The organism is Ruminococcus sp. FC2018, assembly GCF_000621805.1.
In the GTDB taxonomy this organism is placed as follows: Bacteria; Bacillota; Clostridia; order Oscillospirales; family Ruminococcaceae; genus Hominimerdicola.
Genome location: NZ_JHXH01000010.1, coordinates 57,672 through 108,508, shown reverse-complemented (window position 1 = coordinate 108,508; position 50,837 = coordinate 57,672). Strand labels below are relative to the sequence as shown.

The 50,837-nt window shown below is 47.1% G+C and carries 49 protein-coding genes, 1 tRNA gene and 1 other RNA gene (1 of these 51 only partly in view); 22 read left to right on the top strand and 29 right to left on the bottom strand.

Features of this window, described 5'->3' with window-relative positions:
* Positions 1 to 41: 41 nt before the first annotated feature.
* A complete protein-coding gene (locus T494_RS0108345; RefSeq protein WP_155984069.1) occupies positions 42 to 329 on the bottom strand; it encodes a hypothetical protein in 288 nt (95 codons plus the stop codon).
* 176 nt (positions 330 to 505) lie between these two features.
* Here T494_RS0108345 and T494_RS14165 point away from each other — a divergent pair, with 176 nt between their 5' ends.
* Positions 506 to 751: a hypothetical protein gene (locus T494_RS14165; RefSeq protein ID WP_155984068.1), complete on the top strand. Its 246-nt coding sequence runs from the start codon at positions 506 to 508 to the stop codon at positions 749 to 751.
* 104 nt (positions 752 to 855) lie between these two features.
* Here T494_RS14165 and T494_RS0108340 read toward each other — a convergent pair whose 3' ends face one another.
* Positions 856 to 1,536 carry a DUF6062 family protein gene (locus T494_RS0108340; protein ID WP_028505905.1) on the bottom strand — a complete coding sequence of 227 codons (681 nt, stop codon included), beginning with the start codon at positions 1,534 to 1,536 and terminating at the stop codon, positions 856 to 858.
* 78 nt (positions 1,537 to 1,614) lie between these two features.
* On the opposite strand from T494_RS0108340, the gene T494_RS0108335 reads away from it, so the two are divergent.
* A complete protein-coding gene (locus T494_RS0108335) occupies positions 1,615 to 2,412 on the top strand; it encodes a DNA glycosylase (RefSeq protein ID WP_028505904.1) in 798 nt (265 codons plus the stop codon).
* 73 nt (positions 2,413 to 2,485) lie between these two features.
* On the opposite strand, the gene T494_RS13455 is transcribed toward T494_RS0108335, so the two are convergent.
* From T494_RS13455 to T494_RS0108310, 4 genes are all read right to left on the bottom strand, one after another.
* Positions 2,486 to 2,866 carry a DUF2752 domain-containing protein gene (locus T494_RS13455; protein WP_051540247.1) on the bottom strand — a complete coding sequence of 127 codons (381 nt, stop codon included), beginning with the start codon at positions 2,864 to 2,866 and terminating at the stop codon, positions 2,486 to 2,488.
* Positions 2,856 to 3,299: a DUF4234 domain-containing protein gene (locus T494_RS0108320; protein ID WP_081777268.1), complete on the bottom strand. Its 444-nt coding sequence runs from the start codon at positions 3,297 to 3,299 to the stop codon at positions 2,856 to 2,858. Before T494_RS0108320 ends, T494_RS13455 begins: the two co-directional genes overlap by 11 nt.
* A 196-nt stretch (positions 3,300 to 3,495) precedes the next feature.
* A complete protein-coding gene (locus T494_RS0108315; RefSeq protein ID WP_028505902.1) occupies positions 3,496 to 3,726 on the bottom strand; it encodes a hypothetical protein in 231 nt (76 codons plus the stop codon).
* Positions 3,727 to 4,241: 515 nt separating this feature from the next.
* Entirely contained in the window at positions 4,242 to 4,472 is a 231-nt protein-coding gene (locus tag T494_RS0108310; protein WP_028505901.1) for an HPr family phosphocarrier protein, read from the bottom strand.
* A 247-nt stretch (positions 4,473 to 4,719) separates the two neighbouring features.
* Here T494_RS0108310 and mtaB point away from each other — a divergent pair, with 247 nt between their 5' ends.
* The 11 genes from mtaB (at position 4,720) to tadA (ending at position 17,335) form a co-directional block, all read left to right on the top strand.
* The gene (gene mtaB / locus T494_RS12720; protein ID WP_051540245.1) at positions 4,720 to 6,021 is read left to right on the top strand and encodes a tRNA (N(6)-L-threonylcarbamoyladenosine(37)-C(2))-methylthiotransferase MtaB; all 1,302 of its coding nucleotides are present in this window, start codon (positions 4,720 to 4,722) and stop codon (positions 6,019 to 6,021) included.
* Between the two features lie 156 nt (positions 6,022 to 6,177).
* Complete coding sequence (locus tag T494_RS0108300) at positions 6,178 to 9,891, top strand: phosphoribosylformylglycinamidine synthase (RefSeq protein WP_028505900.1); 3,714 nt, start codon at positions 6,178 to 6,180, stop codon at positions 9,889 to 9,891.
* A 20-nt stretch (positions 9,892 to 9,911) separates the two neighbouring features.
* On the top strand, positions 9,912 to 10,199 hold the full coding sequence (locus T494_RS0108295) for a DUF1294 domain-containing protein (RefSeq protein ID WP_242836415.1): 288 nt from the start codon (positions 9,912 to 9,914) through the stop codon (positions 10,197 to 10,199).
* Between the two features lie 25 nt (positions 10,200 to 10,224).
* Positions 10,225 to 10,704 carry an Lrp/AsnC family transcriptional regulator gene (locus T494_RS0108290; RefSeq protein ID WP_028505898.1) on the top strand — a complete coding sequence of 160 codons (480 nt, stop codon included), beginning with the start codon at positions 10,225 to 10,227 and terminating at the stop codon, positions 10,702 to 10,704.
* A complete protein-coding gene (locus T494_RS0108285; RefSeq protein ID WP_197021141.1) occupies positions 10,701 to 11,882 on the top strand; it encodes an aminotransferase class I/II-fold pyridoxal phosphate-dependent enzyme in 1,182 nt (393 codons plus the stop codon). The genes T494_RS0108290 and T494_RS0108285 overlap by 4 nt, the downstream gene beginning before the upstream one ends.
* A complete protein-coding gene (gene ispE / locus T494_RS0108280) occupies positions 11,869 to 12,750 on the top strand; it encodes a 4-(cytidine 5'-diphospho)-2-C-methyl-D-erythritol kinase (RefSeq protein ID WP_028505896.1) in 882 nt (293 codons plus the stop codon). Before T494_RS0108285 ends, ispE begins: the two co-directional genes overlap by 14 nt.
* A gap of 19 nt (positions 12,751 to 12,769) precedes the next feature.
* Entirely contained in the window at positions 12,770 to 13,915 is a 1,146-nt protein-coding gene (locus T494_RS0108275; protein ID WP_028505895.1) for a hypothetical protein, read from the top strand.
* Positions 13,916 to 13,977: 62 nt separating this feature from the next.
* Positions 13,978 to 14,871: a Fe-S protein gene (locus T494_RS0108270; RefSeq protein ID WP_051540248.1), complete on the top strand. Its 894-nt coding sequence runs from the start codon at positions 13,978 to 13,980 to the stop codon at positions 14,869 to 14,871.
* A 188-nt stretch (positions 14,872 to 15,059) separates the two neighbouring features.
* On the top strand, positions 15,060 to 15,593 hold the full coding sequence (locus tag T494_RS0108265) for an HD domain-containing protein (protein WP_028505893.1): 534 nt from the start codon (positions 15,060 to 15,062) through the stop codon (positions 15,591 to 15,593).
* A gap of 117 nt (positions 15,594 to 15,710) precedes the next feature.
* Positions 15,711 to 16,865, top strand: coding sequence for a CPBP family intramembrane glutamic endopeptidase (locus tag T494_RS0108260; protein ID WP_028505892.1), 1,155 nt, complete (start codon positions 15,711 to 15,713; stop codon positions 16,863 to 16,865).
* Complete coding sequence (tadA, locus tag T494_RS0108255) at positions 16,865 to 17,335, top strand: tRNA adenosine(34) deaminase TadA (RefSeq protein WP_028505891.1); 471 nt, start codon at positions 16,865 to 16,867, stop codon at positions 17,333 to 17,335. The genes T494_RS0108260 and tadA overlap by 1 nt, the downstream gene beginning before the upstream one ends.
* Before the next feature lie 280 nt (positions 17,336 to 17,615).
* Here the strand turns inward: tadA and recR are convergent, their stop codons facing one another.
* From recR to T494_RS0108230, 6 genes are all read right to left on the bottom strand, one after another.
* Entirely contained in the window at positions 17,616 to 18,218 is a 603-nt protein-coding gene (recR, locus tag T494_RS0108250) for a recombination mediator RecR (RefSeq protein ID WP_028505890.1), read from the bottom strand.
* 1 nt (position 18,219) lies between these two features.
* Complete coding sequence (locus T494_RS0108245; RefSeq protein ID WP_028505889.1) at positions 18,220 to 18,570, bottom strand: YbaB/EbfC family nucleoid-associated protein; 351 nt, start codon at positions 18,568 to 18,570, stop codon at positions 18,220 to 18,222.
* Positions 18,571 to 18,588: 18 nt separating this feature from the next.
* Positions 18,589 to 20,184 carry a DNA polymerase III subunit gamma/tau gene (dnaX, locus tag T494_RS0108240; RefSeq protein ID WP_028505888.1) on the bottom strand — a complete coding sequence of 532 codons (1,596 nt, stop codon included), beginning with the start codon at positions 20,182 to 20,184 and terminating at the stop codon, positions 18,589 to 18,591.
* Between the two features lie 36 nt (positions 20,185 to 20,220).
* An RNA gene (gene ffs, locus T494_RS13655) (signal recognition particle sRNA small type) lies at positions 20,221 to 20,320 on the bottom strand.
* A gap of 179 nt (positions 20,321 to 20,499) precedes the next feature.
* Positions 20,500 to 21,384, bottom strand: coding sequence for a chemotaxis protein CheX (locus T494_RS0108235; RefSeq protein ID WP_028505887.1), 885 nt, complete (start codon positions 21,382 to 21,384; stop codon positions 20,500 to 20,502).
* The gene (locus T494_RS0108230) at positions 21,385 to 21,765 is read right to left on the bottom strand and encodes a response regulator (RefSeq protein ID WP_028505886.1); all 381 of its coding nucleotides are present in this window, start codon (positions 21,763 to 21,765) and stop codon (positions 21,385 to 21,387) included. It abuts the gene before it with no gap.
* Positions 21,766 to 21,944: 179 nt separating this feature from the next.
* On the opposite strand from T494_RS0108230, the gene T494_RS0108225 reads away from it, so the two are divergent.
* Positions 21,945 to 22,027: transfer RNA gene (locus T494_RS0108225), tRNA-Leu, on the top strand.
* Between the two features lie 467 nt (positions 22,028 to 22,494).
* Here the strand turns inward: T494_RS0108225 and T494_RS0108220 are convergent.
* From T494_RS0108220 to rpoB, 8 genes are all read right to left on the bottom strand, one after another.
* Entirely contained in the window at positions 22,495 to 23,196 is a 702-nt protein-coding gene (locus T494_RS0108220; RefSeq protein ID WP_028505885.1) for an ABC transporter ATP-binding protein, read from the bottom strand.
* A complete protein-coding gene (locus T494_RS0108215) occupies positions 23,193 to 23,693 on the bottom strand; it encodes a hypothetical protein (protein WP_028505884.1) in 501 nt (166 codons plus the stop codon). The genes T494_RS0108220 and T494_RS0108215 overlap by 4 nt, the downstream gene beginning before the upstream one ends.
* Positions 23,694 to 23,822: 129 nt before the next feature.
* A complete protein-coding gene (gene tuf, locus T494_RS0108210; protein ID WP_028505883.1) occupies positions 23,823 to 25,022 on the bottom strand; it encodes an elongation factor Tu in 1,200 nt (399 codons plus the stop codon).
* A 122-nt stretch (positions 25,023 to 25,144) separates the two neighbouring features.
* The gene (gene fusA / locus T494_RS0108205) at positions 25,145 to 27,229 is read right to left on the bottom strand and encodes an elongation factor G (RefSeq protein WP_028505882.1); all 2,085 of its coding nucleotides are present in this window, start codon (positions 27,227 to 27,229) and stop codon (positions 25,145 to 25,147) included.
* Positions 27,230 to 27,256: 27 nt separating this feature from the next.
* On the bottom strand, positions 27,257 to 27,727 hold the full coding sequence (gene rpsG / locus T494_RS0108200; RefSeq protein ID WP_028505881.1) for a 30S ribosomal protein S7: 471 nt from the start codon (positions 27,725 to 27,727) through the stop codon (positions 27,257 to 27,259).
* A 203-nt stretch (positions 27,728 to 27,930) separates the two neighbouring features.
* Positions 27,931 to 28,359 carry a 30S ribosomal protein S12 gene (rpsL, locus tag T494_RS0108195; RefSeq protein WP_028505880.1) on the bottom strand — a complete coding sequence of 143 codons (429 nt, stop codon included), beginning with the start codon at positions 28,357 to 28,359 and terminating at the stop codon, positions 27,931 to 27,933.
* Between the two features lie 222 nt (positions 28,360 to 28,581).
* A complete protein-coding gene (gene rpoC / locus T494_RS0108190; RefSeq protein WP_028505879.1) occupies positions 28,582 to 32,163 on the bottom strand; it encodes a DNA-directed RNA polymerase subunit beta' in 3,582 nt (1,193 codons plus the stop codon).
* 92 nt (positions 32,164 to 32,255) lie between these two features.
* The gene (gene rpoB / locus T494_RS0108185) at positions 32,256 to 36,089 is read right to left on the bottom strand and encodes a DNA-directed RNA polymerase subunit beta (protein ID WP_028505878.1); all 3,834 of its coding nucleotides are present in this window, start codon (positions 36,087 to 36,089) and stop codon (positions 32,256 to 32,258) included.
* Between the two features lie 599 nt (positions 36,090 to 36,688).
* Between rpoB and T494_RS12715 the strand changes: the two genes are divergently transcribed.
* On the top strand, positions 36,689 to 37,432 hold the full coding sequence (locus tag T494_RS12715; protein ID WP_051540243.1) for a leucine-rich repeat domain-containing protein: 744 nt from the start codon (positions 36,689 to 36,691) through the stop codon (positions 37,430 to 37,432).
* 48 nt (positions 37,433 to 37,480) lie between these two features.
* On the opposite strand, the gene T494_RS0108175 is transcribed toward T494_RS12715, so the two are convergent.
* The 3 genes from T494_RS0108175 to T494_RS0108165 form a co-directional block, all read right to left on the bottom strand.
* Entirely contained in the window at positions 37,481 to 39,007 is a 1,527-nt protein-coding gene (locus T494_RS0108175) for a YifB family Mg chelatase-like AAA ATPase (protein ID WP_028505877.1), read from the bottom strand.
* A 167-nt stretch (positions 39,008 to 39,174) separates the two neighbouring features.
* On the bottom strand, positions 39,175 to 39,423 hold the full coding sequence (locus T494_RS0108170; RefSeq protein ID WP_028505876.1) for a hypothetical protein: 249 nt from the start codon (positions 39,421 to 39,423) through the stop codon (positions 39,175 to 39,177).
* 48 nt (positions 39,424 to 39,471) lie between these two features.
* On the bottom strand, positions 39,472 to 40,398 hold the full coding sequence (locus tag T494_RS0108165; protein ID WP_028505875.1) for an alpha/beta hydrolase: 927 nt from the start codon (positions 40,396 to 40,398) through the stop codon (positions 39,472 to 39,474).
* A 210-nt stretch (positions 40,399 to 40,608) separates the two neighbouring features.
* Here T494_RS0108165 and T494_RS0108160 point away from each other — a divergent pair, with 210 nt between their 5' ends.
* Complete coding sequence (locus T494_RS0108160; RefSeq protein WP_028505874.1) at positions 40,609 to 42,327, top strand: phospho-sugar mutase; 1,719 nt, start codon at positions 40,609 to 40,611, stop codon at positions 42,325 to 42,327.
* Between the two features lie 50 nt (positions 42,328 to 42,377).
* Here the strand turns inward: T494_RS0108160 and T494_RS0108155 are convergent, their stop codons facing one another.
* Entirely contained in the window at positions 42,378 to 42,896 is a 519-nt protein-coding gene (locus T494_RS0108155) for a hypothetical protein (RefSeq protein WP_028505873.1), read from the bottom strand.
* Between the two features lie 250 nt (positions 42,897 to 43,146).
* Between T494_RS0108155 and T494_RS0108150 the strand changes: the two genes are divergently transcribed.
* Positions 43,147 to 43,572, top strand: a complete 426-nt coding sequence (locus T494_RS0108150; RefSeq protein ID WP_028505872.1) for a hypothetical protein — start codon at positions 43,147 to 43,149, stop codon at positions 43,570 to 43,572.
* A 39-nt stretch (positions 43,573 to 43,611) separates the two neighbouring features.
* On the opposite strand, the gene T494_RS12710 is transcribed toward T494_RS0108150, so the two are convergent.
* Complete coding sequence (locus T494_RS12710; protein WP_081777266.1) at positions 43,612 to 45,180, bottom strand: HAMP domain-containing sensor histidine kinase; 1,569 nt, start codon at positions 45,178 to 45,180, stop codon at positions 43,612 to 43,614.
* On the bottom strand, positions 45,164 to 45,838 hold the full coding sequence (locus T494_RS0108140; RefSeq protein ID WP_028505871.1) for a response regulator transcription factor: 675 nt from the start codon (positions 45,836 to 45,838) through the stop codon (positions 45,164 to 45,166). Before T494_RS0108140 ends, T494_RS12710 begins: the two co-directional genes overlap by 17 nt.
* A 240-nt stretch (positions 45,839 to 46,078) precedes the next feature.
* On the opposite strand from T494_RS0108140, the gene T494_RS0108135 reads away from it, so the two are divergent.
* Positions 46,079 to 46,756: a hemolysin III family protein gene (locus T494_RS0108135; RefSeq protein ID WP_051540241.1), complete on the top strand. Its 678-nt coding sequence runs from the start codon at positions 46,079 to 46,081 to the stop codon at positions 46,754 to 46,756.
* 24 nt (positions 46,757 to 46,780) lie between these two features.
* Here the strand turns inward: T494_RS0108135 and T494_RS0108130 are convergent, their stop codons facing one another.
* Complete coding sequence (locus T494_RS0108130) at positions 46,781 to 47,410, bottom strand: epoxyqueuosine reductase QueH (RefSeq protein ID WP_037344369.1); 630 nt, start codon at positions 47,408 to 47,410, stop codon at positions 46,781 to 46,783.
* Between the two features lie 140 nt (positions 47,411 to 47,550).
* On the opposite strand from T494_RS0108130, the gene T494_RS0108125 reads away from it, so the two are divergent.
* Both T494_RS0108125 and spoVAE read left to right on the top strand, forming a co-directional pair.
* Positions 47,551 to 48,558 (top strand): stage V sporulation protein AD, encoded by a 1,008-nt coding sequence (locus T494_RS0108125; protein ID WP_037344344.1) that lies wholly within the window; start codon positions 47,551 to 47,553, stop codon positions 48,556 to 48,558.
* A 13-nt stretch (positions 48,559 to 48,571) separates the two neighbouring features.
* Positions 48,572 to 48,925: a stage V sporulation protein AE gene (gene spoVAE, locus T494_RS0108120; protein ID WP_028505867.1), complete on the top strand. Its 354-nt coding sequence runs from the start codon at positions 48,572 to 48,574 to the stop codon at positions 48,923 to 48,925.
* A 54-nt stretch (positions 48,926 to 48,979) separates the two neighbouring features.
* Here the strand turns inward: spoVAE and T494_RS0108115 are convergent, their stop codons facing one another.
* Complete coding sequence (locus T494_RS0108115; protein ID WP_028505866.1) at positions 48,980 to 49,351, bottom strand: metal-dependent transcriptional regulator; 372 nt, start codon at positions 49,349 to 49,351, stop codon at positions 48,980 to 48,982.
* Between the two features lie 144 nt (positions 49,352 to 49,495).
* Between T494_RS0108115 and T494_RS0108110 the strand changes: the two genes are divergently transcribed.
* Together T494_RS0108110 and T494_RS0108105 are read left to right on the top strand one after the other, a co-directional pair.
* Positions 49,496 to 49,759: an HPr family phosphocarrier protein gene (locus tag T494_RS0108110; RefSeq protein WP_028505865.1), complete on the top strand. Its 264-nt coding sequence runs from the start codon at positions 49,496 to 49,498 to the stop codon at positions 49,757 to 49,759.
* Positions 49,760 to 49,878: 119 nt separating this feature from the next.
* Entirely contained in the window at positions 49,879 to 50,742 is an 864-nt protein-coding gene (locus tag T494_RS0108105) for a putative manganese transporter (RefSeq protein ID WP_037344342.1), read from the top strand.
* A gap of 37 nt (positions 50,743 to 50,779) precedes the next feature.
* Here T494_RS0108105 and T494_RS0108100 read toward each other — a convergent pair whose 3' ends face one another.
* Positions 50,780 to 50,837, bottom strand: partial view of a cation-translocating P-type ATPase gene (locus T494_RS0108100; RefSeq protein WP_037344340.1) — the 3' portion only. It continues 2,525 nt past the right edge of the window; 58 of the gene's 2,583 nt are visible here — the last part of the coding sequence; its start codon lies beyond the right edge, outside the window; its stop codon occupies positions 50,780 to 50,782.

Below are 50,837 nucleotides of genomic sequence, written 5' to 3'. Positions count from 1 at the left end.
GTATTCACCATGCGTATGATGATAAATTCTGATTTATGCATTCAGAAAAAGATAAGGATTAAGCAAAGGGCAGTCAAAGCAACACCTGCGGCAGACAAACCAATAGCACCGCTATGTTTTTTGACCACACTTTTCATTGCCGCAGCACCGTGGTGGGTATTTTTTCCGGCAAGAAAACTTTTCGCAATGCATTTCGCTTTTTCGTCTGTTTCGCCCCTGGATATCCCCCCTTGATTGGCATTAACAAACAACAAAATCTTTTCAAACCGTTCATCTTTTGGACATCTAATCTCAATGATTTGTTTATTTACACCTTTGATCATTTTCAAAATCCGCTCCATTTTCTAAGATTTGCACATATATTCCATTATATGTAAATTTCAGCCCTATGTTTTCAACATTTTCAACTTTCTTGTTGAAAACAAGGTAGTTTTCAACATTCCGGCTACTGGTTAATGTTGAAAAACCCGTTGAAATCTTTGAAAAAGAGCATAGTTTTAAGCATTTGGCGGTTGTTGAAAACCGGTTTTTTCACCTTTCGGCTGATAAAAAACGTCGAAAACTGTCAATTACTGTAATAAAATGCGCCTACAACTATGAACAAACCGTTAATTCAAAAGTATGTTTTTTTACACTTGACAAGCAGGCTGTTTATCTATCGACTTTTGCTGAGAATATGATTTTGTTTGGAGAAAAATTTACAATTATTTTTGATTTGTCCAAAAAAGCGGACACTTACCTGCCCGTATGACAATACTGTGACCGTCAAGCAGATTATGTACATTTTTTTGTACTTTTATACAAATCCGGCGAAAATAAACATTCACAAAAACACTTGACGAAAATAAACGAAAACTATCGTGTGGTCAGGAATTTTATGGCACGCTCTACCGAGTCCTTTGAGTTGCCCCAGTCTGCGTTTGCACCGGTGTTTCTGTAATCGTACATCTTGCAGAAGTGTGAAACATCCGCCTCCAGCTCGTCCAGATACTTGCTCAGCAGCTGTTCGCAGGTTTGGGAGAAGCGTTTGTGCTGCTTTTTATCAAGACTGTCGTCCATCATTTCCGTGAGCAGCTGATAATGTGGCAGGCAAAGCATCTGCTGATCCTCAAACAGCTTGCGGAATTCCTCCTGCTGCTCATACATTTCAAACAGCGTCCGCATTATCCTGCTCATTCCCCACTCTATTTTCGAGCAAACGAAGCAGCTTTCGTTCACAGCGGATACGGTCCTGCGCTTTGCACCCTTGCCATAAAACAGGCTCTTTTTTGACAGTTCCCCTTGCAAATGCTGCAAATGCGTCTGTATCATAAGCGCAAGGGAAAGTCTGTTCTTGCACGCCCGCATCTGCTCGAAGTGCAGGTGGCAAAACCCCAGTTTGTTGGTCTCTATCCGCACATCCGGCTCCATCATTGCCGCACCCATTATGTACTCCACCGTTCTGCTTTCAAGCATATCTCTCAGCCGGCAGATGGGACATCCGCATTTGGGCTCAAAAATGTCTGTTACAGGTATGGTCAGTATGCTTTCTCTCATAAAAAGCTTCCCCCTTGTTGAAAAATCTGTTTTTTTATATTATAATGTATTAAAGCTATTATTTCAAGGAGTTTTTATATGGATTACAAAAAAGACGGAAAAGATATTCTGCTGCGTCAAAGTGACTTTGCTCTTGACGATACCCTTGACTGCGGGCAGGCTTTCCGCTGGGAAAAGATTGCAGACAACGCCTACCACGGAGCTTTTCTTAACCGGCAGCTTACCATAAGCTGTGAAAACGGCAGCGACCTGTTCAGGCTCCATGACACAAGCGAACAAGACTTTCTGGAAATATGGGCGGACTATTTTGACCTTTCCACCGACTATGGCGAGATAAAGCGCAGGTTTTCTTCGGACGATACCCTTTCAAAAGCCTGTGAGTTCGCAGGCGGCATCCGTATCCTGAAGCAGGACAGCTGGGAAGCACTTTCCTCGTTCATAATCAGCCAGAACAATAATATTCCCCGCATCAAGGGCATAATCGGGCGGCTTTGCCAGCATTACGACGGCTACCCCTGCGCCGTTGACATGAAAAACGAGACCGTTGACAGCCTTTCCTATCTGCGGTCGGGCTTTCGTGCAAAATACCTTGTTGACGCTATCTCAAAGGTGCTTGACGGAAGCATAGACTTTGAAGCCCTGCGTACCATTCCACTTGACGATGCACGAAATGTTCTTATGACCATAAAGGGAGTGGGACCTAAAGTTGCCGATTGTGCCCTTCTTTTTGGGTTTTACCGCCTTGACGCATTTCCAAAGGATGTTTGGGTAAAGCGTGTTATGTCCCGGTGGTATCCCAACGGCTTGCCTGAATGTACAAAAGGACTTGAAGGCATTGCACAGCAATACCTGTTTCACTACATACGCAGTATATGAAAAAACTCCTATGGAAAAAAACCATAGGAGTTTTATTATAATCATCTTTCGACTTTCACCATGCGCCTTGTCTTTAAAAGTCAAATACGTTTCTAAGCACTCCGAACGCAAGCAGTATCACCAGACAGATCAAAGCTGTCACACGGTAGAAACGGCTCCGGGGCATGAGAAGATCAGGCTTGAATACAACCTTGACCACGGCTCCCGCCGCCAGCAGCGGAACCATGAAAAACAGCACCTGATTGCACTCAAACGCAGCGAGAAATTCCCCGTGACCGATGTGCAGAAACATTCTGGTTATCCCGCATCCGGGACAACGCAGCCCTGTGATCGCCCTGAAGGGACATTTCAATTCAAATCCGATCAGCTTTATCTCGGCATAATACCCGACAAGGATCGCAAACGCAATCAGATAGCGCCTGAGTATAGTCTTTCTCAGATTATCAGATCGCACCTTCTGCTGCTTTGTTAAGCTCATTCTGGAGCAAAGCATATGTTACGATGCTCAGACCGAAAAGGCAAAGCACAAGATATATAACTGCATTGTTAGGCTTTGGCATACCCTTGTTTGCGTAATAGTTATCAACTACCTCACCCTTCTTGTAAGCCCAGTAGATTCCATAGATACCACACGTTACGATGGTAAGGATAAGAGCTGTTACACCCGGTGTATCGTTAGGGTTGCCGATGGACTGATTAACTTCGTCGTTCATCTTTACAAACCAGTACAAAGCATAGATACCCAGGGTAATGATAGAAAAGATGATAGCCTTGGCTATATCTCTTTTCTGCAAATTGAACTGTGGTCTCTGGTTCAGAGGTGCTCCGCAAGCCTGGCAATTAGCAGCTCCGTCCTGATTGTCTGCTCCGCAAGAAAAACATTTCATAATAAAACGCTCCTTTAATTTTTTTCCGTTGTGATAACACCACATATCGGTTACGGTTATTTTACTACAAAATCAGTGATTTGTCAATGACTAACAGGTGTTTTACAGCCGTTTTTACAATCTTTTTTACCGCAAAAAAACAGAGGCTGTCGCCTTGCGCAGCAGCCTCAATCTTTATTTTCCTTGATTCCTATGATCAACCCTCATTTATAAAGCTTCCGAATTTCTCCAGAAATGCAGCTCTGTCGTTATCACGTGTTGTCAGCAGCACTACTTTCTTGGTGCCTATGCTGAAAATACCCATAACAGACTTAGGATTAACCCTGATAGCGCCACTTTCGATAAACATATCGTAGTCGCAGCTTCTTGCCACATCGTTAAGTCTCATAATGTCCTGAAATGAATCGAGTTTGATATACGCTTTCATAGTTGTTCCTCCTTTGCCTGAAATTGACTCTCTCACACAGCTTTTAGATTTTCCCTTTCAACGGTCCATTCTATCGACTTGACAAATCAACCAAAAATAACATCTGAAATTGTCTATATTGTAGCACAAAATAATAAGAAATGTCAATATTTCTATGAATTTTTTGTTTCTTTGTACAACTTCGACTTGTCAATTTGTCGAATATGTTTACTATTAATTAAAACCGTTTAACAATAAAGAAATTCATGCACTACGAGAGCCAAAAACAAGCTCTTTCTCTTGTTCATTTTGCACAAGCGTGGTTTTTCCACGTTTTTTCACTTATTTTACGGGTACCCGTCTTTTAAATGCAAGACCGGCTTGTTTTTAACACAAGCCGGTCCCGATTATCCTGCGGGTCTTTCCCGTTTTTTTCAGCGAACAGGGCTTTCGCCCAAAGCATTTCATGCGCACTTTCTTTGCGCTGAAAGTCTTGATGCCTTATTATATGCAGCATCGTTCACAGTTGCCTCAGCTTAGCCTACAATGTACTTTGCGATATCCGTAAAGAACTTGTCTGCATCATCTGTGTGAGCTGTAAGCTGGATCGGCTTGGACAGATCAAGACTGAAGATACCCATGATAGATTTTGCATCTACTGCGTATCTGCCAGAAGCGAGATCCACGTCATAATCGTAAGCTGATACGATGCTGACAAAATCCTTAACCGCTGAGATGGAATCCAACATTACCATTGTCTTTTTCATAAACCGTTCCTCCTTAAACTGTTTTTTCGACTTTCGTCTTAATTCATTTTACTTTCCGCAGGCCCTTTGTGTTCCTGCAACTCCCATTATACGCACCTTTTTGCGTTTGTCAATGAAAATTTGCAAAAAAAAATAAAATATGGTACAATACTCAAAGGTAACAAAACACGCCAATTAAATATATGCACTTTGCACAATCAAATTGTGTCTAATTTGTGCACATTGTCGATTTTAAGGAAATTGCCATATGAAGATATATTACTACACCTTCGGCTGCAAGGTAAACCAGTACGAAACGGAAAACCTGCGGCAAAAGCTCAGCTCACAGGGCTATGAGACGGTAAATGAACCCGGCTGTGCAGACATCTGCATTATCAACACCTGCACCGTTACTGCCCGCTCCGACAGCAAGTTCAAGCAGCTGCTGCACAGGATAAAGAGAGCCGCACCCGACAGTATGATCGTCGTTACCGGGTGTTTTGCTCAAGCATTCCCCGAAAAAGCCCATGAGCTTGACGGCTGCCACATTATCACCGGCACATCAAAACAGGAGATACCCCTGCTCATACAGGAGTATCTGCGTGACAAAAAGCCTATAATCCGAATCGGAAAGCATGAAAAGGGAGAGGCTTTCCAGCCCATGGAAAACAAGCCGTCTGCGGCTAAAACAAGGGCATACGTCAAGATACAGGACGGCTGTGACCAGTACTGTTCATACTGCATAATCCCCTACGCAAGGGGACATATCCGCTCAAAGCCCATTGATGAACTGAAAAAAGAGGTACAGGGACTTGCCCGGGGCGGATATAAGGAAGTGGTGCTTACGGGTATAAACCTTTGCTGCTACGGCAAGGACTTTGTCGACGGCACACGGCTGGTCGATGCGGTGGAAGCTGCTTGTGAGGTACAGGGGATAGAAAGGGTGCGTTTAAGCTCAATGGAGCCGGAAATGCTCCTTGATGAGGATATTGAGCTGATGAGCAGGCTTGAAAAGCTTTGTCCGCAGTTTCATCTTTCTCTTCAGAGCGGCTGCGACAAGACCTTGAAGAAGATGAACAGAAAATATACCTGCGCACAGTACAAAGAGCTTTGCCTCAAGCTCCGCAGGGCTTTCCCCGACTGCGTTATAACAACGGATGTAATGGTGGGCTTTGCCGGAGAAACGGACGAGGATTTCATGCAGACGATGGAGTTTGTAAAAGAGATAGGTTTTGAGAGGGTGCATATTTTCCCCTACTCGGTGAGAAAGGGCACCGCTGCGGAAAAGTTTGACGGACAGGTGCAAAAGCAGGTCAAGCAGCAGCGGGCACAACAGCTGGAAAAGGTATGCGGACAGATCCGCAGAGAATTCCTGCTTTCAAATGTAGGCAGAAAGGTCAAGGTGCTTTTTGAAAAAGAAAAAGGCGACGGCTTCCACAGAGGCTACACCATGAATTACACACCTGTTGCGGTGAAACAAACAAACGACTGCTCCTGGCGCTGGCAGACAAGAACGGTCACCATAACAGGAGTTGAGGGCGATTTCTGTATTGCACAGGCGGAAGAATAAGCCCATCAGCTGATATTGTCACTACACAAAAAGGCTGCATTTCATAGGTGCGGTCTTTTTCTTTTGTGAAATGTTTGGTTTTAAGGCGCAGCGTTGTTGACAAAAACCATTATAATAGTGTATAATATTCTTATCTATTTAAAGGGAGATGTAGCCATGTCTGTTTACAGAATATATGTTGAAAAAAAGCCTGAATTTGCGGTGGAAGCTTCATCGCTTATCGGAGATATCAAGTCCGCTCTGGGGCTTGAAGAGCTTGAAGGTCTCAGAGTTATAAACCGCTATGATGCCGAGGGTATGTCAAAAGAGGATTTTGACCTTGCCACACCTGTGGTATTCTCGGAGCCTGCGGTGGATCATACATATGACCACCTGCCGCAGCTGAGAGATAACGAGTTTGTTTTCGCAGTCGAATACCTGCCCGGACAGTTCGACCAGCGTGCGGATTCCTGTGCACAGTGTATCTCGCTGCTTACGGGAGGAAAAAGACCTACTATCAGGTCTGCAAGAATATACATAGTCACCGGAAATCTCTCCGATGAACAGGTAGCTCAGATAAAGAGCTATATGATAAACCCCGTTGAGTCAAGGGAAGCAAGTCTGGAGACCTTTGAAACGCTTGATATAAAATACGCTATTCCCACCACGGTGGAAACTATCGACGGGTTCATCTATTCCACAGACGATGATCTGAAGGATATGCTTGGCGAGCTGGGGCTTGCAATGGACCTGGACGATATCCGCTTCTGCCGTGATTATTTCCGTGACACGGAAAAGCGCAATCCGACTATCACAGAAATAAGAATGATAGACACCTACTGGTCTGACCACTGCCGTCACACCACGTTTTCCACTATCATCGACAACGTAAACATACAGTCCGATTACATCGCAGATACCTTTGCAGACTACGTCAACACCAGAAAAGACCTTTATGCCGGCAGAACAGACAAGCCCATCACGCTTATGGACCTTGCCTGCATAGGCGCAAAGCAGCTTAAAAAAGCAGGGCTGCTCAAGGACCTTGACGAGAGCGAGGAGATAAACGCCTGCTCGGTAAAGATAAAGGTGGACATTGACGGAGTGGACGAGGACTGGCTTTTGATGTTCAAAAACGAAACTCACAACCACCCCACCGAGATCGAGCCTTTTGGCGGCGCAGCTACCTGTCTGGGCGGCGCAATAAGAGACCCACTTTCGGGAAGAAGCTACGTTTACCAGGCTATGCGTGTTACAGGCGCAGGCAACCCCCTGGTGCCTGTGGAGGACACTATCCCCGGCAAGCTTCCACAGCGTAAGATAGTTGTGGGCGCAGCAAGCGGATATTCTTCATACGGCAACCAGATAGGTCTTGCAACAGGCATGGTCAACGAGATATATCACCCCGGCTACGTTGCCAAGAGAATGGAGATAGGTGCGGTGATAGGTGCTGCTCCTGCGGCAAACGTAAGGCGTGAGCGTCCCGCACCGGGAGATATTGTTATCCTGCTGGGCGGAAAGACAGGACGTGACGGCTGCGGCGGTGCAACAGGTTCGTCAAAGTCCCATACACTGCACTCGCTGGAAGACTGCGGCGCAGAGGTACAAAAGGGTAATGCCCCAGAGGAAAGAAAGCTGCAAAGGCTGTTCAGAAACCCTGATGTCACAGCTATGATAAAACGCTGCAACGACTTTGGTGCAGGCGGTGTATCTGTGGCAATAGGCGAGCTGGCTGACGGCTTGCAGATAAACCTTGACGCTGTGCCTAAGAAATACGACGGTCTTGACGGTACCGAGCTTGCAATTTCGGAATCCCAGGAGAGAATGGCTGTTGTTATCGCCAAGAGCGACCTTGAAAAGTTCATGGCTGAGGCGGACAAGGAAAATCTTGAGGCTACACTTGTGGCTGAGGTCACCGCAGAGCCAAGGCTGGAAATGCACTGGAACGGCAACACCATCGTATCCCTTTCAAGAGAATTTCTTAACTCCAACGGTGCCCAGAAGCACACCGATATAAACATAGCAACACCTATTTTTGACACCGTGACCGAGACCGAGGATACGGCTGACAGGTGGTGCTCCATGATATCCAATCTGAACATCTGCTCCCAGAAGGGACTTATCGAAAGATTTGACTCCACCATCGGCGCAGGCAGCGTTCTTATGCCTTTCGGCGGAAAGTACCAGGATACACCGACCCAGGCTATGGCTGCAAAGATACCTGTGCTCCACGGCGAAACAAAGACCACCTCTGTTATGGCATGGGGCTTTGACCCGTATCTTTCTTCTATCAGCCCGTACCACGGTGCTGTCAGCGCAGTTGTAAGCTCTGTGGCAAAGGTAGTGGCAACAGGCGGTAAGTATGAACAGTGCTGGCTCACCTTCCAGGAGTATTTTGAAAGAACAAAGAACGACCCCGACAGGTGGGGACAGCCTATGTCCGCCCTGCTGGGCGCATACAAGGCTCAGATAGCTCTGGGCTGCGGCTCTATCGGCGGAAAGGACTCCATGTCGGGAACCTTTGAGGAGATAGACGTTCCACCGACGCTGGTATCCTTTGCGGTATCCCTTTCCACATCCGACAAAGTAGTTTCCCAGGAGTTCAAGAAGACAGGCTCAAAGGTAATTCTTATCAAGCCTGAATACGACGACAACAAGCTGATAGATTTTGACTCGCTCAAGGCTGTGTTCAAAAAGGTGGAGACACTTATCGACGAAGGCAAGGTGCTTTCCTGCTGGGCAGTTTCTTACGGCGGTGTTTCGGAGGCTATCGCTAAAATGGCGTTCGGTAACCGCATAGGCTTTAAGTTCACGTCCGATGTGACTGCCGACGAGCTTTACAGAGCGTGCTACGGCGCATTCGTTATCGAGCTTGCACAGGATGCGGAAACGAACGAAAGAGTTATCGGTGTTACCATTGAAGATTACGTTGTTATCAACAACAGCTATACCGTAAATCTCACCGGTCTTTACAAGCAGTGGGCAGACAAGCTGGAGCCGGTATACCCTGTTCACGTTAAAGAGCCTACAAACAAACCTGAAAAGTACACCTTTACATCCACAGCCAAGCTTTCCCCTGCAATAAAAACAGCAAAGCCAAGGGTTCTTATCCCTGTATTCCCGGGTACCAACTGCGAGTATGACACCGCAAGAGTTTTCCAGCGTGCAGGCGCAGACGTTGACACAATGGTCATCAGGAACCTTAGTATGTCCGCTATAAGAGAATCTGTGGAAGCTATGGAGACAAAGATAAGACAGTCCCAGATAATCATGCTCCCCGGCGGATTCAGCGGCGGCGACGAGCCTGAGGGAAGCGCAAAGTTCATCGTTTCGTTCCTGCGTAACCCACGTCTCAAGGACGCTATACATGAGCTTCTGCAAAAGCGTGACGGACTTATGCTTGGTATCTGCAACGGCTTCCAGGCGCTTATCAAGCTTGGTCTTGTGCCTTACGGCGAGATAGTTGACATGAAGCCCGACTCACCAACGCTGACATTCAACAAAATAGCAAGACACCAGTCAAAGATGGTAAATACAAGAATTGCATCCAATAAGTCCCCGTGGCTGTACGGATGTGAGGTGGGCGACATTCACAATATCGCTATATCTCACGGTGAGGGAAGATTTGTTGCAAGTGCAGAGCTTATCGACAAGCTGGCTAAGAACGGTCAGATAGCTACCCAGTACGTTGACTTTGACGGCGAGCCTACATTTGATATCCAGTGCAACCCGAATACCTCCTTTGAGGCTATTGAGGGCATTACCTCACCTGACGGACGTATACTGGGCAAAATGGGTCACTCCGAGCGTATGGGAACGGACATAACCAAGAACGTATGCGGAAACAAGGACCAGAAGATATTTGAAAGCGGTGTAAACTACTTCAAATAAAACCTGTTTCGGAGTAAAATATGAAAGATTTTCTTACAAACCACATGACTGCGGTGCTTGTGTACCTTGCCATAGTCAATTTTGCGGCGTTTATCGCTTACGGTATAGACAAAAGGCGGGCAAGAAAAAAGCGCTGGCGGATACCGGAGATAACGCTTATAATGTTTGCCGCCGTCGGCGGAGGGGTAGGCTCGCTTTGCGGAATGTTCTTTTGGCACCATAAGACCAGAAAACTCAAATTTCTGTTTTGTGTACCATGCCTGCTTGTCCTGTGGATGATCGCAGGGGTGTGCACATTCGCACTATAAACATATTGAACGGAGGAAACAGACAATGGACAGACTTATCGGACTTCTGAAAAGCAATGCTCGGCTGAGCAACAGTGAACTTGCTGTGATGCTTGGCAAAAGCGAAGAGGAGGTAAAGCAGGAAATAGAAAGGCTGGAGAACGACGGCATAATCAAGGGCTATACTGCTATAGTGGACGAGAGCGCATATGACCCTAACAGCGTTTTTGCCCTTATCGAGCTGAAGGTCACTCCACAGTCACAGTCAGGCTTTGACGAGATAGCCCAGCAGATATCCGGCTACGAACAGGTGGAAGCTGTGCGCCTCATGTCAGGAACATACGACATTATAGTTGAGGTAACAGGCAAGAATATAAGAGATATCTCCCTTTTCGTCTCCCAGCGTCTGGCAACCATTGCCGCCGTTCAGGAGACTACCACCCATTTCGGACTGAGGGTGTACAAGGATAACGGAATAATCATCGGCAGCGATGAAAAAGACGAAAGAGGAATGATGTTCCCATGATAGATTATAACAAGGCGCTGAGCAAGACTATCAGGGAAATGAAGCCCTCTGGCATAAGAAAATTCTTTGACATAGCTCAGGGCATGGAGGGCGTTATCTCCCTGGGAGTGGGGGAACCTGATTTCAAAACACCCTGGCTGATACGCAAGCAGGCGATCGACGTGCTCGAAAAGGGCAAGACCTGCTACACCGCAAACTCCGGACTTATAGAGCTGAGAAACGAGATATCAAAATACTTTGAACGCACCATTGACACCCACTACGACCCTCAGCACGAGGTGATCGTAACAGTGGGCGGCTCAGAGGGCATTGACCTTTGCATTAGGAGCCTGGTGGAGCCGGGAGACGAGGTGCTGGTGGTTGAGCCAAGCTTTGTGTGCTATTCCCCTATTGTGGAGATATGCGGCGGCAAGGCAATAGGCATACAGACCAAGGTCGAAAACGAGTTCCGGCTTACGGCACAGGAGCTAAGGGAAAACATAACCGACAAGACAAAGCTTCTCATTCTCCCCTTCCCCAACAATCCCACAGGTGCTATAATGCGCCGTGAGGACCTTGAGAGCATTGCACAGGTGCTGAAGGATACAAATATAATCGTGCTTTCCGACGAGATATACTCCGAGCTTACATATTCGGGCAGACACGTTTCTTTTGCTCAGATAGAGGGGATGAGAGAGCGCACGGTGGTAATAAACGGCTTTTCAAAAAGCTTTGCCATGACAGGCTGGCGTCTTGGCTTTGTGGGCGGACCTGAGCCTATCATATCCCAGCTTCTGAAGCTGCACCAGTACGCAATAATGTGCTCCCCCACCGTGAGCCAGTACGCCGCTGTGACAGCTATGCAAAGCTGCATAGGCGACATAGAAAAGATGAAAAAGGAATATGATATGAGAAGGCGTTACGTTGTTGACGCTTTCAATAAGCTGGGTCTTGACTGCTTTACACCACAGGGAGCCTTCTATGTGTTCCCCTGCATCAAAAGCACCGGGCTGACCAGCGCAGAATTCTGTGAAAAGCTTATTTTCAGCAAGAAAGTCGCCGTAGTTCCGGGTGATGCATTCGGCAGCTGCGGAGAAGGATTTGTTCGTGTGTCCTATGCTTACTCCATAAATCACCTGCGTGAGGCGGTCAAGCGCATAGGAGAATTCCTGCGGGAGCTTGAAGATGAAAAAAGATAAAAAAATAACCGTCAGAGCCTACGGCAAGCTTAATCTGATGCTTGACATTGTGGGCAGACGGGAGGACGGCTACCACGAGCTTGAAACGGTAATGCAGTCGGTGGACATTTACGACACCCTGGAGCTTTGGGTGAACGGCACGGGAGAGAACAAGATAATCTGTGACAAACCCGACTTCCCATGCGGCGAAACCAACCTTATTTGGAAAGCTATTGACGCTTTTTCCAAATACACAGGCATCGACACAACAGGCATTACAGTGCGTGTCGACAAACAGCTGCCCTCAATGGCGGGAATGGCAGGAGGCAGTGCAGACTGCGCTGCCACGCTGTGTGCGCTTGATGCGATGTTTGAAACGGACCTCACCAAAAAGCAGCTTTGCGAAATAGGCGTGACGCTGGGTGCGGACGTTCCTTTCTGCATTATGGGCGGCACCCGTATGTGCAAAGGTGTGGGGGAAAAAATGCAGGCTCTGAAATCTCCACAATGTGTTTTTGTGATAGTAAAGCCGGATGTGAGCATTTCCACTCCCATGGCGTTCAGAACATACGACAGTCTGGAAAGGGTGGAAAAATGCCGCACAGAAAAGTTTTTGAAAAGCCTGGAAAATGGCGATCTCAGGGGAATGTGCGGTGAGATGTTCAACGCACTTGAATTTGCGTCAGGGAAAAAGGAAATTGAGCTGGCAAAAAAAATGCTGCTTGATTCAGGTGCGATCGGCTCTCTGATGACAGGCAGCGGCTCGGCGGTGTTCGGTGTGTTTGAGGACATCAAAAGCGCAGAGGAGTCAGCAAGACTGCTTAAAGATCATTATCCACAGGTCTGGGTATGCCTGCCGGCAGACACAGGTCATAAGCTGATCGTTTGAGAAATAAGAGGGGATAAAATTGGGTAACAAGTGTAAGATCTGCGGTTACAGATTTAAAAGCAGGGACGAGGCTATCTGTCCCGAATGCTTTACCGCAAGACAGGACGATATTTCCTGCGAAAGATATTCAAACAGCGAGCACAGCCATAGAAACAGCTACAGCTCGGGTCTGAGAGATACAGAGGAATCCTTTGTCCAAAAAGAGCTCCGTGAGGAACGGCGCAACAGCTTTGCACGAGAGAATTTCGGTGAACGTGCAAACGCAGGACTTGATCTTTCCGACTTTAACAGGAGATATGACCAGTCACGCTTTCAAAGGAACGATTACTATTACGAAAACAACAAAAGTGGGGCGACACTTTATAACCAGCCGCAGCAGCCACAGCCCCAGGGCTCGGCATATCAGAGATTTGTTGCCCAGCAGCAGCGCAAAGGCTATACGCCCCCTGCTTCTTCACGCACCACATCAGGCAGCGGCTTTACCCCCGCAGGTCAGATCCTTGCCCAGAAAAGCACGATCCCTGTTCAAAGAGAAATGCTCCAGCGATACGGCACGATGAACGGACCCCGGACAAAAAAATCCGGTAACAGCGCAGCAGCGATAGTCTTCCTTGTGGTTATTGTCTTTGTTTTTGCATTTGTCATCTCTGCGGTGCAAAATGAGGAAAGGAAGTCTTCGTCCAAAGGTTATAATACTACTTCCCGAACTACGACCACAGCAGCCACCAAAAAGCTGAACAATACCGCACCGACCACGAAAAAAACATATTCGATGCAGCTTATCAGCCAGACCTTCGATCAGATGAACAAGGATACCCTTCCAAAAGGTCTTTGGGAGCGTTCATCAAGAAGAGACGGACAGGACGATAAATGGCGGACCATAACCGTAACCGTAAGAGTTTCCCCGGGTGAGACCTGGAAAAAAGACGATAATACAGATGCCCAGATATCATCGGTGTTCCTTTACAGCTTTACAGATGCAAACTTTAATAATCAGATAACCACATCAAGCCAGCTTCCCAAGCAGGATATCAAGATCCAGGAAGGCGGAACGGATGTTACCTTCACCCTTCTGACGGACACCACTGCCAAATATCATACCCTCAGAATTTACATTAAAGGAAAGCTGCATGAATACTGCACCTTTAACTTTGAAAGCGTATAAAATAACATAAGACAGGGGCGAAATGTCCCTGTTTTTTGTGAGGTGAGAAAATGAGCGCAGGCATGGATATTTTAAAGCACTGTACCCTCTGTCCCAGGCGGTGCAATACGGATAGAACAAAATCTCCCGGATTTTGCGGCGAAACAGACAAAGTACGCATTGCACGGGCAGACCTTCATTTGTGGGAGGAGCCTTGCCTGGTGGGAGAGCACGGCGCAGGAACCGTGTTCTTTTCAGGCTGCAGCCTTAAATGCTGCTTTTGTCAGAACTACGAGATCTCCGCCCTGGGCAAGGGATTTGAGGTCACCACCCGGGAGCTTGGGGATATATTTTTAAAGCTCCGTGATATGGGCGCAGCCAATATCGACCTGGTCAGCCCAACACATTTTGTCCCCCAGATATGCAGTGCTCTTGACATGGTAAAGGACAGTCTGAAGATACCTGCGGTATATAACTGCGGCGGATACGAACAGGTGCAGACACTTAAAATGCTTGAGGGCAGGGTAAGCATATTTCTGCCCGACCTTAAATATTATAATAGTGCGCTCTCACAAAAGTACTCCGCAGCTGCCGACTACTTCCCTGCCGCAATAAACGCCATAAAGGAAATGGTGCGAATAGCGGGCAAGCCTGTTTTTGACCCAAACGGTGTTATGCAAAGGGGTGTTATAGTGCGCCACCTGGTGCTGCCCGGTCAAAGGCACGACTCCATGAGGCTTTTGGATGAGCTTGCCTCGGCCTTTGACACTGACCAGATACTTATAAGCATTATGAGCCAGTTTGTCCCTGTTTACAAAGCCTTTGAGCACAAGGAGCTTTCACGGCGCACTTCCACTTTTGAATATAACAGCGTTGTTGACCACGCTGTAAAGCTGGGCTTTGAGGGCTTTTTCCAGCAAAGGTCATCAGCGAACACCCATTTTATTCCGGAGTTTTACGATTGTAAGTATTTTTGATGAATTAAATAATATTTTTGCGCAGGTATATTCCTTAGTTATATAAAATTGCTCAAATCATAATACAATTATCACCGTTTCACCTTGAAATCATCTTATTTACGGGGTATAATTTATAATGGAATGATATAACAGGTCAGCAGCTGACCTTACCATATAGAGAAATGAGAACACTAGGAGGAAGACAAATGGCAAAAGCAATGGGTTCCAAATATAATATTGAACATTCACAGCACACCAAGGAATACTTTGACTTTGTAAAAGACCTTCTTGACAGCGATGTTGTCAACGAGATGAAGAATTACCGTCATCATTACAGCACCACCTGTTTCCAGCACAGTCTGAACGTATCTTATTACAACTACCTTGTGTGCAGAAAGCTGGGGCTTGACGCACGTTCCGCTGCAAGGGCAGGACTTCTCCACGACCTGTTTTTGTATGACTGGCGTACAAGAGAAAGACAGCCCGGTGAGAAGCCCCATGGGTTCACCCACCCTCAGACTGCTCTTGAGAACGCAAAGGCGCATTTTGACGTTGATAAGCGTGAGGAGGACATGATAGTAAAACATATGTGGCCGCTGACTGTTAAGCTGCCAAAATATGCGGAAAGCTATGTTATAGTTGCCATTGATAAGTATTCTGCAATGCTTGAAATAAGTATGCATCTGGGCAGCGTTATGAAGAAAAAGGCAAGAAAGATAACTCACCGCAAAGCAAGCTGAATAAACATACGACCGAAGGCTCAGAGCTTTCGGTCTTTTTTTGCAAAAAAGTTGCTGCGGGGCTTTTATTATGTAAAAAAATGTGTTATACTGTAATCTGAAAGAGAGGTGAGCTGCTTGGAGGACAAGGAAAAATACCTTATAGACGTGGCAAATGATAAAACCTATCAGAACCAGTTTGACGACTACCACAAAGAGTTCTCCAAGTGGAGAACCAAAAAGGGTAATCCCTATGGATACAGCTTTGTTCATGACACCCGTGAGCATACCTACGTTGACGGCGAGGGGTATTTTCAGAAGTCCGCAGACATTGCTGAGCGCAAAGCGCTGGTAAAATGCCTGGGTCTTTTAGGTGTGGTAATGATAATTATTCTGGCAATAGACGGTATTACCTCACTGATGCTGTACAGGATCTTTCAGGACCCGGGTGCGGATGCAATATACTATTCCGGCATAGACTCTCCCACACATGAGTTCAACCCGCTTCTGGTATTGCTCTATTGCTGCATGAACCTGCTGAAATATCTGATCGCCTTTTTGATATTTATAAAGTCCACAGGCATACCCCTTAAAGTTGCCGCCCCCGTCCCCAAGGGTGCAAAGCTCTCAAAAAGCGGCATATTCCTTATCCTTGTGATAATGGTGTTCAGCAGAGTGTTCAACTATGTCATCAGCTTGATTTTCGGTCTTATAAACCTGGATTGCGTTTACGACATTGCGATACACGATCCCAACAATTTTGTTTCGGATCTGATCTATCTGATCTTCAACTGCGTACTTGTAAGCATCGTTTCGGAGCTCTTTTTCCGTGGTGCTGTAATGCAGACCTTCCGCCAGTTCGGTGACACGTTTGCAATGCTGGTTTCCGGCATAGCTTTCTCCCTGACCTATTACGATATATCATCAATGGGATATGCGGTGCTGTGCTCGGCAACGCTGGGACTTTTTACCCTTAGAACAGGCTCGCTGAAATCTGCAATAATCATGCGTATAACCGCATCTGTATCAGGATATGCACTTACAAGGCTGGTGATCGACAGCTTTACAAACGGGCGTATAGTCGAGGTCATCATCTGCGCCTTTATTATGGCAGTGGCAGCTTTTATCTTTGCCCGGCTCATGTGTAACGGCAAATGGGCATTCACCGTAAAAGATGACCCCTCCGAGCTTGACACAGGGGAAAAACTGAAGCTCTTTTTCACCACCAACTCCATTGTGATCTGGCTGGTGGGAGTTGCGGGAATGTTCTTTCTTATAATGAGGTTCAAATGATGGACAGAGATGAGATCTATATGCGAAAGGCTCTGGAACTGGCGGAGCTTGCTGCCCGGCAGGGAGAGGTCCCTGTGGGGGCAATAGTTGTAAAACGCTCCACCGGGGAGATTGTGGGCAGAGGCTTTAACCGCCGTGAATACGGCAGATCCCCCCTTACCCATGCAGAGATAGTCGCCATAGAGACCGCAAGCAGAAAACTTGGGGGCTGGAGGCTGATAGACTGTGAGCTTTATGTTACCCTTGAACCTTGTCCCATGTGTGCAGGGGCAATAATAAATTCAAGGATACAGCGTGTTGTGTTCGGCGCATCCGATCCTAAGGCGGGTTCATGCGGCTCGGTGGTAAACCTGTTTGAACTGCCCTACAATCATAAACCACAGCTGGTTGGAGGGGTGCTTAAAGAGGAATGTGCGGATATACTAAGCCGCTTTTTCAGACAGCTCCGGGAAAACAAAAAACAGACATAAAAAAAACTCCCTGCATCAACAGGGAGTTTTAATTAATGTCTGCTCAACAACTAAAAATCGGCTTTATATAGCTTTTTAAAGCATATTTTTAGTTGTCAAAGTGCAAGAAAAAAGAATGATATTGAGAATTTTTCTTGCACTTTGTTTTGCCCTTTAGGAAAAAATGAGCTTGACATCAATAAATGTGACGCGCAAATTCCCAATATTGAAAAGAATTTGCGCTCCCCGAACTATGTTCGGGGCAATAACCGCCTGAGGGCGGTTATTTAGGACACATTAATTATATCTCGTTTCGGTTTTTGATAGCCTCATTAAGCGTTTCTTTATCCGCATATTCAAGACTTCCGCCAACAGGCAAGCCAAAGGCAAGCCTTGTGACCTTAACGCCTAAAGGCTTGAGAAGCTTTGATATATACATGGCTGTGCTCTCACCTTCCACCGTGGGATTTGTCGCCATAATCACCTCGGTGATCCCCTCGGTGTCAATGCGCTTTAAAAGCTCGGTTATTTTCAGATCCTGAGGACCGATGTTTTCCATAGGCGACAAAAGCCCGTGAAGAACATGGTACACACCGTTGAATTCACGTGAGCCTTCAAAGGCGGTAATATCCTTGGGACTCTCCACCACGCACACCAGTGAGTGGTCTCTTTTCCCGTCGGAGCACACACTGCATATATCCTTTTCAGTGAAATTCTGGCACCGTCTGCAAAGATGCACCTTGCTGTGGACGCTTGAAATGGCGTCCGCAAAGGCTTTTGCTTCCTCCTCAGACATGGACATTACATGGTAAGCCAGTCTTTGCGCCGACTTCATGCCGATGCCGGGAAGCTTGGCAAACTGCTCTGTGAGCAGCACCAAAGGCAAAGCGTTAGTGTCCGCCATATCAGAACAGACCCGGGAAGGAAACGCCGCCTGTAAGCTGTTTCATTTCCTCGTCGCTGGTCTTGTCCAGTGTCTCAACTGCCTGGTTGAATGCACTCATAATAAGGTCCTGGAGCATTTCAACATCGTTAGGGTCAACCACCTCAGGCTTGATATTCAGCTTGAGCACGTTTCTCTTGCCGTTGATAACCACCTCAACAACACCGCCGCCTGCTGTGCCTGTGAACTCTCTCTGCTCAAGGTCAGCCTGGAGCTCGGTGATCTTATCCTGCATCTGCTGAGCCTGCTTGAGCATCTGGTTCATATTATTTGACGGACCCTTGCCCATTCCCTGTGGTAATCTTGCTTTCATTTCAAAAACTCCTTACAGTCAATTTTTTATTTCAACTTCAATACCTGTGTCCATAGCCTTCTGAAGCAGCTGATTAGTGGGATCTTCCGCATCGGCTGGATCAGCCTTTTTAGCTGACTTGACCTTGATATTGAAAGTCTGTCCATACATTTCGTTCATTACTTCATTTATAATATTGGCATCACTTGACGCCTTGAACTTTTTAAGATAAAAGTCGCTCTGGACGATAAGAAAAAGATTTCCTTCTTTTATAAATGCCACCGAGTCCTTTAAGAAGGAACCTATCGCCGGGCTTTTATCCCTTATCTTTGCAAGTATATCGCTCCATTGTTTAAGTGGCTTGTCGTTGTCGGCGTTAAGCTTCTGAAGCTCGGGATCGTACTGTTTAGGTTCCGGTGGAGCAGCTGTCTGTACCGCCTGGACTGTCCCGGCGTTTGCAAGTCTGCTTTCCAGCGAGGCTATACGTTTCATAAGGACGCTGACCTCCGCACCGGAAGTACTTTGCACAGCAGCTCTAACCTCTGCGTTGCCCTGTGTGTCGGTACAAAGCTTGATAAAGGTCATTTCCAGCTCTATCCGCTTTGAGGTACACCTTGCAAATCTCTCGCTGCACTGCTGAAGCACGGAGATATTTCTCAAAATATCCTCAAGCTTGAGTTTCTGTGCAATACCGCTTAGCCGTTCATACTCGTCCGGAAGGCATATCACCAGTTCCCTGCTGTTGTCCACCGTCTTGACAAGCATAACATTTCTCATCTGCACCAGCAGCTCATTTGCAAGCACTTTAAGGTCCTTGGACATACCGTAAAGCTTGTCCACAACTTCAAGCGCCCCTGCCGCATCCTTATCGGCAATTTTTTCAATAATATCAAACAGATAATCCCGCCCTGCGATCCCCGACGCACCGGACACAACATCCAGCGTAATATGGTCATCAAAGGCAACGCACTGGTCGAGCAGCGAAAGAGCATCACGCATTCCGCCGTCGGAAAGCCTTGCTATCATTTCCGCAGCATCCTTTTCAAGGGTAAATCCCTCCTGCTGTGAAATAAAGGTCAATCTGCTTACAATATCCTCTGTGCGGATCCTGTGGAAATCAAAATGCTGGCACCTTGAAACTATCGTAGCAGGGACTTTATGTATCTCGGTGGTGGCAAGGATAAACTTAACGTGCTCGGGAGGCTCCTCCATAGTTTTCAGCAGGGCGTTGAATGCGCCCGGGGAAAGCATATGGACCTCATCGATTATATACACCTTATATTTACACATTTCAGGCGTATAAATAACTCCCTCACGAAGCTCTCTTATATCGTCCACCTTTGAGTTTGAAGCGGCATCTATCTCTATTATATCCGCCAGAGTGCCGTTATCAGCAGCCTTACATATCTTACAGTCAAGGCATGGCTCACCGTCATGTGGATTTTCGCAGTTCACAGCCTTTGCAAAAATCCTGGCGCAGGTCGTTTTACCTGTGCCCCTTGAGCCTGTGAAAAGATAGGCGTGAGCGGTCTTGCCGTTTTTTATCTGATTTTTAAGGGTAGTTGTGACATGAGGCTGGGATACAACGTCGTCAAACGACATAGGTCTCCATTTGCGGTATAGCGCCTGATACATTCTTTCACACTCCTTAAAAAATCGATCCGACATATAGGTATGCAGGCGAAACTGTGTCACACGAAACAGACTGCTTAATGCTGCTCGGTTCCCCGCCTGACATGGTTCACAGCGTTTCATTGCACAGGACCCGCACACCTATATCTCGGATCGATGAGGAACATCATATTCACTCATTTTAAGCCTTTAACATTATAGCATATCCTACTATAAATTTCAAGTGTTTTATAAAAAAACTTGCTTACCCCGAAACGTCGGTCAAAAGCACCGCAAAGCGGCTCGCAGGAATTGCAAGCCGCCTGTTATAAACTATTTTTACTGATTGCAGATTACGAAATCCACTGTTCCGAAGGGGAACTGGACCGGGATACAGAATCCGGATTTTACAAAGTCCACCTTAGTGTCCTTAACGACCTCCTGCGGACTCATGGTAAGCTCAACACCGTACTCGTTGGACTCGTTAACAGCAAAAAGTCCGTCAACCACATTCAGAAACTCACCGATAGTCGCATCAACGAAGTCGTCGATCTCGGTAAAGCTTTCCTTTGAAAAACGCTCTGCAAGCCCCTTATAAGCTTCGTCGTCCGCCGCAATGCAGGCAACAGAGTTATAGCTTCCCGTAAAGGACTGCCTTACCAGATTCTTTGCGTTATACTCTCTTACCATATGTGATTTAAGCGGTGTAAAATCGTCGCCGATAAATCTGATGACGTTTTTGAACAGAAGAGTTACATAGTCTGTGTATATCCTTGCATTTTCTGCGCTGTCAAAATGATAGAAATCATTGATAACTCTTGCAAGCACCTCATTCTGGTTGTCGCTTATATCCTCATCAGAAAACTGTGTCTCTGCCTTGTAAGCATTTATTGCCTCTTCAAACTGAGAATTTGTAAGCACGCCGTTGTTCACCAGAGTCTGTCCAAGAAGCAGATAGTCTGTAGGCTGCTGTGAAAGCAGCTTTTCAACGTCGTCATTTGTAACGTATCCAAGCTCTACAGCAAGATCACCGAATCTCTTATCCACGCTCTGCTGAGTGATGTTTACGTGCTCAACCTGCTGAGCCGTCATAAGACCTGCATTGATAGCAAGCACGCCAAGACGCATACGGGTATTCTTTTTGTCCTCGATCGCTGTTGTAAGGTCCTGGGAGTTGACCAATCCCTTATTGAGAAGATAACCGCCAAAAAATTGCGCAAACATTTACAAAACTCCTTTCGCAGCATTTTCAAGGATCTTTTTTGCATCCTCATCAGTTATAGGCTTCTGCAAAAAGTCTGCCGCACCCGCTTTGAGCGCATCCTTAAGGTGCCCCTGTGTTCCCACAGAGGATGCCATTACGACCTTTGCATCCGGGTGCTTGGCAACAATAGCTTTCAGAGCGTCAATTCCTGTTACCTTAGGCATTATAATGTCCATAAATACCACATCAGGATTGCACTCGTCATATTTTTCAATAGCCTCCGCACCATCGGCAGCCTCAAATATCTGACCTACGCCCATATTGGCGATAGCCATGCTAAGTTTCTTTCTTGCGAACATTGAGTCGTCGCAGATCAGAACAGTAAGATCTTGTAATGTCATATTATTGCCTCCTATACGTTTATTAGATACAATAGAATTATATCACAAAATCAAACAAAAATCAAGGGCTTTTTTAACGAATTTTAAGCAAAAGGGCACAAATAATCAGCTTATTTTTTTCAAAATTTGCAACCTTGACAAGTTTGTAGAAATGTGATATAATATTTTGTACTTTAAACGGGGGAATGGCGGAATGGCAGACGCAGCAGACTCAAAATCTGCCGATAGCAATATCGTGTGGGTTCAAGTCCCATTTCCCCCACTGCGTCGTCGCAAGCTTCGTATTGCTTGCGACGATTTTTTATTATCTGTTTAAAATCATCTCGCGCTCACTGCGCTGCTCCTCCTTTCCGCAAAAGCCTCGTCGGTCTTTTGCGGTGCTTACTTTTGCACGCTTGTCCGCCTTTGGGTACGTTCCGAAGGCGGATATTTTTGTGTGGCGGCGGAGTGGACAGGGTCAGGTACACTATCCGCTGTTTACGATTGACAACAGCCATTTTTTGTTTTATAATATAATAAACAGATTTTGGTAGTGCTTTCGATGTCTAAAAAGATCAAGGTCATAATTGCGATCATTGCAGCTGTTGTTGTAATGGCTGCTGTAATAATTATCATTACCTCACTAAAATTATGTAGATTCTCAAAAGTGAAAAAGAGTCATGCGATGCTGCCAAAATCAAAAAGCACCTACTGTCAAAGCAGGTGCTGTTTCAATCGCTGTTATGCAGTTTACCACTCTATCTCGTCGATGTCAACAGGGTTTGCGTTAAGCTCGACAGCTTTGATTTTGCCTGATTTAACGGAGATAGTTCTGTCGGCTATGGGTTTAATAGCGGAGTTATGGGTGATGATAACGACAGTGACTCCGAAATCACGGCTGAGCGTCTGCAAAAGCTTGAGTATAGACTTTCCCGTCACGTAGTCCAGCGCTCCGGTGGGCTCATCGCAAAGCAGGAGCTTTGGCTTTTTGGCAATAGCTCTTGCAATAGAGACTCTCTGCTGTTCGCCGCCTGAGAGCTGCGAGGGAAAGTTATTCATTCTCTCTGCAAGTCCGACGGCATTGAGAGCTTCTTCCGCACCCATAACATCGGCGCATATCTGGGTGGCAAGCTCAACATTTTCCTTTGCAGTCAGGTTATTTATCAGATTATAGAACTGGAATACAAAACCCACGTCGTTGCGGCGGAAAGTTGTCAGCTGCTTTTTGGAAAAGCCTGCAATATCCTGTCCGTCGATGATGATATTGCCGCCGGTGCAGGTGTCCATGCCGCCCAGCAGGTTGAGGATAGTGGTCTTACCTGCGCCCGACGCACCGACGATAACGCAAAGCTCGCCTTTTTCGATAGTAAAATTGACGTTATCGTTGGCGAGTATCGTGGTCTCGCCCATTTTGTACTCTTTTACAACGTCCTTAAATTCAATGTAGCTCATGTTTTCTCCTGTTTTCTCATTTTGTGTTTTCTTACTTCATCAGCGGCGATTGCGGCGAACAGCGGCAAAGCAAGGACAAGCACTATTGTGAAATTTCGGTTTATGATGAAATGCCAGCGTGACTGGTGTATAACGTGGAATGACCAGAACGCCCAGAACACTGCCCAGCACAGTTTGAGCATATCGCACAGAAACCTTATTACAAGGCGTATGCCCTCAGTTTCATTCTCCTTGTACTTACCGCCGACCTTTTTTATTTTGCTTGCGGCAAATGAAAGCAGGCTGAATATCACAAACAGCCCATAACCTGCAAAGAACGGGTAGAACGCCATTACTCTGTTTTCGCTGTAAATGTCGAAATTGCCGTCTATGTCGTAGTGGATACCGAATTTCTGCGGCAGGTCTGACAGTGTGCAGAATGTCCACACGAGGAATGTTGTCAGCATAACGAGTGCCAGCACATTTGAGGCGATATGAACACGTTTGAACAGTTTCAATGTTATCCCCCATTCTGTCTTTTCATTTAACATTATACATTAACATCCGCACTTTTGTCAACACAAAAAGGGAGCTATCCTTTCGGATAACTCCCTTGAATTGCATATTAGCTATTCAGCGTTTCAAGATTACTTGTTGATCTTGGTAACAACGCCGGAACCAACTGTTCTACCACCCTCACGGATAGCGAATCTCAGACCCTCTTCGATAGCGATAGGAGTGATAAGCTCAACGTCCATCTCTACGTTATCGCCAGGCATGCACATTTCCTTATCAGCAGGAAGGCTGATAACGCCTGTAACGTCTGTTGTTCTGAAATAGAACTGAGGTCTGTAGTTGTTGAAGAACGGAGTATGACGGCCGCCCTCTTCCTTCTTCAGAACGTAAACCTGACCGGAGAACTTGGTCTCTGGGTGAATGGAGCCCGGCTTGCAAAGAACCTGGCCTCTCTTGATGTCAGTTCTCTGAACACCACGCAGCAGTGCGCCGATGTTGTCGCCTGCCTCAGCGTAGTCAAGGATCTTTCTGAACATCTCGATACCTGTTACAACAGTCTTAGCTCTTTCCTCTGTAAGACCGATGATCTCAACTTCCTCACCAGTCTTGAGCTGACCTCTTTCTACTCTACCGGTAGCAACTGTACCACGGCCTGTGATCGTGAATACGTCCTCAACAGGCATCAGGAACGGCAGGTCTGCCTTTCTGTCAGGTGTTGGGATAAAGCTGTCAACAGCGTCCATAAGGTCAAGGATAGGCTTGTAAGCAGGATCGTTAAGATCGTCCGGAGCTTCAAGAGCAGCAAGTGCAGAACCTCTGATGATAGGAGTATCATCGCCTGGGAACTCGTACTTGTCAAGCAGCTCTCTGATGTCCATCTCAACCAGATCGAGCAGCTCTTCGTCGTCAACCTGATCAGCCTTGTTCATGAATACAACGATTGCAGGAACGCCAACCTGACGAGCGAGCAGAAGGTGCTCTCTTGTCTGAGCCATAGGACCATCGGAAGAAGCAACGACCAGGATAGCGCCGTCCATCTGAGCAGCACCGGTGATCATGTTCTTTACATAGTCAGCGTGACCCGGGCAGTCAACGTGAGCATAGTGACGGTTCTTTGTCTCATACTCAACGTGAGCGGTGTTGATCGTAATACCTCTTTCTCTCTCCTCAGGAGCAGAGTCGATATTAGCATAGTCCTTCTTCTCAGCAAGACCCTCCAGAGCAAGAGTCTTTGTGATAGCAGCGGTAAGAGTTGTCTTACCGTGGTCAACGTGACCGATGGTACCAATGTTTACATGTGGTTTGGTTCTTTCAAAATGTGCCTTTGCCATAGGATTTTCCTCCTTAAATTTCAATTTTCCGATTTAACGATACCGTAGTATAATTACATCAGCATAATTATATCAAATTTTTTCCCATTTTGCAATAGCTAAATGGATTTTTTTTAAAAAAGTTAGTCGTTGTTCTTGTTTCTCGAAGCCATGATCTTCTCGCTGATGTTCTTAGGAACCTGGATATAGCTGTGAGGCTCCATTACATACTGACCTCTGCCCTGTGTCTTTGAACGCAGGTCATTGGAGTAACCGAACATTTCGGACAGTGGAACGAGGCAGTCAACCTGAGCTGCACCTGTTCTCTGCTCCTGACCAAGGATCTGTCCACGGCGTGAATTAAGGTCGCCGATAACTGTTCCAAGATAGTCGTCCGGAGCGATAACAGAAACCTTCATGATAGGCTCAAGAATGATAGGCTTAGCCTTTCTCATAGCCTCCTTGAATGCCATAGATCCTGCGATCTTAAATGCCATTTCAGAGGAGTCTACCTCGTGATAAGATCCATCGTAAAGCTCGACCTTAACGTCGACTACCTGATATCCTGCAAGAACGCCGCTTTCCATTGCGCCCTTGATACCTGCGTCAACAGCAGGGATATATTCCTTAGGAATAGCACCGCCCACAACGTGGTTGATGAACTCGTATCCTGCGCCTGACTCGTTAGGCTCAACGTTGATCTTAACGTGACCGTACTGACCCTTACCACCCGACTGCTTAGCATACTTGTAGTCCACAGTTGCAGGAGCGGTGATAGTTTCCTTGTAAGAAACCTGAGGTGTACCTACGTTTGCCTCTACCTTGAACTCACGCAGAAGTCTGTCCACGATGATCTCAAGGTGAAGCTCACCCATACCGGCGATAATAGTCTGACCTGTTTCCTCAGAAGTCCATGTTCTGAAGGTCGGGTCTTCCTCAGCCAGCTTAGAAAGGGCAATACCCATCTTCTCCTGACCTGCCTTAGTCTTTGGCTCGATAGCCAGCTGGATAACAGGCTCTGGGAATTCCATAGATTCAAGAATGATCGGGTGCTTCTCGTCGCAGAGAGTATCACCTGTTGTGGTATTCTTCAGACCAACAGCAGCGCCGATATCACCTGCAAAGATCTCCTCGATGTCTTTTCTGTGGTTAGAATGCATCTGAAGGATCCTACCGATTCTCTCGTTCTTATCCTTTGTTGAGTTATAAACTGTAGAACCTGCTGTCAGAACGCCCGAATAAACTCTGAAGAAGCACAGCTTACCAACAAACGGGTCTGTTGCGATTTTGAAAGCAAGAGCTGCAAAAGGCTCATCGTCGGAAGAAGGTCTTTCGTCCTCCTCGCCTGTGTCGGGGTTAACGCCCTTGATGTGCGGAACATCAAGCGGTGACGGCATATAATCTACGATCGCATCCAGAAGCTTCTGAACGCCCTTGTTCTTGTATGAAGTACCGCAGCATACAGGTACCATTGTGTTATCAATGGTTGACTTTCTGATGGTCCTTTTGATCTCCTCTTCGGTGAGCTCCTGACCATCAAAATACTTCTCCATAAGCTCGTCGTCCATTTCTGCAACGTGCTCGAGAAGCTCGCTTCTGTACTGCTCAGCCTTTTCCTTCATATCCTCGGGGATATCCTCGACCTGGATGTCTGTGCCGATATCGTTTGTATAGATATAAGCCTTCATCTCGATAAGGTCGATAATGCCCTTGAATTCGTCCTCAGCGCCGATAGGCAGCTGGATAGGAACTGCATTGCACTGCAGTCTGTCGTGAAGCATATTAAGAACGTTATAGAAGTCAGCTCCCATAATGTCCATCTTGTTCACGTATACCATTCTCGGTACCTTATAGTTATCAGCCTGACGCCATACGGTCTCAGTCTGTGGCTCAACGCCTCCCTTTGCACAAAGAACAGTTACAGATCCGTCCAGAACTCTCAGTGATCTCTGGACCTCAACAGTAAAGTCAACATGTCCCGGGGTGTCGATGATGTTAAGTCTATGGTTCTTCCAATAGCAGGTAGTAGCAGCAGAAGTAATTGTTATACCTCTTTCCTGCTCCTGAGCCATCCAGTCCATAGTGGCTGTACCATCATGAGTTTCTCCGATCTTATGGTTTATTCCGGTATAAAAAAGGATACGCTCGGTAGTAGTGGTCTTGCCGGCATCGATATGAGCCATGATACCAATATTTCTTGTGTCCTGTAAAGAACAATCTCTTTGCATAATTTCCTCCTGTTTAAAATACCGAAATTACCATCTGTAATGTGCAAAAGCCTTGTTAGCTTCAGCCATTCTGTGTGTTTCGTCACGCTTCTTGCAGGATCCGCCTGTACCGTTAAGTGCGTCCATGATCTCTGCAGCGAGTCTTTCCTTCATTGTGTCCTCGTTTCTCTCACGAGAATACTTTGTTATCCATCTCAGTCCCAGTGTCTGACGTCTGTCAGGACGAACCTCCATTGGAACCTGATATGTGGCACCGCCCACACGGCGAGCCTTTACCTCGAGCTCAGGCATGATGTTATTCATTGCCTCCTCGAATACCTCAAGAGCAGGTCTGCCTGTCTTCTCCTCTACGATCTGGAATGCACCGTAAACGATCTTCTGGGCAACACCCTTTTTGCCGTCGAGCATAATGTTGTTTACAAGACGTGTTACCAGCTTTGAATTATAAACCGGATCAAGAAGCACGTCTCTTTTTGTAACTCTACCTCTTCTTGGCACTTTGATTCCCTCCTTCACAAATAAATGAATTCACAGGTACTCGCTCCGCAGCCATACACTATTATAATATAATAAGCGTATTCTGCAGCCCCGTCAGCCCAATGTAGAGTCATCTATATAAATCACTCCACACTAACTGTGGTCTTCGCATTTTGCGACAATGAGTATATTCCTTTAAACTTTCCGAGCTTCAGAGATATTTTTTATCCCTTGGCTGCTCCTGCCTTTGGTCTCTTTGCACCGTACTTGGATCTTGCCTGCATTCTCTTTGCAACGCCCTGTGTATCAAGTGTACCACGGATAATGTGATATCTTACACCAGGAAGATCCTTAACACGTCCGCCTCTGATAAGAACAACGCTGTGCTCCTGCAGATTATGACCGATGCCCGGGATATAAGCTGTTACTTCGTTTCCGTTTGTCAGCTTAACTCTGGCAACCTTTCTCATAGCGGAGTTAGGCTTTTTAGGTGTAGCTGTTCTTACGACTGTGCAAACTCCACGCTTCTGTGGGCATGACTGGTCGATAACTACCTTCTTCTTGGAGTTAAATCCCTTCTGAAGAGCAGGTGCTGTGGACTTGTCCACCAGAACATCTCTTCCCTTTCTTACTAACTGGTTAAAGGTTGGCATATTTTCTCTCCTTTCGTAAAATGATAGCTCTGCCAAATGGGCGCACTTGCCCTATGTCGGCATGCTCTAATATTATACACTTATTATCTCCTCTTGTCAAGGGTTTTATGGCAAAAAATTCACCAAAACCCTCCTGTTTGACCCTTGCTGTCGTTGTGCATATATGTGCATTTGCAAAAAAAGAGCGGCATTGCTGCCGCCCTTTTGAGTTCATATTATCTATCAGAAGCTGCCGCCCTCTACACCTGTCTGCGCAGCAGGGTGAGCGTCCACCTTAGCGATCTGGGTATTGTTATATATATCCATACCCGTACCGGCAGGTATAAGCTTACCGATAATAACGTTCTCTTTAAGACCCATGAGTTTATCAGTCTTTCCTCTGATCGCTGCATCTGTAAGAGCCTTTGTGGTCTCCTGGAATGATGCTGCGGACAGGAAGGAATCGGAGTAAGAAGAAGCCTTTGTGATACCCTGAAGGACAGGCAGTGTTGTGATAAGCTTTGCGTCCTCGTCGCCTGCATCTATCCTCTGCTGTATCTCGTCATTCATCCTCATGACTTCGCTTCTCTCTACCAGAGTACCCGGCAGCAGATAGCTTGATCCCGGATCGTCCACCTTGACCTTCTTCATCATCTGGCGCACGATAACCTCGATATGCTTATCGTTGATATCAACACCCTGCAGACGGTAAACCTTCTGTACCTCGGTGATAATATAGTTCTGAACAGCCTTTGAGCCATTGACAGCCAGTATATCGGCAGGGTTGATAGAACCTTCTGTAAGAGAATCTCCCGCCTTTACAACGTCGCCGTCACGGACTTTGATCTTGTAGCCGTACGGGATAGCGTAAGCTTCCTCGTCCGGGTTTTCGGTATCCTCGCTGGTAACGATGATATGCTTTTGCTTTTTCATCTCCTCGATCCTTACCACACCGTCAAGTCTGGTAATGATCGCTGCGCCCTTAGGCTTACGGCTCTCGAACAGCTCCTCGACTCTCGGCAGACCCTGAGTGATGTCCTCTGCCGATGCGATACCACCGGTATGGAACGTTCTCATGGTCAGCTGAGTACCCGGCTCACCGATAGACTGTGCGGAGATTACGCCGACAGCCTCGCCCACCTGAACGACGTTGCCTGTTGCAAGGTTAGCACCGTAGCACTTAGCGCAAACGCCGTGCTTAGCGTGGCACTGGAGCACCGATCTGATCTGGATAGACTGCTTGCCGTCCTTTTCAAGGGCAGCAACTATCCTTGCAGCGTCGTGCTCGTTGATAAGCTTGGTCTTTGAGCAGATCATTTCGCCTGTCTGGCTGTCCTTGTAATCCTCAACAAGGAATCTGCCCACAAGTCTTTCTGTGAGCGGCTCGATCATTTCGTTGCCGTTCTTGATATCAAATATCTCGATACCTACATCGCTTCCGCAGTCGTCCTCATGGATAATAACGTCCTGAGAAACGTCAACGAGACGTCTTGTAAGGTAACCCGAGTCAGCTGTACGCAAAGCGGTATCTGCCAGACCTTTACGGGCACCACGGGATGAGATGAAGTATTCCAGAATGTTAAGTCCTTCACGGTAGTTTGCTCTGATAGGCATCTCGATGGTGGAACCTGATGTATTGGCAATAAGTCCACGCATACCTGCCAGCTGTCTGATCTGGTTGATAGAACCACGGGCACCGGAATCAGCCATCATGTTGATGGGGTTATACGGGTCAAGGTTTGCCTGAAGTGCGGCAGTTACCTCATCGGTTGCCTTGTTCCAGATCTCGATGAACTTCTTGGACTTTTCTTCTCTTGAGATATAACCTCTCTTATACTGCTTGTCGATCTTGTCAACAAGAGCGTCTGCCTTTGCAAGAATATCCTTCTTTGCAGGCGGGATCTCCGCATCGCACACAGCTACGGTGATAGCTGCTCTCGTGGAGAACTTGTAGCCCAGAGCCTTTATCTTGTCCAGCACCTCAGAAGTTGCAGTGGTACCGTGCTTATGGATACACTTGTCGATAAGGTCTTTGAGCTGCTTTTTCTTTACGAGGAAGTCTATTTCCAGATCGAACTGCTTATCCGAGTTTGTTCTGTCAACATAGCCCAGATCCTGAGGGATTACCTCGTTGAAGATAAGTCTTCCCACGGTGGCATCGATTATCTTGGACACCTGTTTGTCGCCGATCTGCTTTGAGATCCTTACCTTTATCTTGGACTGGAGGGAAACGATCTTCTTATCGTAAGCCATAAGAGCCTCGTTCACATCTCTGAACACCTTGCCCTCGCCCGGCTCTCCGTCCTTTGCAAGTGTAAGATAGTACGAACCAAGCAGCATATCCTGTGAAGGAACAGCCACAGGGCTTCCGTCGGAAGGCTTGAGCAGGTTGTTTGCGGCAAGCATAAGGAATCTTGCCTCAGCCTGAGCCTCAACGGATATAGGGAGGTGAACAGCCATCTGGTCACCGTCAAAGTCCGCATTGAAGGCTGTACATACCAGTGGGTGGAGCTTGATAGCTCTGCCCTCTACAAGCACAGGCTCGAATGCCTGGATACCAAGTCTGTGGAGTGTAGGCGCACGGTTGAGCATTACAGGGTGACCCTTTATAACATTCTCAAGAGCATCCCATACCTCGGGCTTTGCTCTCTCAACCATTTTTCTTGCGCTCTTGATATTTATTGTGGGGTTGGTGTCCACCAGTCTCTTCATAACGAAAGGCTTGAAAAGCTCCAGAGCCATTTCCTTAGGAAGACCGCACTGATACATTTTAAGCTCAGGACCTACAACGATAACCGAACGTCCGGAGTAGTCAACACGCTTACCCAGCAGGTTCTGACGGAAACGTCCCTGCTTACCTTTAAGCATATCCGAAAGGGACTTGAACGCTCTGTTGTTCGGACCTGTAACAGGTCTGCCGTGTCTGCCGTTGTCGATAAGTGCGTCAACAGCTTCCTGGAGCATTCTCTTTTCGTTTCTTACGATAATATCGGGAGCTTCCAGCTCCAGCATTCTCTTCAGACGGTTATTTCTGTTGATAACACGTCTGTAAAGGTCGTTAAGGTCGCTTGTAGCATATCTTCCGCCGTCCAGCATTACCATAGGTCTCAGATCGGGCGGGATAACGGGAACAACGTCCAGTATCATCCACTCAGGGCGGTTACCGGACATTCTGAATGCCTCAACGATCTCCAGTCTCTTGAGCAGCTTTATCCTCTTTTGTCCCGAGGAAAGATCCTTCAGCTCCTCTTTAAGCTCGTCTGCAAGCTTGTCAAGGTCTATCTCGCACAGCAGCTCCTTGATAGCCTCTGCGCCCATTCCTGCCTTGAACTGGTCCTCGTCGTACTTTTCCAGCATCTCGTTATAGTCCTTTTCGGTGAGCAGCTGACCCTTTACAAGCTCTGTGTCACCCGGATCAATAACGATATACTTTGTAAAATACAGTACCTCTTCAAGTCTTTTCTGTGAGATCTCCAGCATCTGTCCGATCCTTGAAGGTGTGCCCTTGAAGTACCAGATGTGGGAAACCGGAGCAGCTAGCTCGATGTGACCCATTCTCTCACGTCTTACCTTGGCTCTTGTTACCTCAACGCCGCAGCGCTCGCACACCTTGCCCTTGAAGCGTATTTTCTTATACTTTCCGCAGTGGCACTCCCAGTCCTTGGTCGGTCCGAAGATCTTTTCGCAGAAAAGTCCGTCCTTTTCAGGCTTCTGTGTACGATAGTTTATGGTTTCAGGTCTCTCAACAACGCCATAGGACCACTCACGGATCCTATCAGGCGAGGCAAGACCGATCTTTATTGATTCAAATACATTAAAATCCAACAGCTGTACCCTCTTCCTGTATAATTTGGTTTACCTTTGGCTGATGTGTTCACCCGGGCGGCATCCGCCCCGGGAACATTTTTTCTCACGTGTTATTCCTCGTCGCCGAAATCGTCATCGTCCTCGAAATCATCATCGAAATCGTCGTCGCCCAGTTCCGAAAGTCCGTCCTCGTCCTCGGCTGCAAAGCCGTCTGCGAAGTCGTCAGCATCTGTGGAATAATCTATCTCGTCATCTATTTCAGGTGTTGGGATAAGGTCATCGTCATCATCAAACTTCTGTTTAAGGTCGATCTCCTCATTGTTGATGTTGAGCACCTTGATGTCAAGGCAAAGTGACTGAAGCTCCTTGATAAGCACCTTGAAAGCTTCCGGAACGCCCGGCTTAGGTACGTTCTGTCCCTTTACGATAGCCTCATACGTCTTTACACGTCCGTTAAGGTCATCGGACTTGACTGTCAGGATCTCCTGGAGAGTATATGCAGCACCGTAAGCCTCCAGTGCCCATACTTCCATTTCACCGAATCTCTGTCCGCCGAACTGTGCCTTACCGCCAAGAGGCTGCTGTGTAACCAGTGAGTAAGGACCTACTGAACGTGCGTGGATCTTATCGTCAACAAGGTGGTGGAGCTTGAGGTAGTACATATAGCCCACTGTAACCCTGTTATCAAACTTTTCGCCTGTTCTTCCGTCATAAACGGTGAACTTGCCGTCCTGAGCCATGCTCAGTGCATTGGTATTGATGAGGTCTTCCATTTTGTGAACGGTGAACTCATCGTCTTTATGCTCAAGATAATTCTGCTGTGCCATCTCGAAGCACTCACGGATATCTGCCTCGTGTGCGCCGTCGAATACAGGGGTCATTATCTTCCAGCCAAGTGCCTTTGCAGCCATACCCAGATGTACCTCAAGCACCTGACCGATGTTCATACGTGAAGGAACGCCCAGAGGGTTAAGACAGATATCCAGCGGAGTACCGTCCTCCAGGAAAGGCATATCCTCCTGAGGGAGTATTCTTGAAACGACACCCTTGTTACCGTGTCTACCTGCCATCTTGTCGCCCACGGAGATCTTTCTCTTCTGTGCGATATAGCATCTTACCAGCTTGTTGACTCCCGGTGAGAGCTCCTCGCAGTTCTCTCGTGTGAACACCTTGACATCTATTATGATACCTGCCTCGCCGTGTGGAACTTTGAGGGAGTTATCTCTTACTTCCCTTGCCTTCTCGCCGAAGATCGCACGAAGCAGTCTTTCCTCTGCGGTCAGCTCGGTCTCGCCCTTAGGAGTTACCTTACCTACAAGAATGTCTCCCGAGCGTACCTCTGCACCGATCCTTATGATACCGTTATCGTCCAGATCCTTCAGAGCGTCGTCGCCCACGTTAGGGATATCTCTTGTGATCTCCTCAGGTCCGAGCTTGGTATCTCTTGCCTCTGTCTCCAGATCTTCGATATGGATAGAGGTGTACTTATCCTGTTTAACAAGGTTTTCATTGAGCAGAACGGCGTCCTCGTAGTTGTAGCCTTCCCATGTCATGAAGCCGATAAGTGCATTCTTACCCAGTGAAAGCTCACCGTTTGAGGTTGCCGGACCGTCACCGATGACCTGACCCTTCTTGATCTTCTCGCCCTTGTCAACGATAGGTCTCTGGTTTGTGCAGGTACCTGCATTTGATCTTTTGAACTTGGTCATCTCATAGGTGTGCATCTCGCCGTTCTTTTCACGTACAACGATCTTGTCGGCGTCAACGCTTTCAACCACACCGTCAGCATCTGCAACAACTGCAACGCCCGAGTCGACGCAAGCCTTATACTCCATACCCGTACCAACGATCGGGTTTTCTGTTTTGATAAGCGGAACTGCCTGACGCTGCATGTTTGAACCCATGAGGGCACGGTTAGCGTCATCGTTCTCAAGGAACGGGATACAAGCGGTAGCCACGGACACTACCATTTTAGGAGAAACGTCCATAAAGTCGATCTTTTCTCTTTCGATCTCAAGGATCTGGTCTCTGTATCTTCCGTTTACCTTAGCTCTTGCAAACTTATGGTCCTCGGTAAGAGGCTCGTTTGCCTGAGCAACCATATAGTTGTCCTCCACATCGGCAGTCATATAAACTACCTCGTCGGTAACAACGCCTGTCTCCTTGTCCACCCTTCTGTAAGGAGCCTCGATAAAACCGTACTCATTTATTCTTGCAAAGGAAGCAAGATATGAGATAAGTCCGATGTTAGGTCCTTCAGGTGTCTCGATAGGACACATTCTTCCATAGTGTGTATAGTGAACGTCACGCACCTCAAATCCGGCTCTGTCTCTTGAAAGACCGCCAGGACCCAGTGCGGAGAGTCTTCTCTTGTGTGTCAGCTCTGCAAGAGGGTTGTTCTGATCCATGAACTGTGACAAAGGAGAAGAACCGAAGAACTCTCTGATAGCGGCTGTGATAGGTCTGATGTTTATAAGTGCCGCAGGAGTAGCTACCTCAGTATCCTGTGACTGGATATTCATTCTTTCGTGAACGACTCTTTCCATTCTTGTGAAGCCGATCCTGAACTGGTTCTGGAGCAGCTCGCCCACGGATCTGATCCTTCTGTTGCCCAGGTGGTCGATATCGTCAACAGTACCCACGCCGTCGCAAAGGTTAAGGAAGTAGGATACGGTTGCGATTATGTCATCAACTGTGATGTGCTTTGGAACAAGCTCGTCAACTCTGGACTTTACAGCCTCCATAAGCTCGTCCTCGCTGTCGCACTCCTCAAGGATCTGTCTGAGCACAGGGAAGGATACCTTTTCGTTTACGCCAAGGCTCTTGGCATCAAAGTTTACGAAATCAGCAATATCCACCATGTTGCTGCCGATTATCTTTACCTCGTGCTCCTCAAGTCTTATCTCGGTCTCACCTGTGGCAGATGTAACAAATTCCTTTACCTCTACCCTTACAAAGACCTCACGCACGCCGGCAGCCTCTATCTTTGTAGCCTGATCGAAATCAACAAGCTCTCCTGCCTCGGCAAGTATCTCTCCTGTCAGCGGGTCGATTACCGGCTGAGACAGTCTGTGTCCTGCAAGTCTTGAAGCTATGCCCAGCTTCTTGTTGTACTTGTAGCGTCCGAATCTTGAAAGATCATATCTCTTTGCGTCAAAGAACAGGTTGTTGAGGTGGTTCTCTGCGGATTCCACCGTAGGAGGCTCACCCGGACGGAGCTTCTTGTAAACCTCAAGGAGAGCTTCCTCTCTGTTAGCAGTCTGGTCCTTCTGGAGAATAGTCTGCTCGATACGCTCGTCCTTGCCGTACTCAGCCTCGATCTCCTCATTTGTTCCTGTTTCTCCGATAGCACGCAGGAATGTGGTGAGAGGGATCTTTCTGTTCTTATCTATTCTTACATAGACAACATCGTTGGAATCCATTTCGTATTCAAGCCACGCACCTCTGTTAGGAATAACAGTGGTCTTGAAAAGGTCCTTACCGGTCTTGTCCTTGTCAAAGGCATAATAAACGCCCGGTGAACGCACCAGCTGTGAAACGATAACACGCTCCGCACCGTTGATAACGAAGGTACCGCTCTCGGTCATCTTCGGGAAATCACCCATAAATACCTCAGACTCTTTTATCTCACCTGTTTCGGTGTTGTTGAGTCTTGCAGTGACCCTCAGCGGCACAGAATACGTAGCGTCCCTTGCTTTGCACTCCGCAATGGAATACTTGGGCTCGTCGTCAAAGCGGTATCCCACAAAATTCAGCTCCAGATTACCGTTATAGTCGGTAATTGTTGAAGCCTCGCTGAATACCTCCTTCAGACCCTCCTCAATAAACCATTTGTAAGAGTTTTTCTGTACCTCGATAAGATTGGGCATCTCCAGGACCTCATTGATCTTAGCGAAGCTCTTTCTCGTGTTCTTACCGAGTTTTACGTCCTTGACATTCACCATAGGCTCTATCACTCCTTAAATTATTTACCATTTTGTTCTGCAAGCTCTCAACAGTCGTGAATATTTTGTGAACGTTTATTAAAATTTCTTCACAAGCTAACCCGAACTACCTTGAGAAGCACCTTAAAATTCCTTAAAAACCAAAAGAAAAGGTGCAAAACTCCATTATGATACAGTATACAATTATATAATACTGAAATCGTTATGTCAAGGGTTTTACACCTACAAAATATCCAATTCAAGCAAAATCGGCGTTTTGCACATTTTTGGTATGATTTCGACCGAAATTTTCTATTATTACCATTCATAAGATTTCCCGTAACTTTTTTGTTAACATAAAGTTAAATCTGGGAAATACTGTAAGTTACGGATCTGTTTTGTCTGCTTTTCGAGCTAAAAACAATAGTTTTTCTATCGTTTTGTTCTGCGGTCGCCGTACAGACAGACAGGCTCAGTATGCGCATTTTCTTTAGGTTGTTTGTTTTGTCAAAAAGCGCATTATTTGTTTTAAACAAAAGTCAGGCAACTGTTGCAAAGTTCAGGGTTATCTGTTATACTCGGTAAAACAGATGATAATGCGAAACGGGGGTAAAGCAGAAATGAAAACAAGGATATTGCTGATAGCTGCGGCGGTGCTTTTGTGCGGCTGCGGTGAAAGTTCGCAGGCACCGGAAAGCAGTTCGGTTAACGGCGAATCGTCCGTTGTATCCTCACCGGGAGCTGTTTGCTCCGGGACCTGCGGCAAAGACCTTTCCTGGTCCTTAGACGAAAGCGGCAGGCTGAAAATAAGCGGCAGCGGTGAAATGGCTGCAATGACCGCAGGTTCTGCTCCTTGGTGGTTGTTGAAGGACAGCATAAAGACTGTGGAGCTTTCTGACGGAGTTACTTCTGTGGGAGCAGGTTCTTTCGCAGGCTGTGCCTATCTTGTCGGTATAGAGATACCTAAAAGTGTGACAGCAATAGGCAGATCGGCATTTGACGGGTGCACAAGTCTGAAAAGCATAACCATACCCGATAGTGTGACGCAGCTCGGTGAAAAAGCATTCTGGAACTGTGAGGGTCTTGAAAGCGCAGTTGTGGGGAAAGGTGTAAGGGAGCTTGGCTACAATACATTCTGCAAATGCCGCAGCCTCACCACGGTAAAGCTATCACAAGGCCTTGAGCGCATTGGTGACTGCGCCTTTGAATACTGCACCTCGCTCACCGAGATAACGATACCCGAAACAGTCACATCAATGGGATACAATGTTTTTCCTTTGGGCGAGTTGGTAATAAAGGGCAAGGCAGGCTCTGCGGCACAGCAGTATTCGGAAAGGACCGGGCACAGTTTCAAAGCGGAATAAAACAAACCTCTCACGCTGAAAAACGATCGTGAGAGGTGTTTTTGTTTTTTACGATTTCCAATACTTGCGGTCAAGGCTTCTGTACTGCACCGCCTGGGCGATATGCGCCTTGTCGATAACTTCCGCACCGTCCATATCCGCAACCGTCCGTGCTACTTTCAGTATTTTTTCATACGCTCTTGCTGAAAGTCCCATTTTGTCGAAAATGCCCTCCAGCATCTTCTCTGCGGCATCGGTCATAGCGCACACCTCGTGGATGATCTCCGGGGTTATCCTTGCATTGCAGGTTATCCCCGTGCCCTCATACCGCTTGTTCTGGATATCTCTTGCCGCCTGTACACGCTGTCTGATGCTTGCAGACGGCTCTTCCTTTTCTGCCGAGGAAAGATCTGCAAACTCCACAGGCGCCACCTCAAGGTGGATGTCAAACCTGTCCAGCAGCGGACCTGATATCTTGTTCAGATAGTGCTCCACCTGGTGCTTTGAGCATATGCATTTTCTACCGGGATGACCGTAATATCCGCAGGGGCATGGATTCATAGCACCGATAAGCATAAAGGAGCTCGGGTAGGTTATGCTTCCCGATACACGTGAGATCGTAACTTTCATGTCCTCAAGCGGCTGGCGCAAAATTTCAAGAGCAGGGCGTGAAAACTCCGCCAGCTCGTCCAGAAACAACAGTCCGTTGTGGGCAAGGGATATCTCCCCCGGTCTTGGCGGTGTGCCTCCTCCTGCAAGTCCTGCCGCAGATACGGTGTGGTGGGGGGAACGGAACGGTCTTGTGGTGATAAGGGGGCGTTGGCTGTCAAGCACCCCGGCAACGGAATGTATCCCCGTAGTCTCAATGGATTCTTCAAAGGTCATTTCGGGAAGTATGGAGGGCATACGCTTTGCAAGCATTGATTTTCCGGACCCCGGAGAACCTATCATAAGCACGTTGTGCCCTCCTGCCGCCGCAATCTCCAATGCTTTTTTGGCAGCCGCCTGTCCCCTTACGTCGGCAAAGTCAAGCGAGCTGAGATAGTCCGCCTTTGCCGGGCTGAAAACAGGTGCAGGCTGCATTATTTCTTTGCCCGAAAAGTGCCTTGCCAGCTGCTCAAGCGACTCAACGCCGTATGCCTTTATCCCTCTGACCGCCGACGCTTCAAGCAGATTTTCCTGGGGAACATATATCTCCGTCAAGTCCTTCTGCGCCAGTATGGTCATAGGTAAAACTCCGTTTATCCGCCTCATCTCGCCGCTGAGCGATACCTCTCCGACAAAGGCTGCACTTTGTATCTGCTTTGGGTCTATTATCCCCGCCGCACACATCAGAGATACTGCGATCGCAAGGTCATGTACCGTGCCCGATTTCTTAACGTCCGCAGGCGCAAGATTTACAAGCACCTTCCCCTTGGGAAATCCAAGTCTGCTGCTGCGAAACGCCGAACGTATCCTCTCCCGACTCTCCCTTACAGCTGCATCTGCAAGTCCTACTATGTCAAATGCCGGTAACCCCGCACTGGATTCTATCTCTACCTCTACCCTGAATGCATTAAGCCCCATTAACCCTATGCTGTTTACTTTGCTAAACATCTATCTCACCTCTCATGTTAAATCAGAATTTACCGCAGTACCCTTGCGTGGCAGCTGGGGGAAACCCTTTTGGAGAAGGGTTATCCCCCAGACCCCCTTCCTAAACCTTTTATAGATTTTCGGCAATCGGGAGCCATGCCTCCCGATTGCCGAAAATATGTAGAAGTTCAAGAGTAGAGTTTGAGGAAAACTTTTCCCAAGAGAATATCTCCAACTGCTATGCAAGGATATTGTGGTAAATCCGAATTATCATCGTATGTTTGGTAAATAATTGAGGTGACCTCTTGAAAGTGTTTCCTCTTAATCTCTTCTCCTGAACTCTCACTACTTTTTCGGTGCAAGATGTCGCAGACATCTTGTGCAGAAAAAGCAATAAAAGTTTTAGGGGTGGGGTTTGGGGAGAGACCCTTTTTCAAAAGGGTCCTCCCCAAGTATTCACCATGCGTATGATGATAAATTCTGATTTATTCCATTACTGTTTCAAAGAAGTCGAGGACATCTGAATAGACCTCGTCCTTATTGATTTCATTGAGCAATTCATGGCGGGCGTCCTTATAGATCTTCATTTCCACATTACAGTTATAGAGATTCAGGTTATTAAAGACTTTGAGCACGCCTTTGCCGTAGTTTCCCACGGGGTCGGCGGAGCCTGAGATGAGGTAAGTAGGCAGGTCTTTAGGATAAGAGCTATACCACTTATCGTTTGAGACATACCAGATCATCTTTATAAGGTTTTCAAAACCGTTTATGGTAAACGTAAAGCCGCAGCGTTTATCGTTGCAGTACCTGGCAACATTAGCGGTATCTCTTGAGAGCCAGTCAAAGTCAGAATTTCTGGGAGAAATGCCGTTGTTGTAGCTGCCGAAAGCCAGCTTGTTAAAAAACTCTCCCTTATACTTTTCACCATGTATTCGCTTTGCAATGTCAAGCATGGTCAGCATAGCCTCTGTGCCGCCCTGACCGCCGGAGGTCCCGCAGAAGACAGCGCCGTCCAATGCCCTGTGATAGCAGGTGACAAATGCTCTTGCAAGGAAGCTTCCCATACTGTGTCCGAAGATGAAATAAGGCACCTCGGGGTAGCTTTTTTTCATCATTCTTGTAAGCTTGTACATATCCTTTACAACGCACTGCCAGCCCTCACGCTGAGCAAAATATCCGTAGTCGGTGTCATCGCTGACGCTGCGTCCGTGACCAAGGTGGTCCTCGCCGCACACCACAAATCCTTTTTCCGCCAGAAAATCTGCAAAGCCGCTGTATCTTTCAAAATGCTCCGCCATACCGTGAGCTATCTGAACAACGCCTCTTACAGCCGTTTGGGGAAACACCGCATAATAGGCTATATCGTGTACCTTGTCGCACGACCTGAAACTGCTTGAAAAATGGGTGCTCATGTTTTATCCTCCCTTGTAAATTTTATCAAAATAATTATAACACACAGCGCAGATTATATCAAGTGTTTTTTGTCCCGTTTGCGCTATGGAATTTGAAAGAAAAAAAGCCGGGAATAAATCTAAAAATTCCGTGACAGACCTTGAAAAATCATGAAAATGTGTTATACTTAATTTGTATGGTAATATTTTAATAAAAAGAGGTGTGTGACAATGACAGAAATGGAACTTTATAAGCTCTGGTGCGACAATGCCACCGAGGATGAGGATCTGGTCAGGGAACTTAAAGAGATAGCAGGTGACGAGGAAGCGATCAAGGACAGATTCTACCGTGACCTTGAATTCGGAACAGGCGGACTCAGAGGCGTTATCGGAGCAGGTGCTTACAGACTTAACATCTACACGATAAGACGTGCCACACAGGGACTTGCCGACTATGTAAACGGTGCGTTCAAGGACGCTGCTGTGGCTATCTCTTTTGACTCAAGAATAAAGTCTGACGTTTTTGCAAAAGAGGCTGCGGCTGTGCTTGCGGCTAACGGCATAGAGGTATACATCTACACCGAGCTTATGCCTACTCCCTGCCTTTCCTGGGCAGTAAGAGCCTGCAAGTGCCAGGCAGGCATAATGATAACCGCTTCCCATAACCCTGCCAAGTACAACGGCTACAAGGTTTACGGCGAGGACGGCTGCCAGATGACCATAGACGCTGCTAATGCTGTTACCGAAAAGATAGCGGCTGTTGATATGTTCGGCGGAGCAAAGGTAATGAGCTTTGACGAAGGCGTTAAAAGCGGCATGATAAGCTATATCGGTCAGGACATCATTGAGGAGTACTACAAGAAAGTCCTTGAGCAGGGCATACACACCGACCTTGTGGCACAAAGCGGTCTGAAGGTGGTATATACACCTCTTAACGGTACAGGAAACAAGCCCGTAAGAGAGATACTCAAAAGGATCGGCATAAAGGAAGTAACGGTTGTACCCGAGCAGGAGAACCCCGACGGCAACTTCCCCACCTGCCCGTTCCCCAATCCTGAGATCAAAGAGGCTCTGGCAAAGGGACTGGAGCTTTGCAATACTGTAAAGCCCGATCTTCTGCTTGCAACAGACCCGGACTGCGACAGAGTGGGCATAGCTGTTCCCGGCGACAACGGTGAGTTCGTGCTGTTCTCGGGCAACGAAGTGGGAGCTATGCTGCTGAAGTATGTCTGCCAGGAAAGAACAGCTCTGGGAACAATGCCAAAGGACCCTGTGGCTGTAAAGACTATCGTTTCCACAGACATTTGCAAGAAGATAGCTGCCGAGTATAACGTTGAGCTTCGTGAAGTTCTCACAGGCTTTAAGTTTATTGGCGAGCAGATCGGTTTCCTTGAGCAAAAGGGTGAGCAGGACAGATACATCTTCGGATTTGAGGAGTCATACGGCTACCTTGCAGGCTCTTATGTAAGAGACAAAGACGCTGTTGTGGCATCAATGCTTATCTGTGAAATGGCTGCTTTCTACCGCACAAAGGGCATCTCTCTGCTCAAAGCAAGAGAGGATCTTTATGCACAGTACGGCAACTACCTCCACTCTCAAAAGTCATTCCAGTGCGAGGGTGCAAGCGGAATGGAGAGAATGAAGGAAATAATGACCGACCTGCGTACCAACGTCCCCACAGAGATCGGCGGACTGAAAGTCCTTGTTTTCGGGGATTATATGGCATCTGAAGAAACAGAGCTTGCAACGGGCAAAAAGAGCGAGATAAAGCTGCCTAAGTCGGACGTGCTTGCGTTCAGACTGGAGCAGGGCGCATCGGTCATCCTCAGACCGTCAGGCACGGAGCCTAAGATAAAGGCTTACTACACCACTATCGGCGAAAAGCGTGAAGATGCTGAAAAGCTGGAAGAAAAGATCGCAGAAGATTTCAAAGCTAAATTGGGTTTCTGATATAAAGAATTAGAGGTAAGAGATTTTGGTCTCTTACCTCTTTTGTTTTATCAAGCGGGGAAATAAAACCTGCCAGAAAGCTGATAGTCAGACATCACTGCTGCAAGCAGGTAGCACTCTTTCATCGTTGAGGTGCCGCCCTTGGAAAAGCTGATACACTCGCCGCTTTTATACAGCTGCTCGGCTTTTGCTTTGAACAGCTTTTCAAGCAGCAGCATTCCGTCAAGCTCGCCGTCGTAGCTGTCAATGTTCCCTGTGTACACCTTGCCCGTGCCGCCGCTTTTGCTCTTGCCGTGAAACTCCACACAAAGTCCTGCGCCGCCGTCGTACACCCTTGTACCCTCGTATGTACCCTCGGGCGCATAGCCGTTTGCATAGACCTGCTCGAAGAAATATGTCAGGTCGACCTCGTCTTTATAGGCGGTTTTTGATGATGCTGTGGTCGTTGCGGCGGCAGTAGTCGTGGTCTGTCTTGTCGTTTCAGTCTCCTGCTTTTTCTCCTCGCTGCAGGCGGTCAGGCAGGAAAATGCCATTATCATTGATACTGTTATTGCAAGGATCTTCTTCATAAAACCGCTCCCCTTTCAAATATGACGACAAAGATAATATATCAAACAATATTTGTCTTGTCAAGGCTGCGGCAGCGCAGGGATCGGTAAGCACGGCATTTGTGCAAACTCAACAATCAGCCCCTTTGTTTTTCTACGCCGAAGCACCCTTCTTTTTGTTGCAAAAAAAGCAGAATTGTGTTATCCTTTTTACATAGCCTTTACCGGGATCTGTGGTAAGAGGCTGAAAAATAAAAAAGGGGTAGAAACAATGAAATACTTAGGGACATGGAAGATCAAGACAGCTCAGACCTTTGACAAGGCGACCTTTAAAATGGTTGAAAAGCCTGTTGAGGATATACTTGCCGATGAGAGCATCGACAATGATGAAAAGAAAATGCTGGCATGCAAATTCATATTCAAAGACGACGGATATATTTACACTGCTATGCCTATTCCCGAGGATATGCCCAAGGAAGAGATAGACGAGTACATTTCATCGGGCGAAGGCTGGCTCGTTGACGAAATGCTTGGCATCGAGAGAAAAGAGTGGAAAGAGCAAGACGGCAAGGTCAGCTTCAACACTGGAACAAAGGGCGAGGTTTTAGGCGAAGCTGTTGACCCCTGGATGGAGATCCCCCAGGCTGAGGACGGCAGCATAAAATACTTTACATATACTCTTGTAAAAGCAGACTAAATAATCAAGGCGAGGATGATCCCCTCGCCTTTTTTGTGCTTATTGTTTCTCGTCGCTTCCGCCGTAGGTAAGCCCGCTTTCAAGCCTGCCTGCGGCTTTGTTGTCGGTCCTGGTACGGGCGTACGGTGCTTCAAACCAGAAGGTCGAGCCTTTACCCTGTACCGATGAAACACCGAATGCAAAACCATGCTTTTTAAGTATCTCTTTGCAGATAGAAAGTCCAAGACCTGTTCCCACCACCGCACGCTTCACCTTTGCGTCACGGTAGTATCTGTCAAACACAAGCGGCAGCATTTCTTTTGATATGCCGCTGCCGTTGTCTGTGACCTCTATGCGCACGCAGTCCTCAAGGTTGATCTGCTTTATCCTGATTACCTTCTCGTCCCCTGTATAGTTTATGGCGTTGTTGATAAAGTTATAGATGACCTGATCCAGCTTGTTGATGTCTGCACTTATGATCCTGTCCTCATCAGGCTCATACTTGATGTCATAGCCGTTTTGCTCGATGAGCAGGATGTAGCGTGTCATGCAGTCGTTTATCTTGTCAACTATGGAAAAATCCGTGATCTCCAGCTCCATATTCCCGCTTTCAAGCTTTGACAGCTCAAGCAGATTGTTTACCAGCGCAGATAGTCTGTCCGCCTCGTCAATTATTATCTGAACGTGCTCTGTGCGCTTTTGGGGATCGTCCCCCGACAGATCCCTTATCATCTCCGCATACGCCTTTACCATTGTAAGAGGTGTACGCAGATCGTGGGAGATATTGGCGATAAGATCACGCCGCAGATCGGAAACTTTTTTTATCTCGCTTTTTGCATTGTTAAGAACGTCTGAAAGCTCCTCCACCTCACGGTAACCGCTGCCACGGAAATCCACATTGTAATCCCCTGCGGCAAACTGCTTGGCGGTGTTGGTAACGCTGGTGATAGGTCTTGAAAGCCGCTTTGATATGAACATCGTCACCACAAAAGCAAGCTCAAAGATTATCACGGTTATATATATCAGCTGTTCTCTGATTATGCTGGCTGTGGAATCAATAGGCTCCACCGAGCTTTCAAGGAACACATACGCCTGGCTCTCGCTGGATGAATCGTACACCTTAGCGCAGTAAATCAATCCCTGTGCATTTATATCCGTATAGCTGACTTCCTCACTGTAATGATCCGAGGAGGATCTGTTAAGCCTGGCTTTAAGCTCAAGAATGTATCTTGAAAAGTTATTGTGAACATCGTTGCTCAGCTTTGAGCCCGAGCCGGGATTGTCAGCCATTATAAGCCTGTTTCCCGAGCTGTCTGTGACCACCACGCACATATTGTTCTCAAAGGCAAGACGCATACAGATGTTTTTAAGCTCCTCTTCATCCGTACCGTAGACCTTTATTATCTTGTTGGCAGCCTTTGCCATATCTCTTGTCTTTGAGGCTTTGTAGTACCGTCCAAGAAAGAAATACTGGAACACCCAGATAAGCGCAAGTATCACCACGGTGAATATGATAAAGTAAAGCCATACATAATACCGCAGAGCAAGCCTGGGCTTGCGGGGCTTTGGCTCTGTCTGAACCGCTTGTCCGGTCTGTGCCGTCCGGCTTTCCTCACCTGATCTTTTCAAACTTATATCCCATTCCTCTCAAAGTGACTATAAGATTCCTGTAAGGTCCCAGGCTGTTGCGCAGCATTTTAATGTGGGTGTCTACCGTTCTGTCATCGCCGTAGAAATCAAATCCCCACACCTCTTCAAGCAGCTTTTCTCTTGAAAGTGCAATGTTCATGTTCCTTACCATATAGAAAAGCAGATCATACTCCTTTGGTGTCATGTTCGCCTTTTGCCCGTCGATAGTGACCTCACGGGCTGTAAAATTGATAACAAGTCCCTGATACTTTATGGTATCCTCACGTGTCTGCGTCACCGCACCACGGGCAAGCACAGCCTTTATCCTTGCCATAAGCTCCTTGGGGGAGAACGGCTTTACCACATAGTCGTCTATGCCTATCTCGAATCCGAACAGCTTGTCGTATTCCTCACCCCTTGCCGAAAGCATTATAACAGGGATCTTCTTTTCTTTCTTTATCTCCTTGACTGCGGAATAGCCGTCCAGCCTTGGCATCATAACGTCCATGATAATGATGTCATAATCCTCACTTCTTACCATTTCCACAGCCTCCATGCCGTCGGCAGCTTCTGCCACCTCATAACCCTCAAACTCGGCATACTCTTTGATTATCATTCTTATCTTTGCCTCGTCATCAACAACAAGTATCTTTGCCATATTTTTCATTCCTCCCGTAAGATCTGGTATGTATTGTAATGTATAAATGTGTTATCTGCGTGAAAACTATGTGTAGACACAGTATGTTTCACAAGCCAGCCTGATTTCTTTGTCGTTATGCTTCCTTTAGTATTGTACCACACAAAGCACTGTTTTTCAAGCATTTTTTCACTTGACAAGATATCTGGATATGGTATAATTATCACAAGGACAAGCTTTGCATCAGGAGGTGCTTAAAGAATGATAAACGGCATAGGCAAGATCGGCGAAGGAGTTGTAAAACGCTACACCACAGGTGAGGAGATAGTTAATTCACTCACTCATGGTATAGGCGCAGCATTATCTATCGCAGGCACAGCTGTGCTGATAGTTGTCGCAGCGATACATTCAAACGCATGGGGCGTTGTCGGTGCGGCGATATTCGGTGCATCGCTTGTGATCCTTTATATGATGTCCACCCTTTACCACTCCATAACCAACCGCAAGGCAAAAAAATTCTTCCGGATAATGGACCACAACACTATATTTTTCCTTATCGCCGGAACTTATACACCAATAACCCTTGTTCCCCTGAGAGGAGCTATGGGCTGGGTGCTTTTCGGACTGGTCTGGGGCGCAGCCATTGTAGGCATCGTTCTCAACTCGGTGAACCTTGAAAAATTCAGAAAGGTGTCCTTAGTCTGCTACATGATAATGGGCTGGGTGGTTCTCATCGCCGTAAAACCCATGGTGGACAATGTATACTCTCCCTCTTTGTGGTTTATCCTTATCGGCGGACTTTTCTACACCGCAGGCACCTTCTTTTACATCTACAAGAAAAAGCGTTATTTTCACAGCGTATGGCATCTTTTCACTCTGGCGGGGAGCATCTTCCATTACTTTGCTATAACGATGATGCTTATGCACTCCTCAAAGTAATATAAAGCACAAAACTCCTGCGGTTCATTCGCAGGAGTTGTTTTTTTGCCCATTTTTAATTTTGTCTCTCTGAGCCTTTGAGTACACACAGCCGCAGTAATCCTGCCTGTAAAGATCATACCGGGCAGAAAGCTCGATAGAGCGTTTATAGCCCTCTTTTTTCTTGAAGTCTGCCGGCAGAGCCTCTACACCGTATATTCCCGACAACTCAAAGGCTATCTCATTAAGTTTTCCGGCATTTTTATACGGGGAAATGGACAGCGTGGTGGTAAAATAGTCAGCACCAAGCTTCCTTGCCAGCTCAGCAGTCTTTTCAAGGCGCATACGGTAACATTTAAAGCACCGCTCTCCCCCCTCAGGCAGATCCTCAAGACCTTTTGCGATCTCATCGAACACCTCCGGTTCGTAATCCCCCACTATAAGCTCCGGCTTGTCCTGCATGGGCATTTCCCTTATGAGCCGCCGAAGCTCGCCTGTGCGCTTTTCAAATTCCTCCTTGGGAGAAATATTTGGGTTATAGTAAAATAATATAATATGGAAATATCTGTTCAGATATTCAAGCACATATGACGAACAGGGCGCACAGCAGGAATGAAGTAGAAGCACCGGCTTTTTCTGCTGCTGTGAGACCTTTTCTATTATATTGTCAAGCATTTTCTGATAATTGGGCTTTTGCACACTTTTCACTCCTTTGAATGCTATTGTACCACACTTTTTATTCTTTTGCAATGCATAAAATCACATTGATACTGGAACAATAAGCAGGAAGAAAGACCGAAAGGAACAAAAAATCAATGAAAGCAAAAGCTACGATCCACCTTACCAGCCAACCCAGCATTATATCCTACGCCGCCGTAGGAGGCAAAAAGGAAAGCGAGGGTCCCCTTGGAGATTATTTTGACAAGATAAACGACGACCCATATCTTTCCTGCGGTACCTATGAACAAGCGGAAAGCAAGCTTCAGAAGCAGGCTGTGCTCATCTGCCTCAACAAAGCAGGACTACACCCGGAAAATGTAGATGTGCTTTTCGGCGGTGACCTGCTCAACCAATGCGTAAGCACCACATACGGAGTGCGAAGCTTTGATATTCCCTTTTTGGGCATATACGGAGCCTGCTCCACAATGTCCGAGGGGCTTGCCCTTGCTTCTATTTTTGCGGACAAGGGTATCTGCCAGAGAGCCATGGCTGTGACCAGCTCCCACTTTTGCACCGCAGAAAGGCAGTATCGTTTCCCCCTCACATATGCAGGACAAAGACCTCCCACAGCTCAATGGACTGTCACCGCAGGAGCATCCCTTCTTGTCTCACAGCACAGCAAGCCGCCCTATGTCAAAGCCTGTACCATCGGCAGGATAGCCGACATGGACATAACCGATGCAAACAACATGGGTGCGGCAATGGCACCGGCGGCTTTCGACACCATACGAAACTTCTTTGAGGAAACGGGAAAATCCCCCTCGGACTTTGACCACATTGTAACAGGCGACCTTGGCAAGGTGGGCAGCAGGCTGTTTTGCGACCTTATGCAGCAGCACGGGATAGATGTTTCCGCCAACCATAAAGACTGCGGTCTTATGATGTATCACGTGACTGACCAGGACGTTCACGCAGGAGCAAGCGGCTGCGGCTGTGCAGGCTCTACCCTGTGCGGCTATTTTCTCCCCAAGCTGAAGGCGGGAGAGATAAAAAACATACTATTTGCAGCAACAGGCGCTCTTTTGTCCCCAACCACCACACAACAGGGCGAGAGCATACCCTCTATCTCCCACCTTGTCTGGCTCAGCAGCGAGGATAACTGAAAGGAGGATGACAATGACCTATATTTACGCATTTCTCATCGGCGGACTGCTTTGCGCCATAGGGCAGCTGCTTATAGATTTTACAAAGCTCACCCCTGCAAGGATATTGGTATCCTATGTGGTGGCAGGGTGCATACTTGGCGCACTGGGCTGGTACGAACCCCTTGTGGATACGGCAGGCGCAGGAGCGACCGTTCCCCTTACGGGGTTTGGATACCTGCTTTCCACAGGCGTAAAGGAACAGGTGGACTCCGCAGGCTTTACAGGCATCTTCACCGGAGGACTTACCGCAGCGGCAGGGGGAATAACCGCAGCCATGTGCTTTGCCTTCTTTTTCTCCCTTTTTTTCAAAAGCAAGCCAAAATAGCAAAAGAGCCATGCGACCTGCATGGCTCCCGGTTAATGTCTGTACTTTTTGTATTTATTGTTCCAACTTGCTGCAATGCTTTTTCAAAGCCTCAAAGCTTTCCTGGCTGATGACGTGCTCGATGCGGCAGGCATCCTCCGCAGCTATCTTAGGGTCTACCCCAAGACGCACCAGTCCCTCGGTTATGAACTTGTGCCGCTCATAGACCATGTCGGCAATTTTCTTGCCCTTCTTTGTAAGGGTGATGTAGCCGTCTTTGTCCATGGTGATATACCCGTTTTCACGGAGATTTTTCATGGCGATGCTCACACTCGGTTTTGAAAACTCAAGCTCATTGGCGATATCTATACTGCGAACGCTTCCCTTTCGCTCAAAAATCACAAGTATTGCTTCAAGATAATCCTCTGCTGATTCACGGATTTTCATACGCCACCTCCTCTTTTTTGTCAGTATAACACATCTGTTTTATTATTTCAACTACTTTTTTATTTTTATTTTTCCTTTACCGCTCAAAAGGCTTGAAAAAAGCAGAAAAATGTGTTATAATCCACAAAAAAGGGGTGAAACAAAATGAAAAGCTTTGAATTTACGGTAACAAATCCCGTGGGGATACACGCACGTCCGGCAGGTGACCTTGTAAAATTTGCCAAGGAGTTTGAAAGCGAGATAACCGTCACAAACCAACGCAACGGTAAAAGCGGCAGTGCTAAAAAGCTCTTTTCTATCCTTAGCGCTGTGGTGAAATGTCAGGACACGGTGACCGTCACTATTGAGGGACCGGACGAAGAAAAAGCTTTACGGGAGATCCGGGAGCATTTTGCTCAGAATCTATGATAACACAAAGCGGTCCTGTACCTATGAAAGGGACCGCTTTTTTCTGTGCACTTGACAAAACACGGTGAAATGTGTTATCCTTTTTATTGCGCAATTTTTATTTAACTATGGTGAAAAATATGTGGGACAGATTACTTGATGTGTTTTTAGACGCCTGCAAAGATTCTCTGCTTACTCTCCCCTTTCTTTTCGGCGTTTATCTTTTAATAGAATATATCGAACATAAAGGCTCCGACAAAATGGGTGGTGTGCTGCGTAAAATGGGACCGTTCGGTTCTGTGGGCGGCGCAGCCATAGGCTGCATACCACAGTGCGGATTTTCTGCTGCGGCATCTAACCTTTACGCCGGGCGGCTCATAACCATGGGCACGCTTGTGGCGGTGTACATTTCCACCAGCGACGAGGCGATACCTGTTATTCTTTCCGAGGTCGCCGATTCGGGAAAAATATGGTCGCTGATACCAAAGCTTATGATCGCAAAGGTCATAATCGCCATCGTGACGGGTATTATCGTTGACGCTGTGATAAAGCTTTTTGTCAAACCGAAGGACGAGGAGCCCTTCAAGGAGCTGTGTGCCGACTGCGACTGCGAGCATCACGGAATACTACATTCTGCGCTGCACCACACGCTGCATATTATCATTTTTATCTTCATTATAAATATGCTGCTTGGCTGCGTAATGGAATTTGCAGGCGAACAGACGGTGGAAAAGCTTATGATGACCAACAGCTGGGTACAGCCGCTTATTGCTGCGCTTATCGGATTTATCCCCAACTGCGGAGCTTCTGTGGTACTCACCAAGCTTTATATAGGCGGTGCGGTATCCTTCGGAGCACTGGTGGCAGGTCTTTCCACCGGCGCAGGCGTTGGACTTGTGGTGCTTTTCAAGACTAACAAAAAGTACAAGCAGAACTTTATCATTATGGGCATTCTTTATGTCGCTGCCGCAGCAAGCGGAATTATAATACAGATGTTCAAATAAAGCATATCGCCCGAGGCACAAAGCTTCGGGCGTTTTTTTATTTCTTGTGAAAGACTGCTGCCAGAACAGGTACGACCGCAGCGCTTGCAAGGGCG

Bases quoted from the DNA above. Each gene is read 5' to 3' on its own strand.
- T494_RS0108245 (WP_028505889.1), bottom strand. From the start codon at position 18,570: ATGAAAGCAAGATTACCACAGGGAATGGGCAAGGGTCCGTCAAATAAT.
- T494_RS12715 (WP_051540243.1), top strand. From the start codon at position 36,689: ATGAAAACAAGGATATTGCTGATAGCTGCGGCGGTGCTTTTGTGCGGC.
- T494_RS0108320 (WP_081777268.1), bottom strand. From the start codon at position 3,299: ATGAAATGTTTTTCTTGCGGAGCAGACAATCAGGACGGAGCTGCTAAT.
- dnaX (WP_028505888.1), bottom strand. From the start codon at position 20,184: ATGTATCAGGCGCTATACCGCAAATGGAGACCTATGTCGTTTGACGAC.
- T494_RS0108175 (WP_028505877.1), bottom strand. From the start codon at position 39,007: ATGTTTAGCAAAGTAAACAGCATAGGGTTAATGGGGCTTAATGCATTC.
- T494_RS0108110 (WP_028505865.1), top strand. From the start codon at position 49,496: ATGAAAAGCTTTGAATTTACGGTAACAAATCCCGTGGGGATACACGCA.
- T494_RS0108220 (WP_028505885.1), bottom strand. From the start codon at position 23,196: ATGAGCTACATTGAATTTAAGGACGTTGTAAAAGAGTACAAAATGGGC.
- T494_RS0108105 (WP_037344342.1), top strand. From the start codon at position 49,879: ATGTGGGACAGATTACTTGATGTGTTTTTAGACGCCTGCAAAGATTCT.
- T494_RS0108230 (WP_028505886.1), bottom strand. From the start codon at position 21,765: ATGACATTACAAGATCTTACTGTTCTGATCTGCGACGACTCAATGTTC.
- tadA (WP_028505891.1), top strand. From the start codon at position 16,865: ATGGACAGAGATGAGATCTATATGCGAAAGGCTCTGGAACTGGCGGAG.
- T494_RS0108235 (WP_028505887.1), bottom strand. From the start codon at position 21,384: ATGTTTGCGCAATTTTTTGGCGGTTATCTTCTCAATAAGGGATTGGTC.
- T494_RS0108295 (WP_242836415.1), top strand. From the start codon at position 9,912: ATGAAAGATTTTCTTACAAACCACATGACTGCGGTGCTTGTGTACCTT.
- spoVAE (WP_028505867.1), top strand. From the start codon at position 48,572: ATGACCTATATTTACGCATTTCTCATCGGCGGACTGCTTTGCGCCATA.
- T494_RS0108300 (WP_028505900.1), top strand. From the start codon at position 6,178: ATGTCTGTTTACAGAATATATGTTGAAAAAAAGCCTGAATTTGCGGTG.
- T494_RS0108335 (WP_028505904.1), top strand. From the start codon at position 1,615: ATGGATTACAAAAAAGACGGAAAAGATATTCTGCTGCGTCAAAGTGAC.
- ispE (WP_028505896.1), top strand. From the start codon at position 11,869: ATGAAAAAAGATAAAAAAATAACCGTCAGAGCCTACGGCAAGCTTAAT.
- T494_RS0108160 (WP_028505874.1), top strand. From the start codon at position 40,609: ATGACAGAAATGGAACTTTATAAGCTCTGGTGCGACAATGCCACCGAG.
- T494_RS0108340 (WP_028505905.1), bottom strand. From the start codon at position 1,536: ATGAGAGAAAGCATACTGACCATACCTGTAACAGACATTTTTGAGCCC.
- T494_RS0108140 (WP_028505871.1), bottom strand. From the start codon at position 45,838: ATGGCAAAGATACTTGTTGTTGATGACGAGGCAAAGATAAGAATGATA.
- fusA (WP_028505882.1), bottom strand. From the start codon at position 27,229: ATGCAAAGAGATTGTTCTTTACAGGACACAAGAAATATTGGTATCATG.
- T494_RS0108270 (WP_051540248.1), top strand. From the start codon at position 13,978: ATGGATATTTTAAAGCACTGTACCCTCTGTCCCAGGCGGTGCAATACG.
- T494_RS0108310 (WP_028505901.1), bottom strand. From the start codon at position 4,472: ATGAAAAAGACAATGGTAATGTTGGATTCCATCTCAGCGGTTAAGGAT.
- T494_RS0108315 (WP_028505902.1), bottom strand. From the start codon at position 3,726: ATGAAAGCGTATATCAAACTCGATTCATTTCAGGACATTATGAGACTT.
- tuf (WP_028505883.1), bottom strand. From the start codon at position 25,022: ATGGCAAAGGCACATTTTGAAAGAACCAAACCACATGTAAACATTGGT.
- T494_RS0108165 (WP_028505875.1), bottom strand. From the start codon at position 40,398: ATGAGCACCCATTTTTCAAGCAGTTTCAGGTCGTGCGACAAGGTACAC.
- T494_RS0108135 (WP_051540241.1), top strand. From the start codon at position 46,079: ATGATAAACGGCATAGGCAAGATCGGCGAAGGAGTTGTAAAACGCTAC.
- T494_RS0108150 (WP_028505872.1), top strand. From the start codon at position 43,147: ATGAAATACTTAGGGACATGGAAGATCAAGACAGCTCAGACCTTTGAC.
- recR (WP_028505890.1), bottom strand. From the start codon at position 18,218: ATGGCGGACACTAACGCTTTGCCTTTGGTGCTGCTCACAGAGCAGTTT.
- T494_RS0108130 (WP_037344369.1), bottom strand. From the start codon at position 47,410: ATGCTTGACAATATAATAGAAAAGGTCTCACAGCAGCAGAAAAAGCCG.
- T494_RS0108155 (WP_028505873.1), bottom strand. From the start codon at position 42,896: ATGAAGAAGATCCTTGCAATAACAGTATCAATGATAATGGCATTTTCC.
- T494_RS0108265 (WP_028505893.1), top strand. From the start codon at position 15,060: ATGGCAAAAGCAATGGGTTCCAAATATAATATTGAACATTCACAGCAC.
- mtaB (WP_051540245.1), top strand. From the start codon at position 4,720: ATGAAGATATATTACTACACCTTCGGCTGCAAGGTAAACCAGTACGAA.
- T494_RS0108115 (WP_028505866.1), bottom strand. From the start codon at position 49,351: ATGAAAATCCGTGAATCAGCAGAGGATTATCTTGAAGCAATACTTGTG.
- rpsL (WP_028505880.1), bottom strand. From the start codon at position 28,359: ATGCCAACCTTTAACCAGTTAGTAAGAAAGGGAAGAGATGTTCTGGTG.
- T494_RS0108290 (WP_028505898.1), top strand. From the start codon at position 10,225: ATGGACAGACTTATCGGACTTCTGAAAAGCAATGCTCGGCTGAGCAAC.
- T494_RS0108285 (WP_197021141.1), top strand. From the start codon at position 10,701: ATGATAGATTATAACAAGGCGCTGAGCAAGACTATCAGGGAAATGAAG.
- T494_RS0108125 (WP_037344344.1), top strand. From the start codon at position 47,551: ATGAAAGCAAAAGCTACGATCCACCTTACCAGCCAACCCAGCATTATA.
- rpoB (WP_028505878.1), bottom strand. From the start codon at position 36,089: ATGGTGAATGTCAAGGACGTAAAACTCGGTAAGAACACGAGAAAGAGC.